Below are 55,721 nucleotides of genomic sequence, written 5' to 3'. Positions count from 1 at the left end.
GAACGGCGTGATGAAGTCGGCGGCGCCGTCGGCCCAGACGAACTTCAGGCCGTCGAAGCGCTCGAACACGCCCTCCGCGATCATGTTCATCTGGTGGTAGATGTAATTCAGCGCCATGAAGCTGACGTATTGCTCGTAGGTGCGGGTGTTGCCGGAGGGCGTGGGCGGGAACATGATGCCGTTGCCCACGAACTCTTTTCGAAGCGCGGAGTCGACGTGGCGGTCCTGCACCCGATGGGCCGCGGCATCATGCCCGACCGGCACCTGGGCAGCGCGCTGCACGCCGATCTGGACGACGCGTGGATGGGCACGGTACTTCTCGATCTCTCGCAACGCGCCGGGGATGTCGTCGGGATTCACCCGGATCGTGCCGCGGAATCGCTGGCCGAACTCGCCTGAATCCAACCAGTCCGACACCATCATCTCGTTGTGCGCGGCGTGCAGCGCGCTGCCCAGGTGCCGGTCGGGCATGATGCCGCGGCCCATCGGGTGCAGGACCGCCACGTCGACTCCGCGCTTCGAAAAGAGTTCGTGGGCAACGAATTCGGGGTCGGAGCCGGGGTACTGCCGATCCGGTCCCTCGGTGTTGGGCGCATACTCACCGCCCGGGGCGCCGTACCAGTCCATTTCGTAGTCGGGGAAACCGCGGCTTTTGAACGGTTCGCGCAAGACGCTCCGCAGCGCCTTGCTGGACGGGAAGAAGATGTGCACGCTCGCGTCGATAAGAGGCGTGCGGGTTCCGTCAGCGTGGTCGATCACGAAAGCCATCCTTCGGCTCGGGCAGCCAAAGTGGGCCCGGTCGGGTCATATGATAGACAACCTAACATTCTTCTCGGTGGCCGATCAATGGGGTTTCCGGTAAGCATTTCGTTTAATCGTTGTCCCTGGTAGCAGGCGCTTTCGAAGTCTGAGTGCAAGTATGGTTCTTAAATGTGGATAATACCATTCTCCCGCCCATCGAGAAGGGCCGTCCGCCCCTTGCCGACGGGGTAGGGACGCTAGGCGGGGGACGGACCGACGGTCACCCCGGCCGCCTTCTCCAGCGGTTTGATCACGGTCGTGAAGTCGGCATCGGGTCCCTGGTCCTCGGCGGCCGTCTCCCACAACCGGCTGATCGTGGCGGCGACCTCCGTCGGCACGCCGAGCTCCTGCGCCTCGTCGAGGTACAGCCGCACGTCCTTGACCATCAGGCCGGTGGCGAACCCGTAATCGAACGTCCGGGGCAGGATCGCGCGGGGGAATTTGTCCCGGCTCGCGCTCGTCGCGCCCGAGCCGGCGTTGAGCACCTCGATCATCACGGTGGGGTCGAGACCGGCCTTGACGCCCATCACCACGACCTCCGCGGTCGCGGCGAGGACGTTAGCCGCCAGGATGTTGTTGGCGAGCTTCATCGTCTGAGCCGAGCCGGGTTTGGCCCCGACGTAGAAGGGCCGGCCGATCGCCTCGAGCATCGGCCGGATGGCCTCGAATTCAGCGCGCGGGCCCGACACCATGACCGCGAGCGCGCCCTTCTCGGCCGCGGCAGCGCCGCCGCTGACCGGGCTGTCGATCCCTGCGATGCCCCGTTCCGCGAGTCGCCGATGGACCAGAATTGCCGTTCGCCTGCCCACCGTGGACAAGTCGACATAGCGCTTGATGCGTGCGCCCTCGGCCACGCCCGTCGCCACCTCGAGCGAGGCGATCGGTGTCGGGAGGCTGGCCAGGACGGTCTCGGCACCGTCGGCGACCTCTTTCGGAGACGACGCGGCCCGCGCACCCAAGGCGACGATGCGCTCCAGCGCCGCGCCGCGCGTGTCGAAGGCGACGACGTCGTGGCCTTGCTGAATCAGGCGGCGCGCGATGGGAAAACCCATGTTTCCCAGCCCGATGAATCCAACCTCCATGCCGAACTCCTAGTCCTCGAGGCCGGCGAACGCCTCGCGCGCGATGCGGAAGCTGTCCACCGCGGCCGGCACGCCGGCGTAGATGGCGACCTGCAGGAAGATCTCGCGAATCTCGTCGCGGGTGACGCCGTTGGTCAGCGCGGCCTTGACGTGCGTGCGCAATTCGTTCGGCCGATTCAGCACCGAGATCATCGCCAGGTTGAGCATGCTGCGCGTCTTGCGGGGCAGCTCTTCACGACCCCACACTGCGCCCCAGCAGTATTCGGTGACGAGGTCCTGCAGGGGCTTGGTGAAGTCGTCCGCCTCGGCCAGGGCGCGATTGACGTACTCCTCGCCGAGCACCTCGGAGCGCACGTGCAGCCCGCGCTGGTAGGTTTCGCGATCCAATGGTCTTCTCCTTCGTCGTGTCGGCGTGGCGCTGTCATCGCCTGAGCGCAGTCTCGCATCGACGCACTTTCGCGCGGTCTACAGTCGGGGGTCGATGCATCGCCTCCCAGCTTCCGCGGGCCCACGCGGCAAACCGTCCGGGCTGCAGCGTCGCCGGAATCGGCTGTCCCGCATGGCAATCAACGAGGAGAGACCATGACCGGAGTAAGCTCCGACATCTGGGAAGTCATGTCGACCGCTCGGACCATCCGGCGCTTCACCGACGAGCCGGTCGACGACGCCACCCTGGTGCGCTGCCTGGACGCGGCCAGATGGGCGCCCTCGGGCGCGAACGCGCAGGGCTGGCGCTTCGTCGTGCTGCGGTCACCCGAGCTTCGCGCGGTGGTGGCCCAGGCGGCGGCCCGCGCCCTGGAGGTGATCGAGCCCGTCTACGGCATGAGCCGCCCCGCCGCCGATGACCGCAGCCGCCGGGCGCGCACCTATCGCGCGACCTACGAATTGCACGACCGGGCCGGCGAGTTCACCTCCGTCTTGTTCGCCCAGCAGCACTATCCGACCGCGTCGGAGCTTCTGCTCGGCGGATCGATCTTCCCAGCCATGCAGAACTTTCTGCTGGCCGCACGCGCTCAGGGGCTCGGGGCTTGCCTGACCAGTTGGGCGTCCTACGGCGGCGAGCGCCCGCTGCGCGAGGCGATCGGCGTACCGGAGGACTGGCTGGTGGCCGGCCACGTCGTGATCGGTTGGCCCAAGGGCAGGCATGGGCCGCTGCGCCGTCGGCCGCTCGCCGATTTCGTGGCGCTCGACCGCTGGGATCGGCCCGCCGACGACCTTTTTGCCGCTCCTGCGGGCTGAGCGCTCGAACCCGTCGGCCCGGCTGGCCGGGCACTCGGCCTGGCACGCCATAACCCGTTTGCGAGATTATTACTTCCGCGTGCGAGAATGATATTCTCGCACGACGGCGGTGACAGGAGGCGGCCTTCATGCTGTTGGAGTTCGATGCCGATCAGCGGCTGTGGCAGAAGACCGTCCGCGACGCCGTCGCCAAGCAATGTCCGCCGTCGCTGGTGCGCAGCGTGGCCGAGGATGGCGTCGACCCAACCCCGTTGTGGAAGTCGTACGTGGATCAGGGCTGGACCGAGTTGGGCGATCCCGAAAGCGCCGTCGAGTTGGCCATCGTGCTCGAAGAATTGGGGCGGGCGACCGATCCCACCCCGTTCCTGGCGACGATGAGCCAGTACGCACCGTTGGCGGGCGAGCAGTTCGACCCCCACGAGTCGGGCACCGCCGTCCACGCCGGGGTGACGGCGCACCGCGACGCCGAGGGTTGGGTCTTGGACGGCACGGCCCGCCATGTCCTCGACGGCGACCGTGTCGACCGCCTCGCGGTGGTCACCGACGCCGGGGTGTTCATCATCTGGGCAAACCAGGTCTCAGCGCGGCGCGCCGCGGCCTTCGACCCCGTCCTGCACGTCGCCGACTTGTCATTCAACGAGGTTCGCGTGCCGGACACCGCACGGCTCACCGTCGACTCCGAACGCGCGCACCACATCGCCCTGACGGGCTTGGCGATCACCATGGTCGGGGCCTGCCAGCGCATCCTCGACCTGGTGCTCGAACATGTCGGCAGCCGACAGCAATTCGGGGTGCCGATCGGTTCGTTCCAGGCCGTCCAGCACAAGGCCGCCGACATGCACGTCGCGGTGGAACGCGCACGGGCGCTGGCGTACTTCGCGGCGCTGACGATCGCCGCCGACGATCCCCGCCGCCGGCTGGCGGCGGCGATGGCCAAGGCGTCGGCGGGGGAGTGCCAGTCACTGGTATTCCGGCACGGCCTACAGCTGCATGGCGCAATGGGATTCACGTGGGAGAACGACCTGCAGTTCGCGCTGAAACGGGCCAAGGCGGGTGAGCTGATGCTCGGCGGCGCCGCCGAGCACCGCGCGCGGATCGCGGAGGAATACCGTGCAGCTGACTTTTGATACCGACGTCGAGGAATTCCGCGCCGAGTTCTCCGCCTTCCTCGACGAGAACCTGCCTGCCGCAAGCGAAACGCTCGAGCGCCCCCGGTCGGTTTCGCACATGCCGCAGTGGGCGCGCCGGTGGCAGCGGCTGCTGTTCGACAACGGGTGGCTGTTGCCGAGCCAGCCGCCGGAGTTCGGTGGCCGCAACGCTACGGTCATCCAGCAGTTCGTCTACCTCGAGGAACTTAGCCGCCGCCGGATCTACCACAGCTTCAACCCGCAGGGCGTCAACATCGTTGCGGCGTCGCTGTTGTCGTTCGGCAGCGACGAGCAGAAGCGGCGCTGGGCGGTGCCGATTCTGCGGGCCGAGATCACCGCGTCGCTCGGGATGAGCGAACCCAGCGCGGGCTCAGACCTGGCGTCGTTGCGCACCCGCGCGGTGCTCGACGGGGATCACTTCGTGGTCAACGGGCAGAAGGTGTGGACCTCGGGCGCCCACGACGCCGACGTCCTGCTGACCTTCGTGCGGACCAACCCGGATGCGCCGAAACACAAGGGAATAAGCGCGCTGATCATCCCCACCGACACCCCGGGTCTGGTGCGGCGGCCGTTCCCGTCGATCTGCGGCGCCGACGATCTGGACTTCAACGAGGTCTTCTTCACCGACGTGCGGGTGCCGGCGGAGAATCTGGTCGGTGAGCTCGACCAGGGATGGCGGGTGGCCAACGGCTCGCTGGGGCACGAGCGCACCATGATGTGGCTCGGTTTCGCCGATCGACTTGAGAACATGATCGACGACTTTCATCCCAGCACCGACGTCGAGCGCGACCAGTACGCCAGCACGATCATGGACAAGCAGGCGTTGCGGCTGTTGGGTTCGGTGGCGTTGGCGCGTGCGGCGCGCGGTGAAGACGACGTGGCCGCGATTTCGGTGCTCAAGCTGCTCGGGTCCGAGGCCGAGCTGCGTGGCATGGAGCTCGCGCTGACGTCGGCGGGGTCCGACGGGCTCGTGCACCCCGGGCTGACCGGGCCGTACGCACACATGAACCTGGACCATTATTTCGCCAGCTGGTTCGAGCGATACGCCCGCAGCTTTTCCGGGACGATCGCCGGGGGCACGTCGGAAATCCAGCGCAACATCATCGCCCAGCGGGTGCTCGGCCTCCCACGGGGCTAGCGGCCGGCGCTATCGCGGGTCGCGAATTCCGCTCTAGTGCAGCGGCATTCGGCGTTCTAGACCGGGTCGAATTTCGTGATCAGCCACTGGCCGTTGACTCTGGTCAGACTCACCAGCACACTGCTGGACGCCATCGCGGGGTCCGGGTTGTCCTTGCTGGTGGTGCTCTGGTCGACCAGCACGAGCACGACCGCCGAGTTCGGATGTAACTCGGAGACCGCGGCACCGATCACCCGGGCGCTGGTCTTCAGCGACTTTTGTTTGGCAGCCGGGGCGACGATCTGGTCGGTGAACTGGTTGTAGTACGACAGGAAATCCCCGGACAGGTGCGACTTCGCGGCGGCGAAGTCCTTGTCGAGGGTGTCGGGCGAGTAGGACAGCAAGGCGACCGTTCCGTCGGATGCCGCACCTACGACAGCGCTCGCAACGCGGGGGTCGGTCTGCTTATCGGGCCGGTACTGCTTGAAGTACAGCCAGGTCGCCACGCCAGCGGAAATCAGCAGCAGCGAAATCAGGATGGCGGGAACGGCTTTCACTCTCCGCCGGGCTCGAGGTTCGATGCTTTTATTGCGGTCGGTCTGTTCGGCAGAGTCGTCGGCGGTTTCGGTGCTCTGCTTGTCCTCGCTCATGGGATGAACTCCACGTTGGACATCTTGTATTGCCCGGCTTCGTCTTTGACGGTTACCTTGAGTCGCCAATTGCGTGGTTCATCTTTTGCGCCCGCGGCGTTGGTGATGTGCGATGTCGCCGCGACGAGAACCAACGCGAAATCCCCGTTTATGGATTGCACGGCCGCCGCATTCACGGTTCCCTGGGTGACCACTTTCGACTGCTCGACAACGGTCGTGAAATCTTTTGCACGGGCCTGGAAGTCGTCCCGGAACTGGCCGGTCGAGCTGTCGATCACCCGCTGGACATCCTCCTTAGCCTTGTTGAAGTCCATGGAGGTCAGGTTGACGACACCCTGGCGGGCCCCCGCGATGAAGTTCGCGGCGCGCTGATTGCGCTCGACGGTTTCGTGGCGGTTCCACATCATGTATCCGCTGGCCGCGGTGAAGGCGCAGATAAGGACGATGACGGCCGCCTTCCACACGACGGACCAGGAGGGCACGTGCACGCGTCGCCTGCGAGTCGGCTTGGATTCCGATTGGGGGTCTTCGGCGGTTTCGCCGGGGGCCTCTTCGTCCGTTGTTTCGTCGTCGTCGGTTATCGCGGCCGTGTCGGTGACGACAGTCTCCGGCTCGTCGGCGTCGGTGGTGTCCTCGTCGACCTCCGGCGCTTCTTCCGTGGTCTCGGCCTCCGGCTCGGCCTCAGACTGGGCCAGCGCCTCGCGCCGGAGCCGGGCGGCACGAGCGCGGGCGCGAGCCGCGGCCGCCAGCGCTTCGGCTTCGGCTGCCTCGGCCTCGGCTTCCTCGAGTAACGCCTTCACGTCGGCTCTCGAAGTGGCCGAATCGTCCTGCGTTTTCTTTGCCTCAGCCATCGTGCTTACTGCCCGCAGCCCTCATGACCGACCGACTCCTATACCTCTCACGCGGCTACCATCGCACGAGCGAGAACGGCCAACTGCTGGTGCCCCCCGGTCCGCCGCCGCAGCCGGTGTCGAACGTCGAGTCGACCTGACCCGCCAGCGTCACCGCATCCCACGAGTAGACGTCATGCGAGGGAAAGAACTGGACCACGCAGCGCACACCGAAGGGATCATCAACGGACAGGGTGTAGCGACCGTTCGACAGATGGGCGTCTCCCCGGTAGGGCGCCGCTTGCCCGTTGGGCTGCGGAGTTGCGTACACGCTCACGCATTCCGGCTCCGGATGGGCGCACGGGTTGATCGACCAAATCCAGCTGTGGCCGGGGTCCCGGGGCGTGTCCACCCGGTAGTTGGCATACGGCATGCCCGCGTGGGCGCTGGGCGGGACAGTCAGCGCGACCATGGCAAGCGCAAGGCTCACTGCGAAAGTCTTCACGGCTGCGTCTCCCATCTCTGCATACGCGCTTGGCCCAAATATAGGGTGCGGCCACCCTGAGCAGGGCTACTCGTAAGAATTGGCGCAGTCGGCGTCCGGCTGTCGCCGGGGCGAGGTCGCGGGCCCACCTAGTCGATTACCGCGGCTTCCTTGCGTTCGGTGATCGGCCGGGCGAGTTCTTGCTCATCGCAGATGCGCTGCAGCTTTTCCAGTGTCTCGTCCAGCCCGGCCCCCACCCTGCGGCCGGGCCTGAAGGTGGCCGGCAGTTTGCGCATGCCCTGGATGACGCCGATGGTTTCGTAGTGAACGGTGCCGTCGGGGTCGCATCGGTAGTCGGGGATTCGATCGAGGACCGCGGTCAGCATCGACTTGAACACCGTGCGGGCGACATTGGATCCGATGCATCGATGGACGCCGAGACCGAAACTGAAGTGGCGGTTGCCCTTCCGGTCCAGGACGATCTCGTCGGGGTCCCTGAACACCGCTGGGTCGCGGTTGGCCATGGCCCACGAGATCCACAGCCGCTCACCCTCTTTGAACTGGGTGCCGTCGAGCTCGACGTCGTCGGAGAAGGTCCGGCCGTCACCGGGCGCCGGCGTGAAGTACCGCAGGAATTCCTCGGTCGCGGGGTCGAGCAGGGCATCGCGTTGCTTGCTGAGCAGCTCGCGTTGATCGGGGTGCTCGGAGAGCCATTCCAGTGAATGGGCGGTCAACGCCGTGGTGGTGTCGAAGCCGCCGCCGATCACCAGCCCGAGGTTGCCGAGGATTTCCAGGTCCGGGGCGGGCTCGCCGTCGATGCGCATCTCGAGCAAAGCATTGACGATGCCGGGCCGGGGATTCTCGCGGATCTCGATCATGTTGTTGACCAGGTCGAGCCCCATTTGCCGATGCATCTCGGTCACCCGCTGGATGTCCGGGGAATGCTCGGGCGTGTACACGGCCGCATGGGTCGGCTCGCTGTACATCTGCCAGTTCTTCAAGGGAATGCCGAGCATGGCCAGAGTCAGCACCGCCGGCACGACGTTGGCCAGATCGTCGACGAAGTCGATCCGGCCGCCTTCGATCTTCTCGTCGAGGCAGGCCCGAGTCACGTCGTCGATGAACGGCTTCCACCGCTTGACGGCTGCCGGTGACAGATAGGGGTTGAGAACGTTGCGATAGATGCGGTGCTCGGGGTCGTCCATCTCCAGGATGCCGCCGCGCACCCCGTTGATCCGGCTGGCCGTCGGAATCGAAATGCCTTTGTAACCGCGGCGCTGGTTGTTGACATCGTGATCGTTGGACACCGCGGGGCAGCGAGCGAGTTCGAACACCTCGTGGCTTCCTGCCGCCACCCAATGGCCGCCGTAGGTGTCGCTCCAGGCCATCGGGCAATTCGCGTGCATCTCTTCGGTGATGGCCTTGAAGTTCGACCGGTAATCCGCGGAATGCCGCTCGAACTGATACCGCTTCTTCTTACGGTCGCTATCGCTGACCGTGTCGTCGACACTCAACGCTCTGTCTCCCTTTGCGCGTCATTCGGTGATGATGATGGCTTGCTCCGGGCATGATTGCGCCGCTTCGCGAACCTGGTCCTCCCGATCGGCCGGCACCACTTCGTCGATCGCCGACGAACTGCCGTCGATGTCGCTGAGCTCGAACGAATCCGGTGCGATCATCGAGCACAGCGTGTGACCCTGGCAGCGTTCCGGATCGACCCAGACCTTCACGGTGTCTCCTTGCGAATTAGTTGCCGACGATCGCCTAGGTGCGACGGCTCAGGTGTTGCGGCCGCCGTTGACGCCCAGGATCTGGCCCGTGATGTAGCCGGCTTCCTCGGACACCAGGAAGGCACATGCCGCCGCGATGTCTTCCGGCTTACCCATGCGGCGCACCGGCGTTCGGGCGATGGTCTCGTCGATGCTGCCCAGATACCCGTTCTTCTCGGCGGCGCGCAGCATCGGGGTGTCGATGAAGCCCGGCGGCACGGCGTTGACCGTGATGCCGCTCGGTCCGTACTCGAGGGCCAGGGATTTGGTGAGCCCGTTGACCGCGGACTTGGCCGCGACGTAATGGCTCATGTAGGGCGCGCCGGAATGGGTGCTTGACGAGGAGATGTTGACGATGCGTCCCCACTTCGCTTCGATCATGTCGGGCAACACCGCCTGGATGGTGTGGAAGACGCCGTTGAGGTTGACGTCGATCACGCGCTGCCAGTCGTCGAACGTGATGTTGTTGAAGCGCTTGAATCCGTCCAGGCCGGCGGCGTTGACGAGAACAGTGACCGGCCCCAGCTTGGCGCGGATCGCCGCGAAGGCCGTCTCGACCTGAGCTCGGTCGGTGACGTCGGCGGTGAACGAGTGGTCGCTGTCGGACGGTGTGAGGTCGATGACGGCAACGTCCAGACCGTCGGCGCGCAGGCGCCGCGCGACGGCAAGCCCGATGCCGGATCCGCCGCCGGTGACCACCGCAGTCTTCACGTTGAGACCTCTAATCCACAGGTGACCGTCTCAGCCACAAAGAATCTCGCTTGCAATTATGAGAACCCTACTCTCACGGCAGAGTGGGTTGCAACAAACCCGGGAAACACTGTTTGGCCTGCGTTGAACTGGGTGGCCAGGCAACCCGCTGGCGCTTGCGTCGCTGGTCAGGGGCCGGTCGCATTCCTGTGAGTTTCTTGAATTATCGAGACACGAATGTAAGATTCGCCGGGGAAGAGAATGAAATTATCGTGACCGTCACCACATGAGGGGGTCGGAATGCCTGCGCAGGACACGGCAGAACTAGCCGCGACCATCGCGGATGCCGCGCCTGAGTCACAGGTCGACCGTCGACTCCTGATCGGTGGCCGGCTGGTCACCGCGGACAGAACCTCCCCGTCCAGCAATCCCGCCACCGGCTACCGGATGCCGGCACCGGGGGCCCCGGCGTGAGGCCGCTCGAGGGCATCCGCGTCCTGGAAGTCGCGATGTACGGATTCGTTCCATCGGCGGGCGCCGTGCTCGCCGAATGGGGCGCCGACGTCGTCAAGGTCGAGCACGCGGTCACCGGCGACCCGCAACGCGGTCTCCGGCAGACCGGAATGTTGCGCGTCGAGGGGGATCCGAACCCCAACATCGAACACGCGAACCGCGGCAAGCGCAGCATCGGACTGGACATGTCGGTGCCGGAGGGCAAGGACGTGCTCTACGAGCTGGCCCGCCGCTCGGACGTGTTCCTCACCAGCTTCCTTCCCGCTCATCGGAAGAAGTTCGGCATCGACGTCGACGACATTCGTACGGTCAACCCGAACATCGTCTACGCCCGCGGCAGCGCGCTCGGCCCGCGTGGCGCCGAGTCGCAGAAGGGCGGCTACGACATGACCGCGTTCTGGTGCCGGGCCGGAACCGCCGCGACCATCACCCCGGCGGGGATGCCGGGGATGATCGCGCCGCCCGGACCGGCCTACGGCGACACCATCTCCGGCACCAACCTCGCCGGGGGCATCGCGGCGGCATTGCTCAAGCGCGAACGCGCGGGAGAACCGTCGGTCGTCGACGTGTCGCTGCTCGGCAGCGGCCTGTGGTCGATGGGGCACACGGTCGCGCTGACGAACCATCTCGGGCAGCGACTCGAGGCCCCGCCACCGGGAGTGCATGGCGCACCCAACAATCCATTGGTGGGGCTGTACACGACCTCGGACGGCCGGTACATCTCCTTCGTGATGATGCAGCCCACCAAGTTCTGGGCCGACGTGTGTCGGCACGTCGATCTGCCGGAGCTGGCCGACGATCCGCGCTTTGCGACCGTCGAGGAGATCGCCGCCAACACCGCAGAGGCGGTCGAGTTGTTGACCAAGGCCATCGCGGCCCACACGCTGGCCGAGTGGAGCGAACGGTTTGCCACGCTGGCCGGACCGTGGGCGCCGGTGCAGGACACGCTGCAGGCGGCCGAGGACGCGCAAATCCGGGCCAACGAGTACATGGTCCGCGCGGGCGAGCTGGAACTGGTCGCCAACCCGGTCCAGTTCAATGTCGCGGCGCCACAGACCGGTCCGGCGCCCGGCTTCGCCGAGCAGACCGACGAAATATTGCGGGAACTCGGCCTTGATTGGGATCGCATCATCGAGCTCAAGACGGCCGGCGCCGTCACTTAAGAGTGGAGCTGCTTGTCTATGTTGGGATTACGGCCCGCCCTCGTTGTCGCCGGGACCCGCTCGCGGCCCCCTGAGCTCGCGGTTACGGGTTGTTCCATAACGGTTAAGCGTTTTTTGCTCCACCTGGACTCGGCATGAGTCATAATCGCCGAACGCTTCAAGGCGCGGAGCACTCTGTCTTGCGGCGTCAACTCACGCGACCGAACGGAGGCACCGGCGTGAGGATGAGAAGCGTTACCACGCCGGCCGAATTTCGGCTGTTCGCTGGGCGTTTCGTGGTCGGCGGCATCCGCTTGGGATCGCCGGTTCAGCCGAATCTACCCCAGCCGGTGCGCAACAACAAGACTGTCAGTCTCGTAGCGATGGAAAGGGTCGGCGCCGATGGCAACTAAGGGTGCCGACCACTGGTCAGCGGGATTGCCGCAGCTGAAACTGAAGTGGAACATGTCGGGGTCGATGCAGGCCGTCGGCGCCCTGTTCGCCATGTCGGCCGACGCGGTCAAGTTTGCGTTCCGCCGGCCCTTCCAGTGGCGGGAGTTCTTGGAGCAGTCCTGGTTCGTCGCGCGGGTGTCACTGGCGCCGACCCTGTTGGTCGCAATTCCCTTCACCGTGCTCGTCAGCTTCACGCTCAACATCCTGCTGCGCGAACTGGGCGCGGCGGACCTATCCGGCGCGGGGGCCGCGTTCGGCGCGGTCACGCAGCTCGGGCCACTGGTCACGGTCTTGATCGTGGCGGGCGCGGGCGCTACAGCGATGTGTGCTGACCTGGGCGCCCGAACGATTCGTGAAGAGATCGACGCGATGGAGGTGCTGGGCATCAACCCGGTGCAACGGCTGGTCACACCGCGCATGTTGGCTTCCGGCCTGGTCGCGTTCTTGCTCAACAGCCTCGTCGTCATCATCGGAGTGCTTGGTGGTTACGTCTTTTCGGTGTTTGTCCAAGACGTCAATCCCGGCGCGTTCGCCGCGGGTATCACCCTGCTCACCGGCGTGCCCGAGGTGATCATTTCGTGCGTCAAGGCAGCGCTTTTCGGCCTCATCGCCGGCTTGGTCGCTTGCTATCGCGGCCTGTCGATCACCGGCGGGGGCGCCAAGGCCGTCGGCAACGCGGTGAACGAGACCGTGGTCTACGCCTTCATGTCCCTGTTTGTCGTCAACGTGGTCGTCACCGCGATCGGCATCAAGATGACGGCGAAGTAGGGGCTGTCAATGGCGCTGAGGGCCACGTATCCGCGACTGTTCCGTCAGCTCGAGCGGCCGGTCGCCTTGATGGGCCGGATCGGCGACCACACCCTGTTCTATGGCAAAGCGCTTGCCGGGATGCCCTTTGCGGCCACCCGGTACACGCGCGAAGTCGTGCGACTGGTCGCCGAGATCAGCATGGGCGCGGGAACTTTGGCGATGATCGGCGGAACCGTGGTAATCGTCGGGTTCCTGACGCTGGCGGCCGGCGGCACATTGGCGATTCAGGGCTACACCTCGCTGGGCAACATCGGCATCGAGGCGCTGACGGGCTTTCTGGCGGCGTTCATCAACGTGCGCATCGCGGCACCGGTGGTGGCCGGAATCGGGCTGGCGGCCACCTTCGGCGCCGGGGTGACCGCCCAGCTGGGTGCCATGCGGATCAACGAGGAAGTCGACGCGTTGGAGAGCATGGCGATTCGGCCGGTCGCCTACTTGGTGAGCACCAGGATTCTGGCGGGAATGCTGGCCATCACGCCGTTGTACAGCATCGCCGTCATCCTGTCGTTCGTGGCCAGTCAGTTCACCACGACGTTCTTGCTCGGACAGTCGCAGGGTTTGTACCAGCACTACTTCAACACGTTCCTGAACCCGATCGACCTGTTGTGGTCGTTCCTGCAGGCCATCTTGATGGCGCTCACCATCCTGCTCATCCACACCTATTACGGCTATTTCGCTTCGGGTGGCCCTGCCGGCGTGGGCAACGCCACCGGCAACGCGGTGCGCACCTCGCTCATCGTCGTGGTGTCGGTAACGCTGTTGGTTTCGCTGTCTATTTACGGTACGAACGGCAACTTCAACCTGTCCGGTTAGCAAAGGAGGTGGTACGGCAATGACGCAGAGTGTGCCAGCGGGTCGCGGCGCGGTCGCCGGCCGACCTGTGCGCACCGGCCATGCGCGTCCGCCGGCCGGAAGGCATTACCTGCCGCCCCTGATCGGGTTGGCCACGGTTCTCATCATTGGCTTGATTTTCGCCGTGGCGGTCGGTCTGTTTCAGGGCTCCTTCACCGAAACCGTGCCGGTGACGGTGATCTCGCAACGAGCCGGCCTTGTCATGAATCCCGACGCCAAGGTCAAGATGCGCGGCGTGCAGGTGGGCAAGGTCTCCTCGATCGAGCCGCTGCCCAACGGCGAGGCCGCCATTCATCTGGCGATGGACCCGTCGCAATTGCGCTTCATCCCCAGCAACGTGCTCGTCGACATCGCGTCGTCGACGGTGTTCGGCGCGAAGTCCGTCCAGCTGGTGGAGCCCGCCCAGCCCGCGGCCCAGCGTCTGCACGGGGGCCAGACGCTGCAAGGCCAGCACGTCATGGTCGAAATCAATACCGTGTTCCAGCAACTGGTTTCGGTGCTCAGCCACATCGACCCGCCCAAGCTCAACGAGTCACTGGGCGCCCTCGCCCAAGCGTTCAGCGGGCGGGGCCCACAGCTTGGTCAGTCGCTGAGCGACCTGGATTCGTTCCTGGCCAAACTGGAGCCGAGCCTGCCCGCGTTCCGTCATGACTTCTCGGTCTTACCGGCGGTAGCCAACGCCTATGCCGACGCGGCACCCGACCTGGTGAAGACCGCGGCCAACGCGACCCGAATCAGCAAGACGATTGTCGATGAGCAGCACAACCTTGATGCGTTGCTGATCAGCACGATCGGCTTGGCCGACATCGGCAACGACGTCCTGTCGACGAACCGCCAACCGCTGACGGACGTCATGCATCTGTTGGTGCCAACCACCGATCTGACCAATGAGTACAACCCCGCGCTTACCTGCGCTTTTGGCGGACTCGTACGCCTATCGCACGCGGCGCCACTGTCGGAACCCAGTATCAACATCTCGGCGAGTCTCGTCTGGGGTGCCGAACGTTATCGGTATCCGACGAACCTGCCCAAGGTTGCGGCGACGGGCGGTCCGCGCTGCGTGGGTCTGCCGTCGCTGCCGTTCAATACGAGTCCCCCGCAGCTGATTGCCGACATCGGCGCGGACCCGGTGGTGTACGGGAATCCGCAGCTGATGATCAATTCCGATCTGCTCAAACAGCTGCTGTACGGACCGATCGCCGGACCGCCGCGCAACTCTGCCCAGATCGGACAACCGGGATGAGAACACGCGCCACGCTGGTCAAATTCACGATCTTCGCGGTCGTGATGGCGACGCTGACCGCCTTCCTGTTCTTCATCTTCGGCCAGTACCGGACGGGTGCGACGAATGGGTATTCGGCGGTGTTCACCGATGTTTCGCGTCTCAAGCCGGGGCAGTCGGTGCGGGTCGCCGGGATCCGGGTCGGCACCGTCAACGGCGTCTCTCTGCAGCCGGACAAGAAAGTCGTGGTGAAGTTCGACGTCGACCGCAACATCGTCTTGACGGAGGGCTCCAGGGCGGCGGTCCGCTACCTGAACCTGGTGGGCGATCGCTACCTCGAACTCGTCGATGGCCCGGGCTCGACCAAGCGGCTGCCGGCCGGCGGGCAGATCCCGGTCAACCGGACGGCGCCAGCGCTAGACCTCGATCTGCTACTCGGTGGACTCAAACCCGTCACCCAAGGCCTGAATGCGCGCGACGTCAACGCGTTGACCGCGGGATTGTTACAAGTTTTCCAGGGGCAGGGCGGGACCCTCGACTCGCTGTTCGCCAAGACGACGTCGTTCTCAAACGCTCTGGCCGACAACGATCAAACCGTGCAGCAACTGATCGACAACCTCAACATCGTGATCGGCACGGTCTCCAAAGACGGCAAACAGTTCTCTGGCACGATCGATCGACTCGAGCAGCTTGTCAGCGGCCTGTCGAATGACCGCGACACGATCGGCTCCGCCATCGACGCCTTGGACAAGGGAACCGCGTCGTTGGCGGATCTGCTTGCCGAGGCCCGCCCGCCGCTGTCTGGCACAGTAGCTCAGCTGAATCGGCTGGCGCCGATTCTCGATAACGACAAGGACCGCCTCGACGGCGCACTTCAGAAGGCGCCGAAGAACTACCGCAAGCTGGTCCGGCTCGGCGTGAACGGCGCCACCATCCCGTACTACCTCTGCCAGTTCGGGATCCGCGGCACAGATCTTCAGGGCAAGACAGTGCGCGCCAACATCTATCGTTCAGATGCAGGAAGGTGCACGGAACCCTGATGCTCAAGTATCGCGGAGCTCAGCTCGTCAAGCCTGGCTTCATCGGCGTCATCCTGGCGGTGATGGTCATCCTGGTCGGCCTGTCACCCGACCGATTCATCCAATGGGCGACGATGGTCAGGTACCAGGCGCTGTTCACCGAAGCCGGCGGCCTAGCGAAGGGCAATCCGGTAATCGTGTCGGGGATTAAGGTCGGCACGGTGTCGGACGTGAAGCTGCGGCACGGCGACGCTCTCGTGACGTTCGCGATGAAGGGCAACGTCCTGCTCGGCTCGGAAACGTCCGCCCACATCCGCACGGGCACACTGCTCGGCGAGCGCATGCTGACGGTGGAGTCCGCCGGCACCGGCACGATGCACCCGATGGCTCTCATTCCCGTCTCGCGCACCTCTTCTCCGTACTCGCTGACGGAAGCGGTCAGCGACTTCACGTCGGATACGGCCGGCACCAACACCGCCGCGCTGAATCAATCGTTGGACACGCTGGCGGCAACGCTCGACCAGATCGCACCCCAAATGGGGCCGGCCTTCGACGCGCTCACCCGGCTATCGCGAACCCTCAACAGCCGTAACAAGAACCTGGGCGAGTTATTCAAAAGCGCCGGCGACGTCACCGGGATACTTTCCGAACGCAGCATGCAGGTCAACAAGCTCATCCTCAACTCCGATTCCCTGCTCCAGGTGCTGGTCGCACGCCGGCAAGAGATCGTGGACCTGCTGGCCAACACCTCGGCAGTGGCCAAGCAGCTGACGGCATTGGTGCACGACAACGAAAGCACCTTGGCGCCAACGCTGGAGAGGCTGAACAGGGTCCTCGCGGTCTTGGAAAAGAACCGCGACAACATCGGCAAAGCCCTTCCGGGCCTCGCCAAATTCCAGATCACGGTCGGTGAGGCCATCGCCGGTATGTACGCCTACCAGGCGTTCGTCCCGAACTTCCTTGTCCCGCAACTTTTCCAGGAGTTCTTCGACTACCTCTGGGGATTCCGCACCTTCGATACTTCAAAGGGTCCGGGCTTCCCGTCACCGGTACCTCGGGCGCTGACCCCCTGGCCGTACAACTCCATTCCGCAGTGCCCTGGCTGCACGTTGGGCGGACGGATCGGGGGATCACAATGACCTCCCGGATTCCGCGCAAGCGGCTGGCGGCCGTCACGGCGGTTGTCTTGGTCGGGCTGACAATTGCCGCCGCCGCCGTGCTCGTCCGTAATACGTTTTTCGGCCCACGAACGATCACCGCCTACTTCACCACCGCCACCGCGATCTATCCCCATGACGAGGTACGGGTCTCGGGCGTCAAAGTCGGCAGCATCAAGTCCATTGCGCCGCAAGGCACCCAGGCCAAGATGGTCCTCACGGTCGACCGCGGCGTGCCCATCCCGGCCGACGCGAAGGCCGTTATCGTCGCCCCGAATCTGGTGGCTGCCCGCTACGTCCAGCTCACGCCGGCTTACCGCGACAGTGGGCCGGTGATGCGCGACGGGGCGGTCATCCCGGTCGAACGGACCGCGGTGCCGGTTGAGTGGGACGAGGTCAAAACCCAGTTGATGCGGCTGGCAACGGATTTGGGGCCCAAGAGCGGGGTATCGGGCACGTCGGTGGGCCGATTCATCGACAGCGCCGCCAATGCGCTCGACGGCAACGGCGACAAGCTGCGCCAGACGCTCGGTCAATTGTCGGGCGTGGGCCGGATCCTCGCCAACGGCAGCGGCAACATCGTCGACATCATCAAAAACCTGCAGACCTTTGTCGGCGCCCTGCGCGACAGCAACGTCCAGCTCGTGCAGTTCAATGACCGCCTGGCCACGCTCACCAGTGTGGTCAATGACAGCAAATCCGAACTGGACGCGGCTCTGACCGATCTGTCGACGGCGGTCGGCGAGGTGCAGCGATTCATCGCCGGGACTCGCAACCAGACCAGCGAGCAAATCGCCAGGCTGGCCGATGTCACGCAGAACCTGGTCGATCACCACATGGCCCTGGAAAACATCCTGCACGCGGCGCCGAACGCGTTCGGCAACTTCTTCAACGACTACAACGCCGACACCGGAACCATCATCGGAGGATTCGGGCTCATGAATGCGGCGAATCCGACATGGGGCGGTCAGGTTCTGCTGTCCGTACCGGGCTGCACGCAAATCGGCGCCATCGAGAACATCACGGCGGTCGAATCCGGCAAGCTGTGCTCGCTGTTCCTCGGACCCGGACTGCGGCAGACCAACTGGAATAACTCGCCCATTCCCATCAACCCGTTCCTACACAAGTCGATTGACCCGTCCAAGGTTCTCTACACCGAACAGCGCCTGGCGCCCGGCGGCGAGGGTCCGAAACCCGGACCGCCCGAGATTCCGCCCGCGGTGTCGGCCTACACCGGGCTGCCGGGCGATCCGGTCGGCCCCCCGGGGGCGGTGCCGCCGGAGCGGATACCGGGCGCGGCGATGCCGCTGCCGCCCCCGCCTTCGACACCGCCACCACCGCCGGCGCCCAGCGTGTCGGGCATGCTGCTGCCAGACGGAGGGCCACAACAATGAGCGCACGGGTTGCGGCCAAGCGGGTATTCGCCACCGGCTGTTGCGTGGTGGTGACGGCCACGGGATGCGCATTTCACGGCCTGAATTCGCTACCGCTACCCGGCGCGGTCGGACGCGGGCCAGGGGCCAACATCTACCACGTCGAACTCCCGAATGTCGGTACGATGGAGTCGAATTCGCCGGTGATGATCGATGACGTCGTCGTCGGCAGTGTCGGTGCGATGAAGGTGCAAGGCTGGCACGCGGACGTCGAGATCTCGGTCAAGCGCGATGTGGTGGTCCCAGCCAATGTGGTGGCCACCGTCGGTCAGACGAGCCTGCTGGGCTCGATGCATGTGGAGCTCAATACTCCGCCGGGTCAGCAGGGAAGCGGACGGCTGCAGCCGGGCGCCACCATCCCGCTGAGTCGGTCATCGGCCTACCCGTCGACCGAGCAGACGCTGTCGTCGCTGGGCGCGGTCGTCAACGGCGGTGGACTGGGACAGATCGGGGAGGTCATCCACAACTTCTCGGCCGCCCTGTCCGGGCACGAGGGCGCCGTGCGTGATTTGATTACCCGCCTGGACACGTTCGTCGGGACTTTGGACGACCAGCGCGACGACATCGTCGCCTCCATCCAGGCGCTGAATCGGCTGTCGGCAACGTTCGCCGACCAACGCGACGTTCTTACCGATGCGCTGCGTAAAATACCGCCGGCGCTCGAGGTGTTGACCAGGGAGCGGCCTCGTCTGACGGCCGCGCTGGACCACCTCCGTGTGTTCAGCAACACCGCCAACAGACTGGTCAACGATGCCCAGGCCGATCTCGTCACGAACCTCAAAAACCTGGAGCCGACCATCAAGGCGCTCGCCGACGTCGGACCGGAGTTCGGCGCGGCCATCGCGGGGTCGTTCGTGTTCCCGTTCACGCAGAACTTTGTCGACCGAGCGGTCCGAGGCGACTTCTTCAACCTGCATTTCGACTTCGACCTGACGATTCCCCGGCTTAAGAGGGGCTTGTTGCTAGGCACCCACTGGGGACAGCTGGATATGCCCGAGCCGCCGGTGCCCGGGGACCCGTATCGCCTGAATTACACACTCGATCCGCTGCATAACCCGCTACGGCCGCCGTGGATCGATCCCGATGCCTTACCGCTGCCCCCGCCACCGCCGGGTGCGGTACCGGGACCGGGGCCGGGGCCGGGCAATTATGGACCGCTACCCGGACCTCCGCCGGCTGCGGCCTCGCCGCCCGACGCGGGTCCTGGTCAGACGCCGGCGCCCGCAGAGGCGCCTGGAACGGGAGCCGGTGGATAGATGCTGACGCGCTTCGTTCGGATCCAGCTGGCGATCTTCGCGATCGCCGGGACCATTGGCGTGATCGCGATGGTCCTGTTCTACATCCAAGCGCCGACGCTACTGGGCATCGGTCGGATGACGGTGACGCTGGAGCTGCCGGCCACCGGCGGCCTCTATCGGTTCTCCAACGTGACCTATCGTGGAGTTCAGCTCGGCAAGGTCACCGCCGTGGGTTTGACACCGACCGGCGCCAAAGCGACGCTGTCGCTTAGCACTTCACCCAAGGTCCCCGCGGACTTGACCGCCGAGGTGCTCAGTGTCTCCGCGGTGGGTGAACAGTACGTGGACCTTCGGCCCAGAAACGACTCGCCGCCCTACCTGCACGACGGCTCGGTTATTGCCATGCGCGACACGACAATTCCGCAACCGGTCGCCCCAATGCTCGAGCAGGTCAATGCGTTGGTCCAGAGCATCCCGAAGACCAAACTCGGCCAATTACTCGACGAGTCGTTCCAGGGCTTCAACGGTTCCGGTTACGACCTGGGGTCACTGCTCGACTCCTCACAGACGTTGTCCCGCGACGCCAACGGCGTGGTCGATCGCACCCGGGCCCTCACCGAAGACACCGGGCCGCTGCTGGACACCCAGGCGCGCACCCTCGATTCGATAAGAACGTGGGCGCGCAGCTTCGCGGGCATTTCGGATACGCTGGTGACCAACGATTCTCACTTCCGCACCATCCTGCAAACGGGTCCGGAGACTGCGAACGAAGCCTCCCGGCTTTTCGAACAAATCAAACCGACACTGCCGGTGTTGCTTGCCAACCTCACCACCATCGGCCAGATCGGCGTCACCTACCATCCCTCGCTCGAGCAGCTGCTCGTATTGCTTCCGTCGGGCGTCGCGATCGAGCAGGCCGCTGCGGGTGAGAACCACCCCGACGGTAGGGCTTACGGTGACTTCGCAGCCACGGTCGAGGATCCACCCATCTGCACGGTCGGCTTCATGCCGCCCAACACATGGCGATCCCCGGACGACCTCACCGACATGGACACACCGGACGGGTTGTATTGCAAACTCCCGCAGGATTCACCGATCGCGGTTCGCGGCGCCCGCAACTACCCCTGCATGGGTCACCCGGGTAAGCGGGCGCCGACCGTCGAAATCTGTAACAGCGACAAGCCGTTCATGCCGCTGGCGATGCGCCAGCACGCCCTCGGTCCCTATCCGCTGGATCCGAATCTACTAGCCCAGGGCGTCCCGCCCGATGACCGGATCACCACCAACGACAGGATTTTCGGCCCAGTCGAGGGAACGCCGCTGCCGCCTGGGGCGGTGCCGCGCGGCGCACCCGCGGGGCCCCGGGGTGAAAATCCCCCACCGGGCACGGTGGGAGCTGCTGTACCGCCCATGCCTTCGTCCGGACCCCCTGCGCTGGCGCCCATGTCGAGAATGTCGGCGGACCTTCCGCCCTTCGCGCCACTCGACGTCCCTGCGCCGGGAGAGCTTCCCGCACCGCCCGCTGCGCCGGCACCGCCGCCGGCCCCACCCGTTCCTTCCGATTCGGCACCTGCAGACACAGCTGGCGGCGGAGGACCCCAGGCTGCGCCAAGCTCGTTCGGAGCCAACGCATCCAAACCCGCGCCCTCGGTCGTGGTGGCAAAGTACGATCCGCGCACCGGTCGTTATGTCGGCCCGGATGGGAAGCTGTATCAGCAGTCGGACCTCGTTGCTCCGAAAGCGCCCAGGACGTGGAAGGACATGCTTCCCACCTGAATTCGCCCCGACATGAAGCGGTCGGCAGGGCTGGCCTGCGGCTACGACCGCCCGGTCAGGAGAGCTGGTCCAGGCGCAACGGCATCGTGATATCAAGCCAATTGTTCTGCCCGCAGGCGCCGCTTGGGCCGACGGTCTTGTCCTTGCCCGAGAAGACGCGCGACCCGAGTTGGAATCCACCATTGTCATTCACCGGGTAGAAAAAGAAGGCCTGCATCCCGGGGAACGCGGTACCGTCTTCGCACCGCTCCCAGTTCGGCACTTCGCGTTTCACCTTCCACATCTGGCCATCGTTCATATACATGGGCGCGCTCCAACCCTGGTCGCTCGTGACCGTGCCATGGCACTCCTGGGTGGTTTCGCACGTCGAGTTGATGGTCCATACTTGGTAGACCGTCGGTTCGCCGAAGTACTGGTCATTTCTCTGGGCCCAGTCGCCGATGGACGTGGCACGGTAAGTCCCATTGATCGCCACGTCTTCCTTGGTTATAGCCTTGGCCGTGGGCGCAGTGCTCAGACCGCCGAAGGCGGTGAGAGCCACCAGCGTTGCAGTGCTGAGTGTTTTGGCTGGACGCATCGGCTGCTCCTCGAACCGGGTAATCCGAGAGTGCCTGTGGCACCTTTTCGCCGTCGGTTGCGGCGCTCTTGAGCGATGACGTTACACCGCTTCGGGCCGCCGGTTAACGGTTAGGGCAAGATCAGCCGCGCTCATCCGGAGGGGTCGAATTTCGCGATCAGCCAGGAGCCGTTGACTTTCCACAGCGTGACCAGGACGCTGCTCTGCGTGTTCTCAGGATCCTTCTTTTGCTCGCTTTTCGTCGTCTGGTCGACGAAAACCAGCACGACGGCCGAATCGGGATGCAATTCCGAGATTGCGGCCCGAATCACCTTGGCAGAGGCCGTCAGCTGTCCCTTCTGCGCCGTCGGCGCGACGACATCGTCGCTGAATTTGCTGTAATACCTCAGAAGGTCACCGGTGAGATGTGACTTCGCGTTGGTGAAATCGCGGTTCAAATGGTCATAGGAATACGACAACACCGCCACGGCGCCATCTGACGCCGCCTGGATCGCCCGGTGCGCCGCCACATCGTCGACCTGCTGATCCGGCCGGTACACGATGAAGTACACGCCGCCAGCGACTCCCAGTGCGGCAATAACCAACGTTGTCGCGACGATCGAACGCCACCTCGCCGCATACCGGCGGCCCCGGCGCCCGATCTCCGCCAGCCGGTGCAAGCGCGCCGGTCCCACTCCAGCGCGCGCCAGTCCGTCCTCGCCGTCGGGCGAAGTATGGGCGCCGTCAATCGCCTTTCCGGTCCCGTCCGGCGGCGAGCCGGGTTCGACAGTCATCGCACGAATTCAACTTTCGACATCTTGAGCTGGCCGCCGTCGCGGTCCATATTGACGCTGAGCCGAAACAGGGCGGGCGGCGGTTTGGCGGTATCTGGCCCAATGGGATCGGTTTTCGCCGCCACAAGCACGACTCCGGAATTGTCGCTAAACGACTGGACGGCGACGGCTTCGATGGTGACCTTGGCGCCGACCTTAGTCTCCTCGGCCCTCTTGACCATCAGGGGCGACAGCACGGAGAGCTGGTCCTTCTGGTCGCCCGTGGAGGCATCGATGGCGCGCTGGACACTCTCCTTGGCGTGATCGGGGTCAATCGACATGAAGGCCGTAATCCCTTGCCGGGCGGCTGCACTGAACTCCGCGGCGAGTTGGCGATTATGCAACGCGGTGTGATGCTGCCACAGCATGTAGCCGCTCGCGGCGAGAGAAGTGGAGAAGAGAACGATGCCGATGCCGGCGGCTACAGTCTTCCGCCCTGGGCGCCGTAGCCACCGTGGCCGCCTGGGTCGTCGCGGCAAACGTAGCCGTTTCCGCGTGGACGTCGCGGATCGCTGCTCGACGTCGTGGGCGTCGTCCCCCGCGTCCTCGGTTTCGGCTGCCCCGCGCAGGCTCTCCAGGCGCGCCCGAGCCGCCGCGGCGCGCGCTTCAGCCTTGGCAACTTCGTCTTCTTCCGGATGCTCTCCGGATGCGGCCGCTACGTCGCCGCTCTCAGCCCCTGCGTTTGACCGCGGCTCGTCGGGATCGGTCATATCCCTCGGGTCACCACAATCGTCGGTGTCGGGTCCCACCGGATCGTGCACGGGGAGGAAGCTTATCACTCCGACCTGGGGTCAACGCCTTCACCGGACGGCTGGGTTGTGCCCCTGACATGCGGAACTGCTCCCCCCGGGAGGCGCGCGGAGCGGCGTTCGAGACGGCCTGGCGCCCACCCCCGGTTGCCCGAAGTGATCTTCTCCAAGCAGGAGAATTTTCTTTTCGGGTGTGGCAAAGTAATTGGGTGCGATTCATCGTGGCGATGGCAGCCGCGTTGGTCGGCGCCGGCCTGCTGGCGGCGCCGCCATCCTTCGCGGGGCCGACGGTCTGCGACTACCCCGCCTGCACCCCGGGGATCATGCCGCATCAGGTTCTAGGTGCGCCGTGTGACAACACCTCCTATTACGCCTTCGGCGTCGCCGACGGTTATGTCTCGTTCGCCTCGGAGCCCGGACGCTTGATGTTCTGCGGCTCGCCGAGGAGGTACCAGCCGCGTTGGTTCCGCTCACCTCCGATGGCGGGGGTCAAGGAGGAGAACGCAAACTGCCAGAACTACCTGAACTACGTCGCGCAGGCACCTGACGGTTTGTTCCTGATTTGTATTGCTCACGACGGCATAGCCAGTTGGGTCCGCGCTGACACGTAGCCGCGTCAGCCGCGGCCTTCCCGTGGCAGACCCAGCAGGCGTCGGCTCAAATCGGTGACCCGGTCGAGCAATGTGTCGTCGTCGATGTCGGCGACCAGCGGATGCATGACGGCGGTGCTGAGCGCGCCGGAGAACATGGCCGCTTCGATCCGTCCGTCCAGACCGGCATCGCTGAGCAGCACCCGGTACAGGCGGTCCATGAAGAGCTGAAACGGCTTGTGTTCGGCCAGCAATCGGACTACGACGGGATCGAATTGCAGCGTGCGCACCAGCCGGCGGTCACGGACGGCCATCTCAATCACGCGGACCAGCAAGGCATCTCGCGCTTGCGGGCCGTCGTCGTACGCTTCGGCCTCCTCGAGTGCCGGCTCGAGCCGGCCGAGCTCGCGCTCGGTCACGGCGATGACGATCTGCTCTTTGGTCCGGAACTGATGGTAGACAGCAGCTTTCGTGATGCCGACGGCGTCGGCGATCATCTGCAGCGACGTGCCGCTGACACCGTGCATAGCGAACAGATCCAGCGCGGCATCGAGTACCCGCGTCCGGGCCGGGCTGTGCTCGATCAGCCAGAATTGCTCGCCGGTGAGGTGTTGCCGCGCTGTTCCCACGCACCGAGACTAGACGATGCCCTTGACCGAAGCTAGCCGATCGGCTAGCTTCGCTGACGAGCCGTGTGTGTAGCCGATTTCGGGAGGGGTGCAGATGTCCGACGCCGACGGGGGCGATGCACCGGGCCGGGGGAGGACGCGGGCCGCGCAGCGGCGGACCGACGGTGAGCTGATCCTGCTGTGGACTCTGCCCGCGGCCCTGATCCTGTGGATCACCTCGTTCCTTCTCTTCCCGGGTTTCAACCCGCCGATGTCACCGTCGATGTCCGCGGAACAGGTCGCCGCGTTCTATCGCGATCCGGCCCACCTGCCGGAGATCCGGTACAGCATGATCGTGTTCAACTGGTTCGGCGTATGCCTGATCCCGATCCTGGCCCTGATCGTGCTGCAGATCCGCCGGATGGCGCACCGGACGCCGATCTTCTCCTACGCGATGCTGGGTTGTGCGGCCGGCGGCCCGACCCTCTTCCTCGTCGCCAACGTCTGCTGGTTACTGGCCGCCTTTCGTCCGGAACGCAGCCCCGGGCTGACCCAGCTGCTCAACGACTTCGGCTGGATCACCTTCACGATCCTGGTTCCTTTCCTGATCGGCCAGAGCGTGATCCTCGCCCTGGCAATCTATTTCGATGATCAGCCGCGCCCGGTCTTCGGTCGCTGGGTGGCTTACTTCAACCTTCTGGTGGCAGCCGCATTGGTCCCCGCCGCGTTCGTCGGCGTCTCGTTGACCGGGCCGCTGGCGTGGGACGGCTTCCTGTCGTTCTGGGTGAAAAACGCTGCGATCGCCGTCTGGATCGTCGTGATGGGCGTTGTCCTGGCGCGTGCCCTATATCGCGAGCGCGCCGAGAACCACGGGCCCGCAGGCGAATTGGTTGGCGCATGAGCGCGGTGATCACACCGCCGACTTCCCCGGCCCCACCCCCCGCGGGCTCGCTGCCCGAGCGAATCCGCTGGCACATCAGGCATAACCCCAAGCGAGAACTGTGGTTGGCGTGGGGGGCCCTGATGGTGTTCTACACCATCTTTTTCCCGATGTTCTTCATCGTGGCGCAGGTCCAGCCCCCGCCGGAGCCCACCTGGGATCTCGCCACGCAGGCGCACTGGTTCTCCGAGCGCCATCTTGGGATACCGGTCGGCTTCGGCATCATCTTCGCGATCAGCGGCATGATCGCGTTCAACAATGCGATCATCGCGTACTCGATGCGGCGCATGTCGGTCAGCCGCGCCTTCGCGTATTCATATCTGCTCATCTATTCGCTCAGCGCTGTTCCCGGCATGCTGCTGCTCAACATCGCGCTGATCGTCGGCACCCTGCGACCCGAGCGCGACCCCGAGGCGATCGGCTGGCTGTACGACTTCGCCTTCTTGTCCTTCGACGGCACCATGGGGGTGTTCCTGATCGGCTCGCTGATCTGGATGGTCGCCATCCTGCTCGACAAGAATCGGGTGTTCCCCAAGTGGTTCGGGTATTTGAACCTGTGCAACGCGCTGACCGAGGTGGTGGTGGCACCGTGCTGGATCTTCCGGCGCGGCGTGTTCGCGTGGGACGGCGAGATTGCCTGGTGGCTGGACATGGTCGTATTCGGCGTCTACCAAGTCACTTTCATCGTGATGCTATTTCAAATGATCCGCCGCGAAGACTTCGGTACCGGACCACTGCCCAAGCTGCCGGCAAAAGAGGCAGCTGCCTGATGACCGAGGTGGCCGACGAGAACCAACGATCCAGATTCGTGCCCGGTCAACCCGACATGTGGGCCTTCGTGCTGTTCGAGACACTGGTCTTCACAGCGTATTTCGGCTTCTATCTGTTCTCCCGGGCTCGCGATCCCGAGCTGTTTCTGCAGTCGCAGGCGCACCTCGACCTGCGCATCGGGGTATTCAACACCCTTGTCCTGCTCCTGAGCTCGTGGTCGGTGGCGCGGTGTGTCCAGTCCGCCCGCGCCGGCGCCTACCCGGCGGCACTGCGGGACGCGTTCATCACGGCGGGGTTCGCGGTGGTCTTCCTGCTCGGCAAGGTCTTCGAGTGGGCCCGACTGGTCGGCACGGGTAACGGTTTGGGCAGCAACGATTTTTTCACCTATTATTTCTTCCTCACCGGCATCCACTTCGTACACCTGCTGATCGGTTTCGTCGCCCTCGGCGTCATCGTCTACCAACTTCGCGGGAAGGCGCGAAAAGCCCACGAAACGCGGGAATCTCAGCAGCTCGTCGAAACCTGCGCGACCTACTGGCACACCGTCGATTTCCTGTGGGTACTCATCTTCGCGTTGCTGTATGTGGTGAGGTGATCGGAATCAAATTCAACAAACGGCTGCTGGTGGTGTGGCTGATCCTGGCGTCGCTGACGCTGACCTATCTGTGGCTAGACCATTCCGCGGGCGGATCGCTGAGATCCAGCGCGGTGGTGACGTCGAGCGTCATCGTGATCGCACTTGTCAAGGTGCGCATCATTTTTCGAGAGTTCATGGAGGTGCGCAACGCTCCCGTGCTGCTGTGCCGGCTTACGGACGCGTGGGTGCTGCTGATGGGCGTCGCCCTGCTCAGCTGTTACTTCGTCGGCTTGTACCTCTGATTCAGCCCGCGACCGCGACCGCGTCCGCGGTGGTGAACGTGAGGTGGAGTTCGCTCAGGCCGCGCAGGATGTACGTCGGCTCGTAGGTGTAGCGACGCTCGGCGGCCGGGCCGTGATGGGCTTCGTCGATCTCGATGTGCGGCATCCGGTCCAGGATGCGTTCGATCGAAACGCGGCCCTCGACTCGGGCGAGCGGACCGCCCGGACAGGAGTGGACACCCCGGGCGAACGCCATGTGCTCGCGAACGTTCTTGCGGCGCAGGTCGAATTCGTGCGGGTTGGAGAACCGACGCGGGTCGCGGTTCGCGGCGCCCGGCAGGATCATCACCACCGTGCCGGCGGGGATGTCGACACCCCCGACGGTGGTGGCCTTGCGGGCCAGCCGCGAGTCGCTCTTGACGGGGCTGTCCATCCGTAACGATTCCTCGATGAACCCCGGGATCAGGCTGCGGTCCTCGCGCAGCTCCTGCTGGATGTCCGGTCGGTCACCGAGCACCTGAAGTGCCGCGCTGAGCAGCTTGGCCGTCGTCTCCTGGCCCGCGGCGAACAGGAACGTCGCCGAGCGGACCACCTCGATCACCGGGGGCGTCGACCCGTCCGGATACTTCGCCGAGGCGAGCGAGGTCAACACGTCGTTACGCGGCTCGCGCCGCCGGTCCTCGATGTAGTTGCAGAACTTGTCGTCGAGCCACTCCAGCGGGTTGATGCCGACCGACTCGTGGTCGAGGGCGCCCACTCGACCGGGCCTATCGGCACCGAGGACGGAGCGGAACTCCTTGTGGTCTTCCTCGGGCACGCCGAGCAGGTCGGCGATCACCAAGGTGGCGAACGGCTTTGAGTATTCGGCGATGAACTCGCACTCGCCGTTCTGCAGGAACTCGTCGAGCTGCCGGTCGGCCAGGCGCCACATGAACTCCTCGTTGTGCTTCAGCCGGCTGGGGGTCAGCAGCTTGGCCAGCACGGACCGGGCCTTGGTGTGGTCCGGCGGATCCATGGTGACCATGTGCTCGAACATGGGGAAGGAGCTGCGGTGCGCATCGATCTGGGCGCTGATGTCGTCGCCTTCGGGCGTGAACGGCAGCGGCGGGAACGGGCCGCCCAGCGCGACGATGTTGGAGAACGTGTCGGGATCCTTGTAGATCTCGCAGGCTTCGTCGTAGCCCGTGACCGCGACGACGCCATAGTGCGGCAGCCGCAACACCGGGTTCTGGCTGCGCAGGTAATCGAAGTAGGGGTGCGGATCGGGCACCAGAGACGGGTCGGTGAAGAAGTCGATCGACTCGTAATCGCTCATCGGATTGCGTCTCCCTGGCTTGGATTACCGGCTGTGTTCGGCGGCAGGGGCATGGGGCCGCGCGATCTCGAAACCGAAATGTGCTGAGCACCTGCTTAGCATGGCGGTAATGTCAGGGTCAAGATCGCAACGCCGGGGCAGAGCGATGACCTGGCTACGATTTGACTAGGTCGACACCGGAATCTCGAGAGCATGGAGTGACGGCATGACATCTGCTTCTGCGGCCCGCCGGATCGGGGCGCCGGACGCGAAGAATCGCGGCCTGCTGCTCGACGCGGCCGAGCAGCTGATGCTCGAAGAGGGCTATGCCGCCGTGACGTCACGCCGCCTCGCGAACAAGGCGGGGCTGAAACCGCAGTTGGTGCACTACTACTTCCGCACCATGGAGGAGCTGTTTCTGGAGGTCTTCCGCCGCCGCGCCGACGAAGGACTGCAGGCGCAGGCCCAGCTGCTGCAATCGCCGCAACCCTTGTGGGCGCTCTGGCGGTTCGGCACCGATCCGGGCTTCACCCGGATTTCGATGGAATTCATGGCGTTGGCCAATCATCGCAAAGACATGCGGGCCGAAATCGCCTACTACGCCGAACGTTTCCGCGAGGAGCAGCGCAAAGCGGTGGCCGCCGCGTTGCAGCGTTACGGCGCGGGCAACGAGGACGTGCCGGCGGTGGTCTGGACGGTGTTGATGACCAGTTTGTCGCGCATGCTGGTGCTTGAGCAGGCGATCGGCATGTCCGGCGGTCACGCCGAGACCGTGGAGTTGGTCGAGCAATACCTGCGTCGCCTAGAGGGCGAGCCGCGACCGATCGAGGATGTCCCGCCGACCTGGGTAGTTCACCAGTTGCGCAGCGAGCAGAGCACGCCTTTGGGGCCGTCCTTGGACACGACGACGGCCCCGTCCACCGCCAGATCACAGTGAAGCCCCGGCGTGCCGGGCTCGGTGCCCGTGCTCGCCACGACCATCGCGTAGTCATCGGGGTTCGACATGTCCAGGTCGAAGCTCCACGGTTTGCCCGGGCCGAGATCGACATCGACGTGCGGCGTGAACGAGTAGGGGTTGTGGCTGTAGTCGGAGAACTTCTCCGGCTGGTGGTCCAGGTAGTAGATGTCGGTGTAGATCGGATTCTGCGCGGTGACGGTGTACTTGACGTGATGCATCACCGGGTCGGCGACGGCGTGCGCGGCGCTCACGACCGAGCCGGTCGCACCAACCAGCAACGCCGACAGGGTCGCTGCGCCCACGCCCAATCGTCTGCCCGTCATCTCGCTCCTCCAGCCGCCCGTCCCGCACTCGTGGTGCGGTTCATGACCCGCTCCGCGGCCCGCCAGTGTGCGTCGGCGACCCACAGCCGCGCAAAGGATGCTATCGCTTCGTCGGCCGAAACCCCGCTGATTACGCGCTTTATCTCGGTCGCCGGGTGCCGGGCCAACGACCTGGCGACGGATTGCCATCCCGCGTCGAACTCCGCGCGCGGCAGCACCCGATCGACCAGGCCGACTCGTTGCGCCTCGGCCGCCGTGAGGGCGGTTCCGGTGCCGGCCAGCAACAGCGCCCTGCTCTTGCCGACGAGCGCGGCCAGCCGCTCGGCGCCGCCCCAGGCCGGCATGATCTCCAGCTCCACCTGGTTGAAGGCGATCTTGACGTCGTCGGCCGCCAGCCGGATGTCGGCGGCGACCGCGACTTCGGCGCCGCCGCCGAAGGCGTGGCCATTCAGCGCGGCGATCACCGGCGCCGGGAAGCTGGCCAATTGGTCGCATATCGCTCGCATCCGCTTGGCCATCGCCGCGGCATCCTCTTCCGTCCGCAGTGCGCGCAGCTCCTTGAGGTCGCCGCCGGATACGAAGGCCCGATCACCCGCGCCCTTGATCACCAAGGCTTTGGCGCCCGCCGCCGCGTCGAGCGCCTTCTCCAGCTGCTGCATGGTGTCCAGCGCGATGGCATTGCGCGCTTGCGGGCGATCGATGGTCAGCACCGCCAACCCGTCGTCGATCTCCAGGTCCACCATGCGTCATTCACTCCTCGGATGAAAATGCACGATATTGGCATTCTCTCGGTGCGAGAATAACATCGTCGTCGCAGGCCGAAGGGCTATCGTCAACGAAGACAGGGGTGCTCGGTGCTGGATCGAAGCGTGGCCACGGTCGCGGCGGCACTGGCCGTCGCCGCAGTTGCGGGTTGCGCGTCGCGACCGTCGACCCAGATCTCCAGCACCGCCTCGGTGACGGTCGACGGTAACGACCGGACCTTCCACATCGTGAAGTGCGGCCAGTTGCAGTGGACCCGGACGATCGACATCGGCGGCAACTTCGCCGGCGCCAAGATCGTCATCGACGAAAACGCGCAACCCGCGTCCGCCGAGTCCGTCCGCATCCAGAACCTGGGCGGGTTCAGCGGGATGTACTCCCGGGGCGACGGCGGCAACGCCGACCTGAGCGTTACCGGTGACAAGTTCACCGTCAGCGGCACCGCCAACGGCTACAAGACCGACAAACCCGGTGAGCCGGCCACCGCGACGTTCAAAATCGTCGTCACCTGCTGACCGCTCGGAACCGCAATCGGCGGGCGGCGTTGCGATTCGACGCCCGTAGAGAATAGTATTCTCGTAAATCAAGAAGGAGGATTCCATGGGCCAGTTGTCGCATCGTGAAGACGTCCCGTTCCCGATCTTTGACGCGGACAACCACCTCTACGAGCCGCCGGAGGCGCTGACCAAATACCTGCCCAAGGCGTACCAGGACTACGTCCAGTACGTGCAGGTCAACGGGCGGACGAAGATCGCGATCCGCGGCCACATCAGCAACTACATCCCCAACCCGACCTTCGAGGTCGTCGCCCGGCCGGGCGCCTGGGAGGAGTACTTCAAGTACGGCAACCCGGAGGGCAAATCCAAGCGCGAACTGTTCGGCGAGCCGATGCGCGCGATTCCGGCGTTCTTCGAACCCGGCCCGCGGCTGGAGAAGATGAACGAGCTGGGTCTGGACCGCACCCTGATGTTCCCGACGCTGGCCAGCCTGCTCGAGGAGCGGCTGCGCGACGACCCGGTCGCCATCCACGTCCTGGTCCACGCGCTGAACGAGTGGCTCGACGACGTCTGGGGGTTCAACTACCAGAACCGCATCTTCACCACGCCGGTCATCACCCTGCCGATCGTCGAGAAGGCGATCGAGGAGCTGGAATGGGCGGTCAAGCGCGGTGCCCGCTGCATTCTGGTGCGCCCGGCTCCGGTCCCCGGCTTCCGCGGCCCCCGGTCGTTCGCCCTGCCGGAGTTCGACCCGTTCTGGGAGCGCGTCGTCGAGCACGACGTCCTGGTCGGCATGCATTCCAGCGACAGCGGCTACTCCCGCTACACCTCCGAGTGGGACGGGGCCGAACAGGAAATGCTGCCGTTCCAGACCAACGCGATGGGCATCCTCAACGAGTGGCGGCCGATCCAGGATGCGGTGGGCTCGTGGGTGATCCACGGCGCGCTCTATCGCCACCCCAAGCTGAAGGTCGCGATCGTCGAGGCGGGTTCGAAGTGGATGACCCCGCTGCTCGACGGCCTCGCCGAGGTCTTCCGCAAGGCGCCGGAGGCGTTCCCGAGCGACCCCGTCGAGATGGTCAAGAACCGGATCCACGTCAGCCCGTTCTTCGAGGACGGCATCGACGACCTGATCAGCCTCGTCGGGGTGGATCAGGTGCTGTACGGCTCGGACTGGCCGCACCCGGAGGGGCTTGCGGAGCCGACGTTCTACGTCAACGCGCTGTCGCACCTGTCCGTCGACGACCAGGCGAAGATCATGGGTGGCAACCTCGGTCGGCTCGTCACGGTGTGACTGGCGCGCCGGCCGGCCAGCATTGGGAGACCATCCCCGCGATGGTCTCGAGCGCGGCGGACCGCTTCGGCGACGCGGAAGCGGTCGTCGACGGTCCGCTGCGCTTCACCTTCACCGAGATCGTCGACAGAATCCGTTGCGCAGCAGGCGCTTTCGCCGAGCTGGGCGTCGACAAGGGCGATCGTGTCGCGGTCTGGGCGCCGAATTCCGCGGAATGGATCATCGCGGCCTTCGGGCTGCTCACCGCGGGCGGTGTGCTGGTGCCGGTCAACACTCGGTTCAAGCCGGACGAAGCGGGCGACATCATCGCCCGCAGCAAGGTCAAGGCCGTCCTGGTCCAGAAGGGCTTTCTGGGCCAGGACTACACCGCGCCCGCGGGGACGCCCGTCATCGACCTGAAGTCCGACTTCCTCGCCAGCGGTGCACCGTTCGAGCGGGCGGTGAACGGCAGCGACATCGCCGACATCATCTTCACCTCGGGCACGACCGGCCGCCCGAAGGGCGCCATGATGAACCATCGGCAGACGCTGCGGATGTACGAGGAATGGGCGACGCTCGCGGATCTGCGCCAGGGTGATCGTTACTTGCAGATCAACCCCTACTTCCACACCTTTGGCCTCAAGGCCGGGCTGATCACGTCATTCCTGCGGGGCGCGACGATGCTGCCGGTGCCGGTGTTCGACGTCGACGCCGTGGTGGAATTGATTGCCCGCGAACGGATCACGATGCTTCCCGGGCCGCCGACGCTCTACCACTCGCTGCTGACCGTCGCCGACAAGTCCAAGCTGTCGACCCTGCGCGCCGGCGTGACCGGCGCCGCCGACATCCCCGTCGAGCTGGTCCGTCGCATCCATGACGAATTGCCGTTCCAGACGCTGATGACCGGATACGGCCTCACCGAGGCGGGCAACGTCACGCTGTCCCTGCCCGGGGATTCGTTCGAGGACGTCGCCACCACCGCGGGTGTGCCCTGCGACGGGGTCGAGGTGCGCATCGCCGGCGATGGCGAGGTGCTGGTCCGCGGCTACGGCGTCATGCAGGGATACCTCGACGACCCGGCGGGCACCGCCGAGGCGATCGATCCGGACGGGTGGTTGCACACCGGCGATTTGGGCCGCCTCGATGCGGCGGGCCGGCTGCGGATCGACGGGCGCAAGAAGGACATGTTCATCGTGGGCGGGTTCAACGCCTACCCGGCGGAGATCGAGGGCTACCTGCTGGAGCACCCGGCGGTGGCGCAGGCCGCCGTGATCGGGGTTCCCGACGATCGCCTGGGCCAGGTCGGCAAGGCCTTCGTGGTGGCGAAAACCCAGGTTTCCGAGGATGACCTGTTGATATGGTGCCGGGAGCGGATGGCTGGTTTCAAAGCGCCGAGATCCATCGCGTTTCTCGACGAGCTGCCGCTCAATGCGACCGGGAAAGTTATGAAGGATCAACTTCGTTGAGCGACGGCGACATTCATTCGATGGTCATCGCGTCGGACTATCGTGTTCCCGACCCCAGCCGGGTATGGCCGCTGCTCGAGCGCAGGAAGGCGGCCCTGGCCGATATCGGCGCCCACCACGTCCTGGTCTACACCTCGACGCATGACTACGGCCGGGTGCTGGTGATGATCGGAGTCCACAGTCGCGAGCCGATCGTCGAGTTGCTGCGCTCGCGCGTGTTCTTCGAGTGGTTCGACGCGGCCGGCGTCGACGACATTCCCGCGGTCTTCGCCGGCGAGATCGTGGACAGGTTCGTCCCGGAGGCCCCGGCGACTCCGGAGGCGCCCGGCGTCGTGGTCGCCGCCATCGCCTCCGTCCACGACGTGTCGGCGCTCACCGCCGAAGTCGCCTCGGCCAGGGACAGATTCGTCGCGGCCGGCATCCGTAAGACCTGGATCTTCCAGGCCTTCGACGACGAGCACGAGGTGCTGATCATGTCGGAGTTGCCCGACGAGGAGAGCGCGCGGCGGTGGATCGAGCACCCCGACGCGGCGGCCGAGTGGATGAGCGGCGCCGGGGTGGGCCCCTACCCGCCGGTTTTCGTCGGGCGATTCTCCAACATGATGCGCATCGAGGCGGACTGAGCGGTCCGCCGGAATGTTCGTCTGCCTGTGTAACGGAGTCACCAGCCAAACGGTGACCGAGGCGGTGGAAGCCGGGGCCTGCACGACCAAGGAGGTCGCGGCAGCCTGTGGGGCGGGCGCCGACTGCGGGCGCTGCCGGCGAACCGTCCAGGCGATGCTGCGATCGTCGGATCCGAACGGCGCTGCCACCCGGCCGCGGTCTTAGCGGCGAACGCTGCCGTCCGGCGACATCGGCTGGACGAGTTCGACGAGCAGGGGCGGGATTTCGAGCCGCGGCAATACCACCTCGACGAGCACCATGCTGTCCCGGTGCTGTGCGGCGGCCGCCAGGGCGTCGTCGAGCTCACCGTACGTCTGCACCCGGAACGCCAGGTGATCGGCGACGCCCAGCGCGTTGGGGATGTCGGTCCATTTCCAGTTCACGATGTCGTTGTAGGGCGCCGTCTCCCCGTGGATCGCCCGTTCGACGGTGTAGCCGTCGTTGTTGACCACCACGATGACCGGTGACAGCCCTTCGCGCGAAAAGTTGCCGAGCTCCTGGACGGTCAGTTGCGCGGCACCGTCACCGATCAGCAGCACCGTCCGCCGGTCCGGATGTGCCACCCCGGCACCCAGCGCCGCCGGCAGCGTGTATCCGATTGAGCCCCAAAGCGGTTGGCCGATGAACGTCACGCCCTGGGGCAGGCGGTGGTCGGCCATGCCGTAGAACGAGGTGCCCTGGTCGGCGAGGACCACGTTGCCCGGTGTCAGGGCCACGCAGAGGCGGTCCCACAGCATCTCCTGCGTCAGCGGTTGATCGCGTGGCGGTGGCGGGGGCAGGGCCTCGGCGGGCGGCGACGCCACGGGCGGCGACGTGATCGCGCGGCGGGTCAAAATGGTGGCCAACGCCTCGAGCGCGGCGCCCATCTCCAGCGGAGCGAAGACCTCACCGGCCACGGTGGTTTGGTACTGCGCGACGTCGATGGTGCGCGCCGGGTCGATCCGCTGGCTGAAGAAGCCGCTGACCATGTCGGTGAACACCACGCCGGCGGTCACCAGAACCGGCGCCTCTTCGATCGCGGTGCGCACCGCCGGGACGCTGGCAGACCCGGCGTAAATGCCCAAGTAGTGGGGTGAGCTTTCGTCGAGGAGGCTCTTACCCCACATCAGCGTCGCGTAGGGCACCACGTCGGCCGCCAGCAACGCCTCGAGTTCTTTGACCACCTGCAACCGGTGCACTAGCAAGTCGGCCAGCACCGTCAGCTGGTGGTCACCGATGAGTTCGGCGGCGGCCTCAACGAACAGTGAAAGCGCGCGCGGGCTGGTGCCGCCGGTGTAGCGGGGCAGCGGGTCCGCGGGCGGTTCGGTGGGGAAGCGGGCCACGTCGGTGGTCAGCAGGATGTACCCGGGCCGCTTCTGCTCGCGCACCTCGGACAGCACCCGGTCGATCTCGCGGCGGGCGGTCGCGGGCATCAGGTTGGCTTGGGCACAGGTGATCTCGCGACTGACGCGCAAGAAGTGCTCGAAGTCTCCGTCGCCGAGCGAGTGGTGTAGCGCGCGCCGGGTGCCCTGCGCGTCCTTGGACGGGCCCCCGACGATGTGCACGACGGGCACCTGCTCGGCATAGCTGCCCGCGATCGCGTTGGCCGCCGACAGTTCGCCCACGCCGAAAGTCGTTACCACCGCGGACATTCCGCGCAGCCGGCCGTACCCGTCGGCGGCGTAGCCGGCGTTCAGCTCGTTGGCGTTGCCCACCCAGCGGATGGTCGGGTGGGCAACGATGTGGTCGAGGAACTCCAGGTTGTAGTCACCGGGAACGCCGAAGATCTCGGTGACGCCGAGTTCGGCGAGGCGGTCCAACAGGTAGTCACCGACGGTGTAGACGGGCTGGTTGTCAGGCACAAGCACGACGGTACCTCGGTCGAATTCATTCCGGCGGGCACGGCGTTTCAGTATCGTGCGGGCCATGGCACTCAAAGAATCCCGTGACATCGTCATCGAAGCCAGTCCGGAGGAGATCCTGGACGTCATCGCCGATTTCGAGGCGATGCCCGAATGGTCCGAACCCCATCAGAGTGCCGAGGTCCTCTCGACCGGCGACGACGGGCGGCCCAGCCAAGTGAAGATGAAGGTGAAGGTCGCCGGGATCACCGACGAACAGGTGGTGGCCTACACCTGGGCGCCCGACGCGGTGAGCTGGACGCTGGTGAGCTCCTCGCAGCAGAAGGCGCAGGACGGCAAGTACACCCTGGTACCGCAGGGAGACGCGACCCTGGTCAAGTTCGAGCTTCTCGCGGACCCGAACGTGCCACTGCCCGGCTTCGTCTTGAAGCGCGCGGTGAAGGGGACGATCGATTCCGCGACCAAGGCGCTGCGCGAGCGGGTACTGAAAGTGAAGAAGGGCAAGTAGCCGCAGTGGGTGACGCCGGACCCCTGGCCGGGGTGAGGGTGATCGAGCTCGGCGGGATCGGACCGGGCCCCCACGCGGGCATGATGCTCGCCGACCTGGGTGCCGACGTGGTGCGGGTGCGCCGGCCCGGTGGCCTGAAGATGCCGGCCGAAGATCGCGATCTGCTGCATCGCGGGAAGCGGATCGTCGACCTGGACGTCAAGACGCGGCCGGCGGCACTGCTCGATCTCGCCGCCAAGGCCGACGTGCTGTTGGACTGTTTCCGCCCGGGGACCTGTGAGCGACTCGGCATCGGTCCCGACGAGTGCGCGGCGGTCAATCCGCGCCTGATCTTCGCGCGGATCACCGGCTGGGGGCAGGACGGGCCGCTGGCCCGGACGGCGGGCCACGACATCAACTACCTGTCGCGGACCGGCGCGCTCTCCGCGCTGGGCCACGCCGACCGGCCGCCGATGCCGCCGCTGAACCTGGTCGCCGACTTCGGTGGCGGCTCGATGCTGGTGCTGCTCGGCATCGCCGTCGCGCTTTATGAACGGGAACGTTCGGGCCGGGGTCAGGTCATCGACGCGGCGATGGTGGACGGCGTCAGCCTGCTCGCCCAGATGATGTGGACCATGAAGTCGACCGGGGCGCTCAGGGACCGGCGCGAGTCGTTTCTGCTCGACGGCGGCGCTCCCTTCTATCGCTGTTATGAGACCGCCGACGGCAAGTACATGGCGGTCGGCGCCATCGAGCCGCAGTTCTTCGCGGCGTTGCTGACCGGGCTCGGCCTGTCGGCCGACGAGGTCCCCGGCCAGCTCGACGTCGGGTCCTACCCGCGGATGTACGACGTCTTCACGAAGCGATTCGCCAGCCGCACCCGTGACGAGTGGACGGCCACATTCGCCGGCACCGATGCGTGCGTCACCCCGGTGCTGACGTGGAGCGAAGCGGCGGCCGACGAGCACTTGAGGGCACGGTCCACCGTGATCACCGAGGACGGCGTCGACCAGGCCGCCCCGGGCCCCCGCTTCTCCCGCACCCCGGCGGCACCGGTCGGGCGGCCGCCCGCGGCCACCACGCCACTTAGCGAAATCGACTGGTAGCCAGCGTTTTTACGCCGAATCGATCCGGATGCGGGTCGTTGTTGCTAGGTTGAGCTCAGTGGCCGTAAAAGCATCACGCGAATTTGTCGTCGACGCGCCGCCCGAAGTGGTCATGGAGGCGCTGACAGATGTCCGCGTCCTGTCGTCGTGGTCGCCCCTGCACAAAGACATCGAAGTGATCGACCGTTATCCCGACGGCCGTCCCCACCACGTCAAAACCACCATCAAGATCCTGGGGCTCGTCGACAAAGAGATCCTGGAATATCACTGGGGCCCCGACTGGGTCGTCTACGACGCCAAAGGGACTTCCCAGCAGCACGGCCAGCACGTCGAATACAACCTCACGCCCGAGGGCCTCGACAAGACCCGGGTGCGGTTCGACGTGACGGTCGAACCCGGCCGGCCGATGCCCGCCTTCATCGTCCGGCGGGCCAGCGAAAGCGTGCTCGACTCGGCGGTAAAGGGATTGTGCGAATTGGTAAAGCACGTCGACGGTACAGCCGAGTCGGAATAGTCGGCGGCACGCATTTTTGCCTTCGGGACGGCCGGAGCGGTTGCTAACTTATTAGCAGTGGCCGTTCAAGCATCGTCGGAAATTGTGATCGACGCGCCTCCGGAGGTGATCCTGGAGGCGCTGGCCGACATGGACGCCGTGCCGTCATGGTCGCCGGTGCACAAGCGGGTGGAGGTTGTCGACAAATATCCCGACGGGCGGCCGCACCACGTGAAGGTCACCATCGCGGTGACCGGCATTCACGACACCGAATTGCTGGAATACCACTGGGGCCCGGACTGGATGGTGTGGGACGCCGCCAAGACCGCCCAGCAACGGGGTCAGCACGGGGAGTACAACCTGAGCCGCGTGAGCGACGACAAGACGCGGGTCCGATTCACCATCACGGTCGAACCCTGGGCGCCGCTGCCCGAATTCTGGGTCAACCGGGCACGCAAGAAAATCCTCCATGCCGCGCTGGAGGGCCTGCGAAAGCGGGTGACCGAGGGCTACGGCCCGGCCGGGTCACCGTAGGACGGCCAACCGCCTGATCGCCTCGTCGAGGGTGTCCTCGTGTTTGCAAAAAGTGAAGCGCACCAAGTGATTCCACACTTTGGCTTGGGCCGACGCGTGCGCGGCGGCCGGGTCGCAGAACGGCGACAGCGGGATGGCGGCCACCCCCGCCTTCTCCGGAAGCGCCGCGCAGAACGCGGCGCTGTCGTCGTAGCCCAGCGGCCGCGGGTCGGCGCACAGGAAGTACGTGCCCGCGCTGTCGTGCACCTCGAAGCCGATCTCCGACAGCCCGGCGGCCAGCCGGTCGCGACGGGCCTGCAGCGAGCGGCGCAACTCGGCGACCCACGCGTCCTCGGTGTCGAGGGCGAGGGCCACCGCCGGCTGGAACGGCGCGCCGCCGACGTAGCTCAGGTACTGTTTGGCCGCCCGCACCCCGGCGATGAGTTGTGCTGGGCCGCAAGCCCATCCGATCTTCCAGCCGGTGCAGTTGAACATCTTGGCCGCGCTGGAGATGGTGACGGTGCGCTCGGCCATGCCGGCGAAGCCGGCCAGCGGCAGGTGCCGGTGGTGATCGAACACCAGGTGCTCGTACACCTCGTCGGTGATCACCAAGAGGTCGGCGGCGACCGCGACCTCGGCGATGGCGGCGAGCTCGGTGGCGCTGAGCACCGTGCCGGTCGGGTTGTGCGGCGAGTTGACGATCAGCGCGCGGGTGCGTGGCGTCACCGCCCGGCGCAGCGCGTCGGCGTCCAAGGCGAAGCCGCGGCCGTGGGGGACCAGGGGGACGGCCACCCGGTCCGCGCCGGCCATCGCCAGCACCGGCGAGTAGGAATCGTAGAACGGCTCGACGAGCAGCACCTCCGAGCCGGGCTCGATCAGGCCGAGCACCGCCGACGCGATGGCCTCGGTCGCCCCGACCGTCACCAGCACCTCGGTGTCGGGGTCGTACTCGATGCCGAAGTGCCGCCGCCGCTGGGCGGCGATGGCGTGCCGCAGCGACTCCACGCCGATGCCGGGCGGGTACTGGTTGTTCCCCTCGGCAATGGCATCTTGGGCCGCCTTCAACATGGCCGCGGGGCCGTCCTCGTCGGGGAAGCCCTGGCCCAGGTTGACCGCACCGACCCGCGCGGCCAGCGCCGACATCTCGGCGAACACCGTGGTCGCGTATGGACGCAGTCGCGACACCGTCATGCTGGTCGAGCTTAGGGGTCGCCAGGACTCGAACGTCACGCCAGCGTGGCGCTCGCGTGCGGCGGCCACGCTGGCGTGACGCTCGGCAGGCTTTACCAGCGGCGATCGGCCCAACCAACAGGTTGGCCGGGCACTTTGTTAGGGTGCGGTATCCGGACCTACCTTTAATACGGATCCGAAACCCACTTGTGAAGAGGAACTCGACATGTCCGAAGAAGCCTTCATCTACGAGGCCATCCGCACGCCGCGGGGCAAGCAACGCAACGGCTCGCTGAACGAGGTCAAGCCGGTGAACCTGGTCGTCGGGCTGGTCGACGAGCTGCGCCGGCGCAACCCCGACCTCGACGAGAACCTGATCAGCGACCTGATCCTCGGCGTGGTGTCCCCGGTCGGTGACCAGGGCGGCGACATCGCCCGCACCGCGGCGCTGGTGGCGGGGCTGCCCGAGACCACCGGCGGCGTGCAGCTCAACCGGTTCTGCGCCTCGGGCCTCGAAGCCGTCAACACCGCCGCGCAGAAGGTGCGCTCCGGCTGGGACGACCTCGTGCTGGCCGGCGGTGTCGAGTCGATGAGCCGCGTTCCGATGGGCTCCGACGGCGGCGCCTGGGCGACCGACCCCGAGACCAACTACCGGATCGGCTTCGTGCCGCAGGGCATCGGTGCCGACCTGATCGCCACCATCGAGGGCTTCTCCCGCGAGGACGTCGACGCGTACGCGCTGCGGTCGCAGCAGAAGGCCGCCGAGGCCTGGTCGGGCGGCTACTTCGCCAAGTCGGTCATTCCGGTGCGCGACCAGAACGGCCTGGTCATCCTGGACCACGACGAGCACATGCGGCCCGACACCACGATGGAGGGCCTGGCCAAGCTGAAGACCGCGTTCGACGGCATCGGCGAGATGGGCGGCTTCGACGACGTGGCGCTGCAGAAATACCACTACGTCGAGAAGATCAACCACGTCCACACCGGCGGCAACAGCTCGGGCATCGTCGACGGGGCCGCGCTGGTGCTGGTCGGCTCCGAGGCCGCCGGCAAGTCGCAGGGCCTGACCCCCCGCGCGCGCATCGTCGCCACCGCGACCAGCGGGTCCGACCCGGTCATCATGCTGACCGGCCCGACCCCGGCCACCCAGAAGGTCCTCGACCGCGCCGGGCTGACCGTCGACGACATCGACCTGTTCGAGCTGAACGAGGCGTTCGCGTCGGTGGTGCTGAAGTTCCAGAAGGACCTCAACATCCCGGACGAGAAGCTGAACGTCAATGGTGGCGCCATCGCGATGGGCCACCCGCTGGGCGCCACCGGCGCCATGATCACCGGCACCATGGTCGACGAGCTCGAGCGCCGCAACGCGCGTCGCGCGCTGATCACGCTGTGCATCGGCGGCGGTATGGGCGTCGCCACCATCATCGAGAGGGTTTAGGACCATGGCAGAGAACACCATCACTTGGGACAAGGATGCCGACGGCATCGTCACGCTGACGCTCGACGACCCCACCGGGTCGGCGAACGTGATGAACGAGCACTACAAGGAGTCGATGCACAAAGCCGTCGAACGCCTTGTGGCGGAGAAGGATTCGGTCACCGGCGTGGTGATCACCAGCGCCAAGAAGACGTTCTTCGCCGGTGGCGACCTCAAGAGCATGATCAACGCCGGCCCCGAGAACGCCGGCGACGTCTTCACCGAGGTCGAGGACATCAAGCGCGACCTGCGCACGCTGGAGACCCTGGGCAAGCCGGTCGTGGCCGCCATCAACGGCGCCGCGCTCGGCGGCGGACTGGAGATCGCGCTGGCCTGCCACCACCGCATCGCCGCCGACGTCAAGGGCAGCCAGCTGGGCCTGCCCGAGGTGACGCTGGGCCTGCTGCCCGGTGGTGGCGGGGTCACCCGCACCGTGCGGATGTTCGGCATCCAGAACGCGTTCATGAACATCCTTTCGCAGGGCACCCGTTTCAAGCCGGCCAAGGCGAAGGAGATGGGGCTGGTCGACGAGCTGGTCGGCTCGGTCGAGGAACTGGTGCCCGCCGCCAAGGCGTGGATCAAGGCCAACCCCGACTCGCACACCCAGCCGTGGGACGCCAAGGGCTACAAGATGCCTGGCGGCACCCCGTCCAGCCCCGCGCTGGCCGGCATCCTGCCGTCGTTCCCGGCGCTGCTGAAGAAGCAGCTCAAGGGTGCGCCGATGCCCGCGCCGCGGGCCATCCTGGACGCGGCCGTCGAGGGCGCGCAGGTGGACTTCGACACGGCCACCCGCATCGAGAGCCGCTACTTCACCCAGCTGGTCACCGGCCAGGTCGCCAAGAACATGATCCAGGCGTTCTTCTTCGACCTGCAGCACATCAACGGCGGTGGCTCGCGACCCGACGGCATCGAGCCGGTCAAGATCAACAAGATCGGCGTGCTGGGCGCGGGCATGATGGGCGCGGGCATCGCGTACGTCTCGGCCAAGGCCGGTTTCGACGTGGTGCTCAAGGACGTCAGCATCGAGGCCGCCCAGAAGGGCAAGGGCTACTCGGAAAAGCTTGAGGCCAAGGCGCTTCAGCGCGGTAAGACCACCGAGGAGAAGAGCAAGGCGCTGCTGGACCGCATCACGCCGTCCGCCGACCCCGCCGACTTCAAGGGCGTCGACTTCGTCATCGAGGCGGTGTTCGAGAACCAGGACCTCAAGCACAAGGTGTTCCAGGAGATCGAGGACATCGTCGAACCCAACGCGCTGCTCGGGTCCAACACCTCGACGCTGCCGATCACCGGTCTGGCGACCGGCGTCAAGCGCCAGGAAGACTTCATCGGGATCCACTTCTTCTCTCCGGTGGACAAGATGCCGCTGGTCGAAATCATCAAGGGCGAGAAGACTTCTGACGAGGCACTGGCCCGGGTGTTCGACTACACGCTGGCCATCGGCAAGACCCCGATCGTCGTCAACGACAGCCGCGGCTTCTTCACCAGCCGCGTCATCGGCACCTTCGTGAACGAGGCCCTGGCGATGCTGGGCGAGGGCGTGGAGCCCGCCAGCATCGAGCACGCCGGCTCGCAGGCCGGCTACCCGGCGCCGCCGCTGCAGCTCTCGGACGAGCTCAACCTGGAGCTGATGCACAAGATCGCCGCGGCCACCCGCAAGGGCGTCGAGGACGCCGGCGGCACCTACGAGCCGCACCCGGCGGAGGCGGTCGTGGAGAAGATGATCGAGATCGGCCGCCCGTCGCGGCTCAAGGGCGCGGGCTTCTACGAGTACGTCGACGGCAAGCGCACCCGGTTGTGGCCGGGCCTGCGGGAGACGTTCAAGTCGGGCAGCGCGCAGATCCCGTTGCAGGACATGATCGATCGGATGCTGTTCGCCGAGGCGCTGGAAACCCAGAAGTGCCTCGACGAGGGCGTGTTGACGTCGACCGCCGACGCCAACATCGGTTCGATCATGGGCATCGGGTTCCCGCCGTATACCGGTGGCAGCGCGCAGTTCATCGTCGGCTACGAGGGTGCGGGAGGGACCGGCAAGGAAGCGTTCGTGGCGCGGGCACGCGAGCTGGCCGCCAAGTACGGTGACCGCTTCCTGCCGCCGGACTCGCTGACCTAGTTTCAGTCGCAAAAGCCCCCGAAGCCGTTGGCCTCGGGGGCTTTTGCGTGGCGTGGTCCCGCGAGACTTAAACCATGGCGGTGCGTTACGGCGTGTCGTCGCCGTGGTTTAAGTGTCGCGGCAATGGAAGGGGCGGTACCGCGTCGGCGGCCTCAACCGGAGGCGGCGGCGATCCTGCGCCATTGCTCGCGCGGGAACGCCTTCGGGTCCTCCAGCAGCACTTGCACGCACACGTGGTCGGCGCCCGCCGACCGATGCTCGTCGACCCTGCGCATGATCGCCCCTTCGTCGCCCCACGCGATGATGGCATCGAAGAGACGGTCGCTCACCTGCGCCAGGTCGTCTTCGGAGAACCCGCTGCGCAGCAGGTTGTTGGCGTAGTTGGGCAAAGCCAAATACGCACGCAGCCAATCGGTTCCGATTCGCCGCGCCTCGTCGGCGTCCTCGGAAAGGACGACGGTCTGTTCAGGCAGCAGCAGGGGGCCCTCACCCAGAGTCGCGCGAGCGGAGGCTGTGTGGTCGGGCGTGACGAGATAAGGATGCGCGCCGCGGGACCGTTCCGCCGACAGGGTCAGCATCTTGGGGCCGAGCGCGGCGAGCACCCGGTTCTCGGCGGGCACCGGCCGCACGGCGGCATCCAGCCCGTCCAGGAACGACGCCGTCGCCGCCAGCGGCTTGCGGTAGCGCCCGGGCTGGCCGGCGTCGATGAGCGGCGCGTGGCTGACGCCGATGCCGAGCAGGAACCGGTCCCCGTGCTCGTCGGTGAGTGCCGCGTAGGACTCGGCGACGTCGCCGGGTGCATGCATCCACAGGTTGAGGATCCCGGTCGCGACCACGGTCCGCTCGGTCGCGGCGAGCAGGTTGCCGACGGCGTCGAACACCGGTCCGCCGACGTCGGGTATCCACAGCGCGGGGAAACCCAACTCGTCCAATTCCGCTGCCGCCTCGGCGGATTCGGACGGATCGCCGTAGCGCAGTTGACTGCTCCAGATTCCCACACCGGCTAGTTCCATCGGCGGTTGTTCCTTTCGTTCGCTTGTCGGTCGGTCGCGCTGTAGTCGGGCACCGGCATCGAGTCGTGCATCCGGACGCCCTTGGCGTTCAGCTTGGCCAGCGACCGCGACAACGACCCGGGCATGGCCGAGACCAGCTGCGCGCCGCGGGTCAACGCCCACACGCCGAACCGCGACCCGGGAATGATGCCCTTGGCGGCGCCGCGGGCGAACGCGCGGCTCTGGTGTACCGGCTCGCGCATCTGCAGTTCGTAGGCGGAGAACGCGCGCAGGAGGTCGCCGTCGGCCTGGGCGAGCTCGCCGGCCAGTACGTAGGCGCCGAGCACCGCGAGGCTGGTACTGCCCCCGACCGCCGGGCCGGGGCAATATCCCGCGTCGCCGACGAGGGTGACCCGCCGACGTGACCATCGGTCCAGTCGCAGTTGGCTGATGGAGTCGAAGTAGAAGGCGGGCGTGCTGTCGACTTCGGCTAGCCAATCGTCCACCTGCTCGTGCATATCGGCGAACGCCGAACGCAATAAGTCCTTCTGCCGCAACGCATCCCGGTGGTCATAGTCGAGTTCACGGCTACTGCGGAACAGGAAGACGGCGCGCGCGTCGTCGAGGTGCTCGGCGGTGTAGATGGCCGCGAGGCGGCCCACGCCGACGTGGCAGGTCATCTCGCCGCGGCCGGCGAGCGCCTTGGGTGCCGACACCACCGCCAGATAGCCGCCGAGGAACCGGGTTAGGTTGGCTTCATCGCCGAAGGTCAGCTGACGGACGTTGGAGTGCAGCCCGTCGGCGCCGACGACGACGTCGAACCGGCGGGCGGGGCCGTGCTCGAACGTCACCTCGCCGTCATGGTCGATCGCGGTGATCGCGTCACCGAACAGGTACTCGACGTCGTCGCGACCGGCGTCGTAATAGATTTCGCTGAGGTCGTCGCGCATGATCTCCACATGCCGGTCCGACGTGGCGGCGTAGATCTTGGTGAGATCGATCTCGAAGGGCCGCGCGCGACCTTCCCGACGCATGATCATGCGGTTCGTTCCGGTGGCGAGCGCTTCGATCCGGGGCAGGACGCCCATCTTCGCCGAAATCTCCATCGCGGGGCGGAACAGGTCGACGGCGTGACCGCCGGTCTTGCGCAGGGCGGGTGCCCGCTCGACGACGGTGACGTCGAAGCCGCGACGGGTCAGCCAGTACGCCAGCACCGGTCCGGCGATGCTGGCACCGGAGACCAGGACCCGCATGACGACCTCCCGCTTGCTCGACGATGGGTAAGCCTAGCGGCGGGTCTGGCCCAACGACCGGGCTAGAGTCCGTTGTTATGCGCTTCGGTCTCTTCATCCCCCAGGGCTGGCGAATGGATCTGGTCGACATCGAACCGGAGAAGCACTGGGCGGTGATGCGCGACCTGGCCACCTACGCCGACAACGGCGCCTGGGACTCACTGTGGGTGTACGACCACTTTCACACCGTCCCGATGCCGACCGACGAAGCCACCCACGAGGCGTGGTCGCTGATGGCCGCGTACGCGGCGGTCACGTCGCGGATCAAACTCGGCCAGATGTGCACTGCGATGAGCTACCGCAACCCGGTGTACCTGGCCAAGGTCGCGGCGACCGCCGACATCATCTCCGGTGGGCGGATCCAGATGGGCATCGGCGGTGGCTGGTACGAACACGAATGGCGCGCTTACGGTTACGGATTTCCCTCGGCGGGCGTACGGCTGGGCCGGCTGGACGAGGGCGTGCGGATAATGCGGGATGCCTGGCGCGACGGCAAGGTCAGCTTCGACGGTAAGCACTACCAGGTCAACGGCGCGATCGTTGCCCCCAAACCGCTGCAGGACAATGGGATTCCGCTGTGGATTGCCGGCGGCGGCGAAAAGGTGACTCTGCGCATCGCAGCGCAATACGCGCAATACACCAACTTCACACCGGAGCCCGAGGCCTTCGCGCACAAGTCGGAAGTGCTGGCCCAGCATTGTCGGCGGCTGGGTACCGACTTCGATGCCATCGTGCGTTCGGCCAACGTCAACGCCGTTGTCGGGACGTCGGACGCCGACGTCCAGGACCGGCTCCAGCGGGTCCGCGACCGCCTCGTCCGCCATGTGCCGGAGGCGGCCGCGGATGCGATGCTCGCCGCCGGCAGCGGACCCGATTCGGCGACGGGCACGCCGGAACAGGTGATCGAGCGGATGGCCAAGTTGCGCGACCTCGGGTGCGAGTACGCCATCTGCTATTTCCCGGAGGCGGCCTACGATCGGTCCGGCATCGAGTTGTTCGAGCGCGAGGTCATCCCGGCGCTGAGCTAGACATCGGACGTGGCGTATCTCGTCTTGACCGGAGGGACGGCCAGCAGAGGAGGAAGCTCGGTCAGCTTCCCCTCGCCCGCCCGGAACGCGCGGTACGCCTCGTCGTGCTCGACCGAGTCCCACAGTTCATAGATCAGCCAGTGCGCTTCGTCGTCCTCGTCGACGAGCACGTCGGTGCGGACGTTCCCGGCAAACGCCCGGGTGTCGCGCAACGCGCGGCCCATGACGTCGCGCGCCTGCGGCACCGCGTCGGGCTTGAACTTCAGTTCGAGTATCACCGTGACTGGCATGGTCTCAACGATATCCGCGGGTCGCGGGGGCGCCCGATCAATTAGCGAGAATGCGGTTTCCACTTTTCGGAAAGCTGTTATACGGTTCAGTGAGCAACATTCTGTAGGCGCACCGTGGACGCTTCTGGAGGATCCCCCGATGCAAAAGGCACTCGCCCCCGAGATCTCTACCTGGCCCGATGAGAGCCCACAGCTGATCGGCAGCCGGTGCGGCAGTTGTGGAGCCACCACCTTCCCGGTCCAGCAGTGGTGCCCGCGCTGCAGCCTCGGGGAGATGACCGATGTGCTGCTGCCGCGCCGCGGGACACTGGTCGCGTGGACCACCCAGGGCTTTCCGCCCGGGGCCCCGTACGCAGGCCCGACGGGCAAGGACTTCGTGCCGTTCGGCGTCGGACTGGTCCAACTCGACGACGTAATCCGAGTCGAGGGGCGGCTGACCGAGAACGACCCGGCCGAGTTGCAATTCGGCCAGGAGGTCGAGCTGACGATCGTCCCGCTCACCACCGACGAAGAGGGCACCGAAATCATGACGTTCGCGTTCCGGCCGATCGCAACTTCTCCGGAAGGAGCCTGAGATGACCAACGATGTCGCCATCATCGGCGTGGGCCTGCACCCGTTCGGCCGGTTCGACAAGACCGCAATGCAGATGGGCGCCGAGGCCATTCAATCCGCGCTGGCCGACGCCGGGGTGGCCTGGAAGGACATCCAGTTCGGCTTCGGCGGCAGCCACGAAGTGTCGAACCCGGACGCGGTCACCCGTCTGGTCGGGTTGACCGGCATCACGTTCACCAACGTGTTCAATGCCTGCGCCACCGCCGCCAGCGCCATCCAGCAGACCGCCGACACCATCCGGCTCGGCAAGTACGACATCGGAATCGCCATCGGGTTGGACAAGCACCCGCGCGGCGCCTTCACCGACGACCCCGCCAAGCTGGCGCTGCCACAGTGGTACGCGCAGAACGGCCAGTTCGTCACCACCAAGTTCTTCGGCATGAAGGCCAACAAGTACCTGCACGACCACAACATCTCCCAGGCCACGCTCGCCAAGGTGGCGGCCAAGAACTTCCGCAACGGCGCGCTGAACCCGAATGCGTTCCGCCGCAAGCCGATTCCCGAGGAAGAGATTCTCAATTCCGCCGTGCTCAATTACCCCCTGACGCAGTACATGTTCTGCGCGCCCGACGAGGGCGCGGCCGCGGTGATCATGTGTCGGGCCGACATCGCGCACAAGTACACCGACAAGCCGGTGTACGTGCGGGCCTGCGAGATTCGCACCCGCCGGTACGGCGCCTACGAGGTGCACGCCACCTTCGCCCCGCTGGACGAGGACGTCTCCCCGACGGTGTACGCGGCCAAGGCGGCCTACGAGGCCGCCGGCATCGGGCCCGAGGACGTCGATGTCGCGCAGCTGCAGGACACCGACGCCGGCAACGAGGTCATCCACATGGCCGAGACCGGCCTGTGCGCCGACGGCGAACAGGAGAAGCTGCTCGCTGACGGTGCCACCGAGATCCACGGCTCGATGCCTGTCAACACCGACGGCGGGTTGATCGCCAACGGTGAGCCGATCGGCGCGTCGGGGCTGCGGCAGATGCACGAGCTCGTGCGCCAGCTGCGCGGCGAGGCGGGCGAACGTCAGGTGCCCGGCAACCCGCGCGTCGGCCTGGCCCAGGTGTACGGCGCACCCGGCACGGCATCGGCGACCATCCTGTCGCTGTAGTCCGCGACCGCGCGCGGCTCTCGGACCATGCGTGCGTCCCCGGATTTGATATCACCGGTGCTATCAAGTTCGACGAACGTCGCACGGTTCGGAAGAGCTACGCGCACCGCTAAGCGGCGTATTCGGGCAATGCGATGTCGTTTCCGAACTCGCTCCCGACGACCCAATCGGCCAGCAGCGGAACGTTCAGCAGCTTGGACGCCTGGTTGCGCGTCCACAGACCCAGCGCCGTCTTTGGCGCGAACGTGGTGGCGAATGCGCGGGCCGACCGCTGCCGGGCCTCGACGATCGGACGCAGCCGATTCTCATAGCGGCGAAACGCCTCCCGGTGATCGTCTCCCGCGCGGTCAAGTTCGCCCGCCAGTGTGTAGGCCTGCACCATCGCCAGGCCCGTCCCCTCACCCGCCAGCAGCGAGACCGCGCCCGCGGCGTCGCCGACCAGCGCCACCCGCCCGTCCGACCAGTGGTCCATGACGATCTGGCTGGTGCGGTCGAAGTACACGTCGGCTGCCCCGTCGAGTTGGCGCAGGATCTCCGGGCACTCCCAACCCGCATTGCCGAAGACCTGATGCAATGTCGCGTTAACCCCTGACGCATCGTGCGGATCGGGACCGCTCATGTGCTGAGGCGTGAAAATAAAGAGAAACATGGTCTTCTCGTCGCGCATGGCGAATCGGGCGACCATGCGTCCCGGCATGGTGTAGGCAAGGTAGACGAGTTCGTCGCGCGGTTCATAGCCCTTGGTTTCGAATGCCGCGACCCGATAGCCGAGATCCTTCTCGAATCTAGAGGAGGGGCCGAATACCAAGTCCCGCACGGGCGAATGAATGCCACCCGCACCGACGAGCAGATCGAATTGCCGTGAGCCGCCCCCGTCGAGGGTCACCCGCACTCCCGAATCGTTTTGCTCGACGGCGGAAACGCTTTCACCGAAAAGGGTTTCACAATGGTTGTCGATGGAGCGATAGATCATGGCCGACAGGTCACCACGGGGCACGGTGACGAACCGGCCATCAAGGTTGCGCTGGAACACCTCGGCCGCAAAGCCGCCCACCCTACGTGAATCGCGATCTACCAGTCGGACCTCGCGCACGGTGTACCCCGCGGCGTGCAGCTCGGCGGTGAGTCCCATGCGTTCGGCCACGGCGTATCCGCCACCCCAGAAGTCCACCACGTAGCCGCCGGTGCGCAGCCGCGGCGCCTTCTCGATCAGGGTTGGCTCGTGGCCATACCGTGATAGCCAGTACGCGAGCGTTGGGCCGGCGATGCCGGCGCCGACAACGGCGATCTTCATTGTGCCCACCCTCCGGTAATTGGAGTTGGGTCCACCATAGCACTATGAAACAGTTGCACTAGGCAATGTTGGTGGAAATCTTTGCGCCAGTGGCCGATCAGGCGGGACGCTCAGGAAGGTGGATGCGCGGCGCCAGGCCGGGACTATGCGGGCCTTCGCAAACTTGATATCGCCGGTGATATCAATTTCCGCCAACGTCGCATGGCGGCGGAGAGCGCTCGGCTTAAATCGCCGGCCCCAGCAGGTCGTCCGCGTCGCGAATGATGTAACCGTAGCCCTGCTCGGCGAGGAAGCGCTGCCGGTGCGCGGCATACTCCGCGTCCAGGCTGTCGCGGGCCACAACGGAGTAGAAGATGGCGCCACCACCGTCGGCTTTGGGTCGCAGTAACCGGCCCAGCCGCTGCGCTTCCTCCTGACGCGAACCGAAGGTTCCCGAAACCTGCACCGCCACAGAAGCTTCCGGCAGATCGATGGAAAAATTGGCGACCTTGGACACCACCAGTGTGGACACCTCACCCCGGCGGAACGCGTCGAACAGTTCCTCGCGTTCCTTCGTCCGGGTCGACCCCTGGATCACCGGGGCGTTCAGTTCGGCGCCCAGTTCGTCGAGCTGGTCGAGGTAGGCGCCGATCACCAGCGTCTGTTCGCCCGGATGCTTGTCCAGGATCGACCTGACCACCGCGATCTTCGAGTGCGCCGTCGAGCACACCTTGTATCGCTCCTCGGGTTCCGACGTGGCGTAGATCATCCGTTCGTTGTCGGTCATGGTCACCCGCACTTCGACGCACTCGGCCGGCGCGATCCAGCCCTGCGCCTCGATGTCCTTCCACGGGGCGTCGTAGCGCTTCGGGCCGATCAGGGAGAACACGTCGCCCTCGCGGCCGTCTTCACGGACCAGCGTGGCGGTCAGGCCCAGCCGGCGTTTGGATTGCAGGTCGGCGGTCATCCGGAACACGGGCGCGGGCAACAGGTGGACCTCGTCGTAGATGATCAGCCCCCAGTCGCGGCTGTCGAAGAGCTCCAGATGCCGGTACTCGCCCTTGGTGCGCCGGGTGATCATCTGATACGTCGAGATGGTGACGGGCCGGATCTCCTTGCGCTCGCCGGAATATTCGCCGATCTCTTCTTCGGTGAGCGAGGTGCGCGCTACCAGTTCGCGCTTCCACTGCCGTGCCGCGACGATGTTGGTGACCAGGATCAGCGTCGTCGCGCTGGCCTTCGCCATCGCGGCCGCGCCCACCAGTGTCTTGCCCGCCCCGCACGGGAGGACCACCACCCCGGATCCGCCGGCCCAGAACGAATCGGTGGCCATCTGCTGGTAGTCGCGCAGGTGCCAGCCGTCCTGCGCCAGGCTGATCGGGTGCGCCTCGCCGTCCACGTAGCCCGCGAGATCCTCTGCGGGCCAGCCGATCTTGAGCAACATCTGCTTGACCCGGCCGCGCTCGCTGGGGTGCACGACGACGGTGTCGTCGTCGATGCGGGCCCCCAGCATGGGGGCGATCTTCTTGTTGCGCAGCACCTCCTCGAGCACCGCGCGGTCCAGACTGACCAGGGTGAGGCCGTGCGCCGGGTGTTTGACCAACTGCAGGCGGCCGTAGCGGGCCATCGTGTCGACGATGTCGACCAGCAGCGGCTGGGGTACCGCGTAGCGCGAGAAGCTGACCAGCGCGTCGACGACCTGTTCGGCGTCGTGGCCGGCGGCGCGGGCGTTCCACAGCGCCAACGGCGTGATGCGGTAGGTGTGCACGTGCTCGGGCGCGCGCTCCAGCTCGGCGAACGGCGCGATGGCGGCGCGTGCCGCGCCGGCCAGTTCATGGTCGACTTCGAGCAGCACCGTCTTATCGGACTGCACAATCAAGGGGCCGTCAGTCAATGGCCCAACTCCTTCTCATTCCTCGCGGTCGCAACGCATCGCAATCCCATTATCGGCCGTTGGCCGACACCACCGACGTGATGCGGTGGATGGCGAAGTCGCGCAGACGCCCGGACGCCGAGTCGAACGCGGTCAGCTGACCGCCGCGAACGGTGATCGGCGCCACGACACGCTGGGTGGCGACACCCGCGGCATCCAGATAACCGATCACCAGCGTCTCTTGTTCCCTGGCCGCCCGCTGCAACAACGACATGGTGACCGCCGGATCGACGCGATTGTTGCCGAACGGCGCGGCGGTCACCTTGCGCAGCACCGCGACCACGGCGTTGAGGCTCTCGCTGTTGGGTCGTGGCATCGGGCGGTAGGGCCGGCGCTGCTGCGGAGTGGGGACCCGGGCGCCGCGGGGGCGGACGTCGACGATGGCGCCGGTGGAGTCTTCGGCCGCCGGGGCGAAACCCGCCGCGCGCAGCGCGGTCAGCACCTCGGCGATCGGCGCCGGAGACACCGCGACCGTCGGGGCCAGAGCGCGCAGTTGCACCCGGTCGGTCGCGGGTGCGGCGACGGCCTGGGCCAGCAGCGCGGGATCCTCGCAGCGCACGAATGACGTGGCCATGCCGATTCGCAGCTGGCCATGCCGTCGTGCGACATCATCGATCAGGTAGGTGAGCCCCTGCGGCACAGGCGTTTTGGAGTGTCTGGCGAACAGTCCATGCATCCAGTCGCGGGTCTTTCCCACGTCGAGCGCGTGCCGGATCGACGGTTCGCTGATGCGGTAGACCATCGCGGTGCCGGCCGATTCGACCGTGGCCACGGTGGCCAGGTCCTCGGCGAGGTCGCGTTCCAATGGCCCCGGCACGACGACGGTCAGGTCGGCCTGCACCAGGAAGTAATCGATCGGTTTCGGTAGGGCACGCGCCATCGCGTCGACCGCGGCCTGCGGGCCGGTGCTCTCGTCGAGCAGGGCGCGGCCGGGGGTACTGAGCGCCCCGCGCCCCACCAGGCCCAGCGCGTGGCTCTCGGCGAGCAGATCACCCACGGGCCCGGGCTGTAACCGCTTGGCCCAGCGGGGGCGCCGCCAGACGAGCGCCGCCGACGCTGAAACCGCGTTGACGCCGGCGCCCGAAGGCAACTGGGCCAGCGTGCCCAGCAGCAGCCGGCGATCCAGCGGCGCGGCAGTCGAGTACAGCGCATCGGTAAGGGCGCCATACGGTTTGGCGTCGGGCCCCCGGCTGCCGATCAAGGCCGGCCGGCTCGGCAGGTCCAGCCAGCTGCCGGCCAGCAGCTGCCAGCGCTCCGCGGTGGGCAGCGCGGTGAACCGGTCGGTGGCCACCGTCGGCGCCCAGTACGGCCCGTCGCCGGTGGCCGGTTCGGGGTCGGGCATCCCGCTGGCGATCAAGCCGGCCGCGGCCGCCACCTCGAGGATCAGGCCCAGCCGCGACTCCTCGATGCCCGTCGTCTTGCTGAGCCGCTTGACGTCGCGGATCCCCAGTCCACCGCTGCGCAGCTCCGAAACCGGTGCGGCGGCCAGCGTTTCGATCAGGACGTCGAGCTCTCGCAGCAGGTCGATGGTGGCCCCGGCCGCCGCCGCGTCGACATCGTCGGCGGTGGTCGTCGACACCACCGGGTCGGGTGCGGTCAGCTGCATGGGACCGGCTTGTTCGCCGCGCAGCACCTGCCCGACGTGGCGGGGCAGGATCACGGTCTCGGCGTCGATGCGTCGCAGCAGTCCCATCGCCAGCAGCTGGGGCACCGGCCGGTCCGTGGGAGCGCCGGGCGCGGCGTCACGGGTGCGGCCCATCGGCGAACCCTCGAGGAGCTTCTCCAGCACGTCGAGCTGGGCCTGGTTGAGGTCGTCGATGAGCCGCGCGATCTCCTCGCCCGTGCGGGCGGCGTCCTCGAGGGTGACTTGGCCCGGGTACCAAGGCAGCGCCGTGCCGTCGTCCGGGGCGATGCGGAGCGCGGTGTCGCCCCAGACCAACGCGCGCGCGCGGAGGTCGTCCAGCGCGTCCGCTATGTCGGCGTCGCGAGCGCGCTCGCCGATCAACGCCAGCAGTTTCGTCGTCGGCACCGGCGTGACGTCGGCCTGCAGCACCAACAGCGCGTCGAGCACCGCGAGCCGCAGGAAGTCGAGCTCGTCGGTGGCGGCCTTGACCGACTGGCGGGCCTGAGCGCGGGCGGCCAGCGCGGCGATGCTGCCGGGCGGGGGCTGGGCGAGGTCCGGCCTCAGCTCCAGCAGTCGGATCAGCCGCTCGTCGGGCAAGTCGGCCAGCCACGACCCCAGCGGGATGTCCGGGGTGTTGTCGGTCATTGCTGACCAGCGTAAAACAGTCGGCGGGTCGCACGTCGGCCACGAATGGCGGGGCCTCCTCGGTCGAACTGCCGATCTTGCACGACATGCGCAGGAGCGACCTGTCAGAATGGACGCCGTGGCTGACACTGCTGAGGGCAAAGCCCGCAAAACCAGGTATGTCGACAACGGGTGGCCGACGACGGACCCCGACGACCACGCGGTGAGCGAACTCGTGACCGACCGCACGGGCGCGTTGTCGCCGTTCGGCGAGCTGGTGTTCCCGCTGCCCTCCACTGACCTGCCCTACCTGCACCCGGTTACCGTCGTTAACCGGTAGGCGCCAGGATGGCTAAGGCCTCCGAGGCCGCCAAGCCCGCGGCGACCTGGGCATCGGGAGAATCCGGCCCGGGCGCGTTGTCACACCTGGACGACCGAGGCGCGGCCCACATGGTCGACGTCAGCGAAAAGGGAACCACGAAGCGCACCGCCGTGGCCGCCGGCGCCTTACACACTTCCCCGCACGTGGTGGAGCTGATCTCGGCCGGAGGGCTCCCCAAGGGCGACGCGCTGGCCACCGCCCGCGTGGCGGGCATCCTCGCGGCCAAGCGCACCAGTGAGCTGATCCCGCTCTGCCACCAGTTGGCGCTCACGGGAGTCGACGTGGAATTCACGGTGGGACCCGCCGACATCGAGATCATCGCGACCGTTCGCAGCACCGACCGCACGGGGGTGGAGATGGAGGCGCTGACCGCTGTCAGTGTGGCAGGCCTGACGCTGTACGACATGATCAAAGCTGTGGATCCTGCCGCGCGCCTCGACGACATTCGGGTGCTGCGCAAGGAAGGCGGCAAGACCGGAACTTGGGTGCGGTGATGGGCACCCGATCCGCCCGCGTCATCATCGCCTCGACCCGCGCGTCCGCCGGGGTATACGACGATCGCTGCGGGCCCATCATCGCGGAATGGCTTGCAGAGCGCGGGTTTTCGTTTGCCGAGCCGGCGGTGGTCGCCGACGGTGAGCCCGTCGGCGAGGCCCTGCGCAAGGCGGTCGACGACAGCGTCGACGTCGTCATCACGTCGGGCGGCACCGGTATCTCGCCCAGCGACGGCACGCCCGACCAGACCGTCGCCGTGCTGGACTACATGATCCCGGGGCTGGCCGACGCGATCCGCCGGTCG

Annotated in this window: 58 protein-coding genes and 1 pseudogene; 35 read left to right on the top strand and 24 right to left on the bottom strand. The window is 66.3% G+C overall.

What is annotated here, in order from left to right; translation table 11 throughout:
• The 3 genes and pseudogenes from A5704_RS29780 to A5704_RS15755 all read right to left on the bottom strand — a co-directional run.
• Positions 1–189: pseudogene (locus tag A5704_RS29780) on the bottom strand (amidohydrolase); the annotation flags it as partial.
• Between the two features lie 809 nt (positions 190–998).
• Entirely contained in the window at positions 999–1,883 is an 885-nt protein-coding gene (locus tag A5704_RS15760) for an NAD(P)-dependent oxidoreductase (protein WP_067753249.1), read from the bottom strand.
• Between the two features lie 9 nt (positions 1,884–1,892).
• On the bottom strand, positions 1,893–2,270 hold the full coding sequence (locus tag A5704_RS15755; protein ID WP_067753252.1) for a carboxymuconolactone decarboxylase family protein: 378 nt from the start codon (positions 2,268–2,270) through the stop codon (positions 1,893–1,895).
• A gap of 195 nt (positions 2,271–2,465) precedes the next feature.
• Between A5704_RS15755 and A5704_RS15750 the strand changes: the two genes are divergently transcribed.
• From A5704_RS15750 to A5704_RS15740, 3 genes are all read left to right on the top strand, one after another.
• The gene (locus tag A5704_RS15750) at positions 2,466–3,122 is read left to right on the top strand and encodes a nitroreductase family protein (RefSeq protein ID WP_067753254.1); all 657 of its coding nucleotides are present in this window, start codon (positions 2,466–2,468) and stop codon (positions 3,120–3,122) included.
• 128 nt (positions 3,123–3,250) lie between these two features.
• Positions 3,251–4,249 (top strand): acyl-CoA dehydrogenase family protein, encoded by a 999-nt coding sequence (locus A5704_RS15745; RefSeq protein ID WP_067753257.1) that lies wholly within the window; start codon positions 3,251–3,253, stop codon positions 4,247–4,249.
• On the top strand, positions 4,233–5,408 hold the full coding sequence (locus A5704_RS15740; protein ID WP_067753260.1) for an acyl-CoA dehydrogenase family protein: 1,176 nt from the start codon (positions 4,233–4,235) through the stop codon (positions 5,406–5,408). Before A5704_RS15745 ends, A5704_RS15740 begins: the two co-directional genes overlap by 17 nt.
• Before the next feature lie 56 nt (positions 5,409–5,464).
• On the opposite strand, the gene A5704_RS15735 is transcribed toward A5704_RS15740, so the two are convergent.
• The 6 genes from A5704_RS15735 to A5704_RS15710 form a co-directional block, all read right to left on the bottom strand.
• A complete protein-coding gene (locus A5704_RS15735) occupies positions 5,465–6,037 on the bottom strand; it encodes a hypothetical protein (RefSeq protein WP_067753264.1) in 573 nt (190 codons plus the stop codon).
• Complete coding sequence (locus tag A5704_RS15730) at positions 6,034–6,888, bottom strand: hypothetical protein (protein WP_067889777.1); 855 nt, start codon at positions 6,886–6,888, stop codon at positions 6,034–6,036. The genes A5704_RS15735 and A5704_RS15730 overlap by 4 nt, the downstream gene beginning before the upstream one ends.
• Before the next feature lie 55 nt (positions 6,889–6,943).
• Positions 6,944–7,387: a hypothetical protein gene (locus A5704_RS15725; protein ID WP_197499097.1), complete on the bottom strand. Its 444-nt coding sequence runs from the start codon at positions 7,385–7,387 to the stop codon at positions 6,944–6,946.
• 113 nt (positions 7,388–7,500) lie between these two features.
• Positions 7,501–8,865, bottom strand: a complete 1,365-nt coding sequence (locus A5704_RS15720) for a cytochrome P450 (RefSeq protein WP_067889774.1) — start codon at positions 8,863–8,865, stop codon at positions 7,501–7,503.
• 21 nt (positions 8,866–8,886) lie between these two features.
• On the bottom strand, positions 8,887–9,081 hold the full coding sequence (locus A5704_RS15715) for a ferredoxin (RefSeq protein ID WP_067273711.1): 195 nt from the start codon (positions 9,079–9,081) through the stop codon (positions 8,887–8,889).
• A 48-nt stretch (positions 9,082–9,129) separates the two neighbouring features.
• Complete coding sequence (locus A5704_RS15710; protein ID WP_067753277.1) at positions 9,130–9,831, bottom strand: SDR family NAD(P)-dependent oxidoreductase; 702 nt, start codon at positions 9,829–9,831, stop codon at positions 9,130–9,132.
• Between the two features lie 449 nt (positions 9,832–10,280).
• Between A5704_RS15710 and A5704_RS15705 the strand changes: the two genes are divergently transcribed.
• The 9 genes from A5704_RS15705 (at position 10,281) to A5704_RS15665 (ending at position 21,425) form a co-directional block, all read left to right on the top strand.
• Positions 10,281–11,486: a CaiB/BaiF CoA-transferase family protein gene (locus tag A5704_RS15705; protein ID WP_067889771.1), complete on the top strand. Its 1,206-nt coding sequence runs from the start codon at positions 10,281–10,283 to the stop codon at positions 11,484–11,486.
• Between the two features lie 381 nt (positions 11,487–11,867).
• Positions 11,868–12,686, top strand: coding sequence for an ABC transporter permease (locus tag A5704_RS15700; protein ID WP_067753283.1), 819 nt, complete (start codon positions 11,868–11,870; stop codon positions 12,684–12,686).
• 9 nt (positions 12,687–12,695) lie between these two features.
• Positions 12,696–13,541, top strand: a complete 846-nt coding sequence (locus tag A5704_RS15695) for an ABC transporter permease (RefSeq protein WP_067753287.1) — start codon at positions 12,696–12,698, stop codon at positions 13,539–13,541.
• Positions 13,542–13,560: 19 nt separating this feature from the next.
• Complete coding sequence (locus tag A5704_RS15690) at positions 13,561–14,823, top strand: MCE family protein (protein WP_067753290.1); 1,263 nt, start codon at positions 13,561–13,563, stop codon at positions 14,821–14,823.
• On the top strand, positions 14,820–15,842 hold the full coding sequence (locus tag A5704_RS15685; RefSeq protein ID WP_067753297.1) for an MCE family protein: 1,023 nt from the start codon (positions 14,820–14,822) through the stop codon (positions 15,840–15,842). The genes A5704_RS15690 and A5704_RS15685 overlap by 4 nt, the downstream gene beginning before the upstream one ends.
• Positions 15,842–16,960 (top strand): MCE family protein, encoded by a 1,119-nt coding sequence (locus A5704_RS15680; RefSeq protein ID WP_067753405.1) that lies wholly within the window; start codon positions 15,842–15,844, stop codon positions 16,958–16,960. The genes A5704_RS15685 and A5704_RS15680 overlap by 1 nt, the downstream gene beginning before the upstream one ends.
• Positions 16,957–18,372 (top strand): MCE family protein, encoded by a 1,416-nt coding sequence (locus A5704_RS15675; protein WP_067753300.1) that lies wholly within the window; start codon positions 16,957–16,959, stop codon positions 18,370–18,372. Before A5704_RS15680 ends, A5704_RS15675 begins: the two co-directional genes overlap by 4 nt.
• Complete coding sequence (locus A5704_RS15670; protein ID WP_067889768.1) at positions 18,369–19,667, top strand: MCE family protein; 1,299 nt, start codon at positions 18,369–18,371, stop codon at positions 19,665–19,667. The genes A5704_RS15675 and A5704_RS15670 overlap by 4 nt, the downstream gene beginning before the upstream one ends.
• On the top strand, positions 19,668–21,425 hold the full coding sequence (locus A5704_RS15665) for an MCE family protein (protein ID WP_067889765.1): 1,758 nt from the start codon (positions 19,668–19,670) through the stop codon (positions 21,423–21,425). It begins immediately after the preceding gene.
• A 55-nt stretch (positions 21,426–21,480) separates the two neighbouring features.
• Here the strand turns inward: A5704_RS15665 and A5704_RS15660 are convergent, their stop codons facing one another.
• The 3 genes from A5704_RS15660 to A5704_RS15650 form a co-directional block, all read right to left on the bottom strand.
• Positions 21,481–22,002 carry a hypothetical protein gene (locus A5704_RS15660; protein ID WP_067753308.1) on the bottom strand — a complete coding sequence of 174 codons (522 nt, stop codon included), beginning with the start codon at positions 22,000–22,002 and terminating at the stop codon, positions 21,481–21,483.
• A gap of 131 nt (positions 22,003–22,133) precedes the next feature.
• A complete protein-coding gene (locus tag A5704_RS15655) occupies positions 22,134–22,775 on the bottom strand; it encodes a hypothetical protein (protein ID WP_067784116.1) in 642 nt (213 codons plus the stop codon).
• Positions 22,772–23,524, bottom strand: a complete 753-nt coding sequence (locus A5704_RS15650) for a hypothetical protein (protein WP_067889780.1) — start codon at positions 23,522–23,524, stop codon at positions 22,772–22,774. The genes A5704_RS15655 and A5704_RS15650 overlap by 4 nt, the downstream gene beginning before the upstream one ends.
• A gap of 266 nt (positions 23,525–23,790) precedes the next feature.
• Here A5704_RS15650 and A5704_RS15645 point away from each other — a divergent pair, with 266 nt between their 5' ends.
• Entirely contained in the window at positions 23,791–24,174 is a 384-nt protein-coding gene (locus tag A5704_RS15645; protein ID WP_197499169.1) for a hypothetical protein, read from the top strand.
• Between the two features lie 5 nt (positions 24,175–24,179).
• On the opposite strand, the gene A5704_RS15640 is transcribed toward A5704_RS15645, so the two are convergent.
• Positions 24,180–24,782 (bottom strand): TetR/AcrR family transcriptional regulator, encoded by a 603-nt coding sequence (locus A5704_RS15640; protein WP_067753315.1) that lies wholly within the window; start codon positions 24,780–24,782, stop codon positions 24,180–24,182.
• Between the two features lie 94 nt (positions 24,783–24,876).
• Here A5704_RS15640 and A5704_RS15635 point away from each other — a divergent pair, with 94 nt between their 5' ends.
• From A5704_RS15635 to A5704_RS15620, 4 genes are read left to right on the top strand one after another with little or no spacing between them, the layout of a single operon-like run.
• Complete coding sequence (locus A5704_RS15635; protein WP_067753414.1) at positions 24,877–25,662, top strand: hypothetical protein; 786 nt, start codon at positions 24,877–24,879, stop codon at positions 25,660–25,662.
• The gene (locus tag A5704_RS15630; protein ID WP_067753318.1) at positions 25,659–26,471 is read left to right on the top strand and encodes a hypothetical protein; all 813 of its coding nucleotides are present in this window, start codon (positions 25,659–25,661) and stop codon (positions 26,469–26,471) included. Before A5704_RS15635 ends, A5704_RS15630 begins: the two co-directional genes overlap by 4 nt.
• Positions 26,471–27,067, top strand: coding sequence for a cytochrome c oxidase subunit 3 family protein (locus A5704_RS15625; RefSeq protein WP_067753321.1), 597 nt, complete (start codon positions 26,471–26,473; stop codon positions 27,065–27,067). Before A5704_RS15630 ends, A5704_RS15625 begins: the two co-directional genes overlap by 1 nt.
• Positions 27,067–27,351, top strand: a complete 285-nt coding sequence (locus tag A5704_RS15620; RefSeq protein ID WP_067779279.1) for a cytochrome C oxidase subunit IV family protein — start codon at positions 27,067–27,069, stop codon at positions 27,349–27,351. The genes A5704_RS15625 and A5704_RS15620 overlap by 1 nt, the downstream gene beginning before the upstream one ends.
• A gap of 1 nt (position 27,352) precedes the next feature.
• On the opposite strand, the gene A5704_RS15615 is transcribed toward A5704_RS15620, so the two are convergent.
• Positions 27,353–28,645 carry a cytochrome P450 gene (locus A5704_RS15615; protein WP_067753324.1) on the bottom strand — a complete coding sequence of 431 codons (1,293 nt, stop codon included), beginning with the start codon at positions 28,643–28,645 and terminating at the stop codon, positions 27,353–27,355.
• A gap of 205 nt (positions 28,646–28,850) precedes the next feature.
• Between A5704_RS15615 and A5704_RS15610 the strand changes: the two genes are divergently transcribed.
• Positions 28,851–29,561 (top strand): TetR/AcrR family transcriptional regulator, encoded by a 711-nt coding sequence (locus A5704_RS15610; protein WP_067753328.1) that lies wholly within the window; start codon positions 28,851–28,853, stop codon positions 29,559–29,561.
• Here A5704_RS15610 and A5704_RS15605 read toward each other — a convergent pair.
• Both A5704_RS15605 and A5704_RS15600 read right to left on the bottom strand, forming a co-directional pair.
• Positions 29,477–29,860 (bottom strand): hypothetical protein, encoded by a 384-nt coding sequence (locus A5704_RS15605; RefSeq protein ID WP_082954881.1) that lies wholly within the window; start codon positions 29,858–29,860, stop codon positions 29,477–29,479. The two genes, A5704_RS15610 and A5704_RS15605, sit on opposite strands and share 85 nt — an antisense overlap.
• Before the next feature lie 41 nt (positions 29,861–29,901).
• Positions 29,902–30,648 carry an enoyl-CoA hydratase/isomerase family protein gene (locus A5704_RS15600; protein WP_067753334.1) on the bottom strand — a complete coding sequence of 249 codons (747 nt, stop codon included), beginning with the start codon at positions 30,646–30,648 and terminating at the stop codon, positions 29,902–29,904.
• Positions 30,649–30,762: 114 nt separating this feature from the next.
• On the opposite strand from A5704_RS15600, the gene A5704_RS15595 reads away from it, so the two are divergent.
• The 5 genes from A5704_RS15595 to A5704_RS15575 all read left to right on the top strand — a co-directional run bounded on the left by A5704_RS15595 (position 30,763) and on the right by A5704_RS15575 (position 34,731).
• A complete protein-coding gene (locus A5704_RS15595) occupies positions 30,763–31,182 on the top strand; it encodes a lipoprotein LpqH (protein ID WP_369827084.1) in 420 nt (139 codons plus the stop codon).
• 85 nt (positions 31,183–31,267) lie between these two features.
• On the top strand, positions 31,268–32,458 hold the full coding sequence (locus tag A5704_RS15590; RefSeq protein ID WP_067779271.1) for an amidohydrolase family protein: 1,191 nt from the start codon (positions 31,268–31,270) through the stop codon (positions 32,456–32,458).
• A gap of 41 nt (positions 32,459–32,499) precedes the next feature.
• Positions 32,500–33,903, top strand: coding sequence for a FadD3 family acyl-CoA ligase (locus A5704_RS15585; protein ID WP_067753420.1), 1,404 nt, complete (start codon positions 32,500–32,502; stop codon positions 33,901–33,903).
• Positions 33,900–34,526: a fatty-acid--CoA ligase gene (locus A5704_RS15580; RefSeq protein ID WP_067753345.1), complete on the top strand. Its 627-nt coding sequence runs from the start codon at positions 33,900–33,902 to the stop codon at positions 34,524–34,526. Before A5704_RS15585 ends, A5704_RS15580 begins: the two co-directional genes overlap by 4 nt.
• A gap of 13 nt (positions 34,527–34,539) precedes the next feature.
• A complete protein-coding gene (locus tag A5704_RS15575; RefSeq protein WP_067779277.1) occupies positions 34,540–34,731 on the top strand; it encodes a bacterioferritin-associated ferredoxin in 192 nt (63 codons plus the stop codon).
• Here A5704_RS15575 and A5704_RS15570 read toward each other — a convergent pair.
• Positions 34,728–36,473, bottom strand: a complete 1,746-nt coding sequence (locus A5704_RS15570) for an alpha-keto acid decarboxylase family protein (RefSeq protein WP_369828464.1) — start codon at positions 36,471–36,473, stop codon at positions 34,728–34,730. The genes A5704_RS15575 and A5704_RS15570 overlap by 4 nt on opposite strands.
• Here A5704_RS15570 and A5704_RS15565 point away from each other — a divergent pair.
• From A5704_RS15565 to A5704_RS15550, 4 genes are read left to right on the top strand one after another with little or no spacing between them, the layout of a single operon-like run.
• Positions 36,472–36,915 carry an SRPBCC family protein gene (locus A5704_RS15565; RefSeq protein WP_067753348.1) on the top strand — a complete coding sequence of 148 codons (444 nt, stop codon included), beginning with the start codon at positions 36,472–36,474 and terminating at the stop codon, positions 36,913–36,915. The two genes, A5704_RS15570 and A5704_RS15565, sit on opposite strands and share 2 nt — an antisense overlap.
• Positions 36,916–36,920: 5 nt before the next feature.
• On the top strand, positions 36,921–38,000 hold the full coding sequence (locus A5704_RS15560) for a CaiB/BaiF CoA-transferase family protein (protein ID WP_082954878.1): 1,080 nt from the start codon (positions 36,921–36,923) through the stop codon (positions 37,998–38,000).
• A 58-nt stretch (positions 38,001–38,058) separates the two neighbouring features.
• Positions 38,059–38,514, top strand: a complete 456-nt coding sequence (locus A5704_RS15555) for an SRPBCC family protein (RefSeq protein ID WP_067753354.1) — start codon at positions 38,059–38,061, stop codon at positions 38,512–38,514.
• A 57-nt stretch (positions 38,515–38,571) separates the two neighbouring features.
• Complete coding sequence (locus A5704_RS15550; RefSeq protein WP_082950154.1) at positions 38,572–39,027, top strand: SRPBCC family protein; 456 nt, start codon at positions 38,572–38,574, stop codon at positions 39,025–39,027.
• On the opposite strand, the gene A5704_RS15545 is transcribed toward A5704_RS15550, so the two are convergent.
• The gene (locus tag A5704_RS15545) at positions 39,019–40,197 is read right to left on the bottom strand and encodes a pyridoxal phosphate-dependent aminotransferase (protein WP_067753357.1); all 1,179 of its coding nucleotides are present in this window, start codon (positions 40,195–40,197) and stop codon (positions 39,019–39,021) included. The two genes, A5704_RS15550 and A5704_RS15545, sit on opposite strands and share 9 nt — an antisense overlap.
• Before the next feature lie 205 nt (positions 40,198–40,402).
• On the opposite strand from A5704_RS15545, the gene A5704_RS15540 reads away from it, so the two are divergent.
• Together A5704_RS15540 and A5704_RS15535 are read left to right on the top strand one after the other, a co-directional pair.
• Positions 40,403–41,614 (top strand): acetyl-CoA C-acetyltransferase, encoded by a 1,212-nt coding sequence (locus A5704_RS15540; protein WP_067753360.1) that lies wholly within the window; start codon positions 40,403–40,405, stop codon positions 41,612–41,614.
• Between the two features lie 4 nt (positions 41,615–41,618).
• The gene (locus tag A5704_RS15535) at positions 41,619–43,763 is read left to right on the top strand and encodes a 3-hydroxyacyl-CoA dehydrogenase NAD-binding domain-containing protein (RefSeq protein ID WP_067753363.1); all 2,145 of its coding nucleotides are present in this window, start codon (positions 41,619–41,621) and stop codon (positions 43,761–43,763) included.
• Between the two features lie 152 nt (positions 43,764–43,915).
• On the opposite strand, the gene A5704_RS15530 is transcribed toward A5704_RS15535, so the two are convergent.
• Both A5704_RS15530 and A5704_RS15525 read right to left on the bottom strand, forming a co-directional pair.
• Positions 43,916–44,776 (bottom strand): LLM class F420-dependent oxidoreductase, encoded by an 861-nt coding sequence (locus A5704_RS15530; RefSeq protein ID WP_067778608.1) that lies wholly within the window; start codon positions 44,774–44,776, stop codon positions 43,916–43,918.
• Entirely contained in the window at positions 44,767–46,008 is a 1,242-nt protein-coding gene (locus A5704_RS15525) for an FAD-dependent monooxygenase (RefSeq protein WP_067753369.1), read from the bottom strand. Before A5704_RS15525 ends, A5704_RS15530 begins: the two co-directional genes overlap by 10 nt.
• Positions 46,009–46,085: 77 nt before the next feature.
• Here A5704_RS15525 and A5704_RS15520 point away from each other — a divergent pair, with 77 nt between their 5' ends.
• Positions 46,086–47,075: an LLM class F420-dependent oxidoreductase gene (locus A5704_RS15520; protein WP_067753373.1), complete on the top strand. Its 990-nt coding sequence runs from the start codon at positions 46,086–46,088 to the stop codon at positions 47,073–47,075.
• Here the strand turns inward: A5704_RS15520 and A5704_RS15515 are convergent.
• Positions 47,072–47,365, bottom strand: a complete 294-nt coding sequence (locus A5704_RS15515; RefSeq protein ID WP_067753376.1) for a putative quinol monooxygenase — start codon at positions 47,363–47,365, stop codon at positions 47,072–47,074. The genes A5704_RS15520 and A5704_RS15515 overlap by 4 nt on opposite strands.
• Positions 47,366–47,504: 139 nt before the next feature.
• Between A5704_RS15515 and A5704_RS15510 the strand changes: the two genes are divergently transcribed.
• Together A5704_RS15510 and A5704_RS15505 are read left to right on the top strand one after the other, a co-directional pair.
• On the top strand, positions 47,505–47,939 hold the full coding sequence (locus A5704_RS15510; RefSeq protein WP_067753379.1) for a Zn-ribbon domain-containing OB-fold protein: 435 nt from the start codon (positions 47,505–47,507) through the stop codon (positions 47,937–47,939).
• Between the two features lies 1 nt (position 47,940).
• A complete protein-coding gene (locus A5704_RS15505; RefSeq protein WP_067889763.1) occupies positions 47,941–49,086 on the top strand; it encodes a thiolase family protein in 1,146 nt (381 codons plus the stop codon).
• 109 nt (positions 49,087–49,195) lie between these two features.
• On the opposite strand, the gene A5704_RS15500 is transcribed toward A5704_RS15505, so the two are convergent.
• From A5704_RS15500 to A5704_RS15490, 3 genes are all read right to left on the bottom strand, one after another.
• Entirely contained in the window at positions 49,196–50,380 is a 1,185-nt protein-coding gene (locus tag A5704_RS15500) for an FAD-binding domain (RefSeq protein WP_067753386.1), read from the bottom strand.
• Between the two features lie 223 nt (positions 50,381–50,603).
• The gene (locus A5704_RS15495) at positions 50,604–52,253 is read right to left on the bottom strand and encodes a DNA repair helicase XPB (RefSeq protein WP_067753390.1); all 1,650 of its coding nucleotides are present in this window, start codon (positions 52,251–52,253) and stop codon (positions 50,604–50,606) included.
• A 49-nt stretch (positions 52,254–52,302) separates the two neighbouring features.
• Complete coding sequence (locus A5704_RS15490; protein WP_067889760.1) at positions 52,303–54,561, bottom strand: helicase-associated domain-containing protein; 2,259 nt, start codon at positions 54,559–54,561, stop codon at positions 52,303–52,305.
• 118 nt (positions 54,562–54,679) lie between these two features.
• Between A5704_RS15490 and A5704_RS15485 the strand changes: the two genes are divergently transcribed.
• From A5704_RS15485 to A5704_RS15475, 3 genes are all read left to right on the top strand, one after another.
• The gene (locus A5704_RS15485) at positions 54,680–54,880 is read left to right on the top strand and encodes a hypothetical protein (protein ID WP_139273158.1); all 201 of its coding nucleotides are present in this window, start codon (positions 54,680–54,682) and stop codon (positions 54,878–54,880) included.
• An 8-nt stretch (positions 54,881–54,888) separates the two neighbouring features.
• Positions 54,889–55,416: a cyclic pyranopterin monophosphate synthase MoaC gene (gene moaC, locus A5704_RS15480; RefSeq protein WP_067753399.1), complete on the top strand. Its 528-nt coding sequence runs from the start codon at positions 54,889–54,891 to the stop codon at positions 55,414–55,416.
• Positions 55,416–55,721, top strand: a 306-nt coding sequence (locus A5704_RS15475) for a molybdenum cofactor biosynthesis protein B (protein WP_255396407.1), incomplete at its 3' end; no start/stop codon positions are given. The genes moaC and A5704_RS15475, both read left to right, overlap by 1 nt.

Source organism: Mycobacterium sp. E735, from assembly GCF_001666955.1.
GTDB lineage: Bacteria > Actinomycetota > Actinomycetes > Mycobacteriales > Mycobacteriaceae > Mycobacterium.
The sequence above is the reverse complement of the archived record's forward strand: the minus strand, read 5'-3'. Positions and strand labels throughout refer to the sequence as shown.

What these genes read in the sequence shown, in the direction of transcription:
- A5704_RS15700 (WP_067753283.1), top strand. Translation starts at nt 11,868, where the DNA reads ATGGCAACTAAGGGTGCCGACCACTGGTCAGCGGGATTGCCGCAGCTG.
- A5704_RS15695 (WP_067753287.1), top strand. Translation starts at nt 12,696, where the DNA reads ATGGCGCTGAGGGCCACGTATCCGCGACTGTTCCGTCAGCTCGAGCGG.
- A5704_RS15540 (WP_067753360.1), top strand. Translation starts at nt 40,403, where the DNA reads ATGTCCGAAGAAGCCTTCATCTACGAGGCCATCCGCACGCCGCGGGGC.
- A5704_RS15575 (WP_067779277.1), top strand. Translation starts at nt 34,540, where the DNA reads ATGTTCGTCTGCCTGTGTAACGGAGTCACCAGCCAAACGGTGACCGAG.
- A5704_RS15635 (WP_067753414.1), top strand. Translation starts at nt 24,877, where the DNA reads ATGTCCGACGCCGACGGGGGCGATGCACCGGGCCGGGGGAGGACGCGG.
- A5704_RS15735 (WP_067753264.1), bottom strand. Translation starts at nt 6,037, where the DNA reads ATGAGCGAGGACAAGCAGAGCACCGAAACCGCCGACGACTCTGCCGAA.
- A5704_RS15690 (WP_067753290.1), top strand. Translation starts at nt 13,561, where the DNA reads ATGACGCAGAGTGTGCCAGCGGGTCGCGGCGCGGTCGCCGGCCGACCT.
- A5704_RS15655 (WP_067784116.1), bottom strand. Translation starts at nt 22,775, where the DNA reads ATGACTGTCGAACCCGGCTCGCCGCCGGACGGGACCGGAAAGGCGATT.
- A5704_RS15490 (WP_067889760.1), bottom strand. Translation starts at nt 54,561, where the DNA reads ATGACCGACAACACCCCGGACATCCCGCTGGGGTCGTGGCTGGCCGAC.
- A5704_RS15660 (WP_067753308.1), bottom strand. Translation starts at nt 22,002, where the DNA reads ATGCGTCCAGCCAAAACACTCAGCACTGCAACGCTGGTGGCTCTCACC.
- A5704_RS15610 (WP_067753328.1), top strand. Translation starts at nt 28,851, where the DNA reads ATGACATCTGCTTCTGCGGCCCGCCGGATCGGGGCGCCGGACGCGAAG.
- A5704_RS15625 (WP_067753321.1), top strand. Translation starts at nt 26,471, where the DNA reads ATGACCGAGGTGGCCGACGAGAACCAACGATCCAGATTCGTGCCCGGT.
- A5704_RS15685 (WP_067753297.1), top strand. Translation starts at nt 14,820, where the DNA reads ATGAGAACACGCGCCACGCTGGTCAAATTCACGATCTTCGCGGTCGTG.
- A5704_RS15725 (WP_197499097.1), bottom strand. Translation starts at nt 7,387, where the DNA reads ATGGGAGACGCAGCCGTGAAGACTTTCGCAGTGAGCCTTGCGCTTGCC.
- A5704_RS15615 (WP_067753324.1), bottom strand. Translation starts at nt 28,645, where the DNA reads ATGAGCGATTACGAGTCGATCGACTTCTTCACCGACCCGTCTCTGGTG.
- A5704_RS15520 (WP_067753373.1), top strand. Translation starts at nt 46,086, where the DNA reads ATGCGCTTCGGTCTCTTCATCCCCCAGGGCTGGCGAATGGATCTGGTC.
- A5704_RS15510 (WP_067753379.1), top strand. Translation starts at nt 47,505, where the DNA reads ATGCAAAAGGCACTCGCCCCCGAGATCTCTACCTGGCCCGATGAGAGC.
- A5704_RS15670 (WP_067889768.1), top strand. Translation starts at nt 18,369, where the DNA reads ATGAGCGCACGGGTTGCGGCCAAGCGGGTATTCGCCACCGGCTGTTGC.
- A5704_RS15675 (WP_067753300.1), top strand. Translation starts at nt 16,957, where the DNA reads ATGACCTCCCGGATTCCGCGCAAGCGGCTGGCGGCCGTCACGGCGGTT.
- A5704_RS15585 (WP_067753420.1), top strand. Translation starts at nt 32,500, where the DNA reads ATGGTCTCGAGCGCGGCGGACCGCTTCGGCGACGCGGAAGCGGTCGTC.
- A5704_RS15650 (WP_067889780.1), bottom strand. Translation starts at nt 23,524, where the DNA reads ATGACCGATCCCGACGAGCCGCGGTCAAACGCAGGGGCTGAGAGCGGC.
- A5704_RS15630 (WP_067753318.1), top strand. Translation starts at nt 25,659, where the DNA reads ATGAGCGCGGTGATCACACCGCCGACTTCCCCGGCCCCACCCCCCGCG.
- A5704_RS15515 (WP_067753376.1), bottom strand. Translation starts at nt 47,365, where the DNA reads ATGCCAGTCACGGTGATACTCGAACTGAAGTTCAAGCCCGACGCGGTG.
- A5704_RS15680 (WP_067753405.1), top strand. Translation starts at nt 15,842, where the DNA reads ATGCTCAAGTATCGCGGAGCTCAGCTCGTCAAGCCTGGCTTCATCGGC.
- moaC (WP_067753399.1), top strand. Translation starts at nt 54,889, where the DNA reads ATGGCTAAGGCCTCCGAGGCCGCCAAGCCCGCGGCGACCTGGGCATCG.
- A5704_RS15750 (WP_067753254.1), top strand. Translation starts at nt 2,466, where the DNA reads ATGACCGGAGTAAGCTCCGACATCTGGGAAGTCATGTCGACCGCTCGG.
- A5704_RS15730 (WP_067889777.1), bottom strand. Translation starts at nt 6,888, where the DNA reads ATGGCTGAGGCAAAGAAAACGCAGGACGATTCGGCCACTTCGAGAGCC.
- A5704_RS15530 (WP_067778608.1), bottom strand. Translation starts at nt 44,776, where the DNA reads ATGGAACTAGCCGGTGTGGGAATCTGGAGCAGTCAACTGCGCTACGGC.
- A5704_RS15665 (WP_067889765.1), top strand. Translation starts at nt 19,668, where the DNA reads ATGCTGACGCGCTTCGTTCGGATCCAGCTGGCGATCTTCGCGATCGCC.
- A5704_RS15505 (WP_067889763.1), top strand. Translation starts at nt 47,941, where the DNA reads ATGACCAACGATGTCGCCATCATCGGCGTGGGCCTGCACCCGTTCGGC.
- A5704_RS15590 (WP_067779271.1), top strand. Translation starts at nt 31,268, where the DNA reads ATGGGCCAGTTGTCGCATCGTGAAGACGTCCCGTTCCCGATCTTTGAC.
- A5704_RS15545 (WP_067753357.1), bottom strand. Translation starts at nt 40,197, where the DNA reads ATGACGGTGTCGCGACTGCGTCCATACGCGACCACGGTGTTCGCCGAG.
- A5704_RS15565 (WP_067753348.1), top strand. Translation starts at nt 36,472, where the DNA reads ATGGCACTCAAAGAATCCCGTGACATCGTCATCGAAGCCAGTCCGGAG.
- A5704_RS15570 (WP_369828464.1), bottom strand. Translation starts at nt 36,473, where the DNA reads ATGGCCCGCACGATACTGAAACGCCGTGCCCGCCGGAATGAATTCGAC.
- A5704_RS15525 (WP_067753369.1), bottom strand. Translation starts at nt 46,008, where the DNA reads ATGCGGGTCCTGGTCTCCGGTGCCAGCATCGCCGGACCGGTGCTGGCG.
- A5704_RS15760 (WP_067753249.1), bottom strand. Translation starts at nt 1,883, where the DNA reads ATGGAGGTTGGATTCATCGGGCTGGGAAACATGGGTTTTCCCATCGCG.
- A5704_RS15600 (WP_067753334.1), bottom strand. Translation starts at nt 30,648, where the DNA reads ATGGTGGACCTGGAGATCGACGACGGGTTGGCGGTGCTGACCATCGAT.
- A5704_RS15745 (WP_067753257.1), top strand. Translation starts at nt 3,251, where the DNA reads ATGCTGTTGGAGTTCGATGCCGATCAGCGGCTGTGGCAGAAGACCGTC.
- A5704_RS15645 (WP_197499169.1), top strand. Translation starts at nt 23,791, where the DNA reads ATGGCAGCCGCGTTGGTCGGCGCCGGCCTGCTGGCGGCGCCGCCATCC.
- A5704_RS15500 (WP_067753386.1), bottom strand. Translation starts at nt 50,380, where the DNA reads ATGAAGATCGCCGTTGTCGGCGCCGGCATCGCCGGCCCAACGCTCGCG.
- A5704_RS15535 (WP_067753363.1), top strand. Translation starts at nt 41,619, where the DNA reads ATGGCAGAGAACACCATCACTTGGGACAAGGATGCCGACGGCATCGTC.